This window comes from Desulfofundulus thermocisternus DSM 10259 (assembly GCF_000686645.1).
GTDB classification, from domain to species: Bacteria; Bacillota; Desulfotomaculia; order Desulfotomaculales; family Desulfovirgulaceae; genus Desulfofundulus; species Desulfofundulus australicus.
In genome coordinates this window covers 1-53,004 of record NZ_JMLG01000014.1, presented here as the reverse complement: position 1 = coordinate 53,004, position 53,004 = coordinate 1, and the positions used below count along the sequence as shown (strand labels likewise).

General features: G+C 46.6%; 56 protein-coding genes, 1 tRNA gene, 1 pseudogene and 1 riboswitch. Of the genes and pseudogenes, 55 read left to right on the top strand and 3 right to left on the bottom strand.

Translation table 11 applies throughout. From position 1 onward, the window contains the following. The 17 genes and pseudogenes from BR83_RS0110550 to BR83_RS0110475 form a co-directional block, all read left to right on the top strand. Positions 1-576: pseudogene (locus tag BR83_RS0110550) on the top strand (acetyl-CoA decarbonylase/synthase complex subunit alpha/beta); the annotation flags it as partial. A gap of 117 nt (positions 577-693) precedes the next feature. Then, positions 694-2,031: an acetyl-CoA decarbonylase/synthase complex subunit gamma gene (acsC, locus tag BR83_RS0110545; protein ID WP_027357052.1), complete on the top strand. Its 1,338-nt coding sequence runs from the start codon at positions 694-696 to the stop codon at positions 2,029-2,031. Positions 2,032-2,165: 134 nt separating this feature from the next. Continuing rightward, positions 2,166-2,924 (top strand): ATP-binding protein, encoded by a 759-nt coding sequence (locus BR83_RS0110540; RefSeq protein ID WP_027357051.1) that lies wholly within the window; start codon positions 2,166-2,168, stop codon positions 2,922-2,924. A 46-nt stretch (positions 2,925-2,970) separates the two neighbouring features. After that, a complete protein-coding gene (locus tag BR83_RS0110535) occupies positions 2,971-3,921 on the top strand; it encodes an acetyl-CoA decarbonylase/synthase complex subunit delta (RefSeq protein WP_027357050.1) in 951 nt (316 codons plus the stop codon). A gap of 41 nt (positions 3,922-3,962) precedes the next feature. Then, positions 3,963-4,757, top strand: coding sequence for a methyltetrahydrofolate cobalamin methyltransferase (locus BR83_RS0110530; RefSeq protein WP_027357049.1), 795 nt, complete (start codon positions 3,963-3,965; stop codon positions 4,755-4,757). Between the two features lie 198 nt (positions 4,758-4,955). Further along, entirely contained in the window at positions 4,956-6,965 is a 2,010-nt protein-coding gene (locus BR83_RS0110525; RefSeq protein ID WP_027357048.1) for a CoB--CoM heterodisulfide reductase iron-sulfur subunit A family protein, read from the top strand. Positions 6,966-6,982: 17 nt separating this feature from the next. After that, positions 6,983-7,537 (top strand): 4Fe-4S dicluster domain-containing protein, encoded by a 555-nt coding sequence (locus tag BR83_RS0110520; RefSeq protein WP_051618131.1) that lies wholly within the window; start codon positions 6,983-6,985, stop codon positions 7,535-7,537. A 22-nt stretch (positions 7,538-7,559) separates the two neighbouring features. Beyond that, positions 7,560-8,447, top strand: coding sequence for a CoB--CoM heterodisulfide reductase iron-sulfur subunit B family protein (locus BR83_RS0110515; protein WP_027357046.1), 888 nt, complete (start codon positions 7,560-7,562; stop codon positions 8,445-8,447). 84 nt (positions 8,448-8,531) lie between these two features. Beyond that, on the top strand, positions 8,532-8,972 hold the full coding sequence (locus tag BR83_RS16745; RefSeq protein WP_157833004.1) for a hydrogenase iron-sulfur subunit: 441 nt from the start codon (positions 8,532-8,534) through the stop codon (positions 8,970-8,972). Between the two features lie 2 nt (positions 8,973-8,974). Then, positions 8,975-9,910, top strand: coding sequence for a Coenzyme F420 hydrogenase/dehydrogenase, beta subunit C-terminal domain (locus BR83_RS0110510; protein WP_027357045.1), 936 nt, complete (start codon positions 8,975-8,977; stop codon positions 9,908-9,910). Positions 9,911-9,930: 20 nt separating this feature from the next. Then, positions 9,931-10,953: a 4Fe-4S dicluster domain-containing protein gene (locus tag BR83_RS0110505; RefSeq protein ID WP_027357044.1), complete on the top strand. Its 1,023-nt coding sequence runs from the start codon at positions 9,931-9,933 to the stop codon at positions 10,951-10,953. Next, a complete protein-coding gene (locus tag BR83_RS0110500) occupies positions 10,950-11,789 on the top strand; it encodes an FAD/NAD(P)-binding protein (protein WP_027357043.1) in 840 nt (279 codons plus the stop codon). Before BR83_RS0110505 ends, BR83_RS0110500 begins: the two co-directional genes overlap by 4 nt. Positions 11,790-11,927: 138 nt before the next feature. After that, positions 11,928-13,154, top strand: coding sequence for a (Fe-S)-binding protein (locus BR83_RS0110495; RefSeq protein ID WP_027357042.1), 1,227 nt, complete (start codon positions 11,928-11,930; stop codon positions 13,152-13,154). A gap of 132 nt (positions 13,155-13,286) precedes the next feature. Beyond that, positions 13,287-16,292 carry a CoB--CoM heterodisulfide reductase iron-sulfur subunit A family protein gene (locus BR83_RS0110490; RefSeq protein WP_034635163.1) on the top strand — a complete coding sequence of 1,002 codons (3,006 nt, stop codon included), beginning with the start codon at positions 13,287-13,289 and terminating at the stop codon, positions 16,290-16,292. Positions 16,293-16,295: 3 nt separating this feature from the next. Beyond that, a complete protein-coding gene (locus BR83_RS15690; protein ID WP_084327195.1) occupies positions 16,296-16,745 on the top strand; it encodes a hydrogenase iron-sulfur subunit in 450 nt (149 codons plus the stop codon). After that, positions 16,742-17,413, top strand: coding sequence for a methylenetetrahydrofolate reductase C-terminal domain-containing protein (locus BR83_RS0110480; protein ID WP_027357040.1), 672 nt, complete (start codon positions 16,742-16,744; stop codon positions 17,411-17,413). Before BR83_RS15690 ends, BR83_RS0110480 begins: the two co-directional genes overlap by 4 nt. Continuing rightward, on the top strand, positions 17,410-18,333 hold the full coding sequence (locus tag BR83_RS0110475; RefSeq protein WP_027357039.1) for a methylenetetrahydrofolate reductase: 924 nt from the start codon (positions 17,410-17,412) through the stop codon (positions 18,331-18,333). Before BR83_RS0110480 ends, BR83_RS0110475 begins: the two co-directional genes overlap by 4 nt. Before the next feature lie 60 nt (positions 18,334-18,393). Here BR83_RS0110475 and gap read toward each other — a convergent pair whose 3' ends face one another. Then, positions 18,394-19,401 (bottom strand): type I glyceraldehyde-3-phosphate dehydrogenase, encoded by a 1,008-nt coding sequence (gap, locus tag BR83_RS0110470; protein ID WP_027357038.1) that lies wholly within the window; start codon positions 19,399-19,401, stop codon positions 18,394-18,396. Positions 19,402-19,702: 301 nt separating this feature from the next. Between gap and BR83_RS0110465 the strand changes: the two genes are divergently transcribed. The 16 genes from BR83_RS0110465 (at position 19,703) to BR83_RS0110390 (ending at position 31,661) form a co-directional block, all read left to right on the top strand. After that, complete coding sequence (locus BR83_RS0110465) at positions 19,703-20,017, top strand: YbjQ family protein (protein WP_027357037.1); 315 nt, start codon at positions 19,703-19,705, stop codon at positions 20,015-20,017. A 179-nt stretch (positions 20,018-20,196) separates the two neighbouring features. Further along, positions 20,197-20,733 (top strand): cysteine hydrolase family protein, encoded by a 537-nt coding sequence (locus BR83_RS0110460; protein WP_027357036.1) that lies wholly within the window; start codon positions 20,197-20,199, stop codon positions 20,731-20,733. After that, complete coding sequence (locus BR83_RS0110455; RefSeq protein ID WP_207640194.1) at positions 20,730-21,581, top strand: histidinol-phosphatase; 852 nt, start codon at positions 20,730-20,732, stop codon at positions 21,579-21,581. The genes BR83_RS0110460 and BR83_RS0110455 overlap by 4 nt, the downstream gene beginning before the upstream one ends. A gap of 68 nt (positions 21,582-21,649) precedes the next feature. Continuing rightward, a complete protein-coding gene (locus BR83_RS0110450; protein ID WP_242839664.1) occupies positions 21,650-22,426 on the top strand; it encodes a DnaD domain-containing protein in 777 nt (258 codons plus the stop codon). Between the two features lie 20 nt (positions 22,427-22,446). After that, on the top strand, positions 22,447-23,190 hold the full coding sequence (locus BR83_RS0110445) for an ATP-binding protein (protein WP_027357033.1): 744 nt from the start codon (positions 22,447-22,449) through the stop codon (positions 23,188-23,190). A gap of 13 nt (positions 23,191-23,203) precedes the next feature. Then, a riboswitch (cobalamin riboswitch) is annotated at positions 23,204-23,466 on the top strand. A gap of 112 nt (positions 23,467-23,578) precedes the next feature. Next, entirely contained in the window at positions 23,579-24,682 is a 1,104-nt protein-coding gene (gene cbiD / locus BR83_RS0110440) for a cobalt-precorrin-5B (C(1))-methyltransferase CbiD (RefSeq protein WP_027357032.1), read from the top strand. Continuing rightward, positions 24,664-25,323, top strand: a complete 660-nt coding sequence (cbiE, locus tag BR83_RS15685; protein ID WP_051618129.1) for a precorrin-6y C5,15-methyltransferase (decarboxylating) subunit CbiE — start codon at positions 24,664-24,666, stop codon at positions 25,321-25,323. Before cbiD ends, cbiE begins: the two co-directional genes overlap by 19 nt. 28 nt (positions 25,324-25,351) lie before the next feature. Continuing rightward, positions 25,352-25,891 (top strand): precorrin-6Y C5,15-methyltransferase (decarboxylating) subunit CbiT, encoded by a 540-nt coding sequence (gene cbiT, locus BR83_RS0110430; RefSeq protein WP_242839663.1) that lies wholly within the window; start codon positions 25,352-25,354, stop codon positions 25,889-25,891. Next, positions 25,881-26,594, top strand: coding sequence for a precorrin-2 C(20)-methyltransferase (gene cobI, locus BR83_RS0110425; protein ID WP_027357030.1), 714 nt, complete (start codon positions 25,881-25,883; stop codon positions 26,592-26,594). The genes cbiT and cobI overlap by 11 nt, the downstream gene beginning before the upstream one ends. A gap of 17 nt (positions 26,595-26,611) precedes the next feature. Continuing rightward, entirely contained in the window at positions 26,612-27,367 is a 756-nt protein-coding gene (gene cobM, locus BR83_RS0110420) for a precorrin-4 C(11)-methyltransferase (protein WP_027357029.1), read from the top strand. Continuing rightward, positions 27,364-28,455: a cobalt-precorrin 5A hydrolase gene (locus BR83_RS0110415; RefSeq protein WP_034635162.1), complete on the top strand. Its 1,092-nt coding sequence runs from the start codon at positions 27,364-27,366 to the stop codon at positions 28,453-28,455. Before cobM ends, BR83_RS0110415 begins: the two co-directional genes overlap by 4 nt. Continuing rightward, a complete protein-coding gene (cobJ, locus tag BR83_RS0110410) occupies positions 28,419-29,141 on the top strand; it encodes a precorrin-3B C(17)-methyltransferase (RefSeq protein WP_027357027.1) in 723 nt (240 codons plus the stop codon). Before BR83_RS0110415 ends, cobJ begins: the two co-directional genes overlap by 37 nt. Beyond that, positions 29,138-29,911, top strand: coding sequence for a precorrin-6A reductase (gene cobK / locus BR83_RS0110405; RefSeq protein ID WP_027357026.1), 774 nt, complete (start codon positions 29,138-29,140; stop codon positions 29,909-29,911). The genes cobJ and cobK overlap by 4 nt, the downstream gene beginning before the upstream one ends. After that, entirely contained in the window at positions 29,908-30,291 is a 384-nt protein-coding gene (locus BR83_RS0110400; RefSeq protein ID WP_027357025.1) for a sirohydrochlorin chelatase, read from the top strand. The genes cobK and BR83_RS0110400 overlap by 4 nt, the downstream gene beginning before the upstream one ends. Continuing rightward, the gene (locus tag BR83_RS0110395) at positions 30,278-30,895 is read left to right on the top strand and encodes a precorrin-8X methylmutase (protein ID WP_027357024.1); all 618 of its coding nucleotides are present in this window, start codon (positions 30,278-30,280) and stop codon (positions 30,893-30,895) included. The genes BR83_RS0110400 and BR83_RS0110395 overlap by 14 nt, the downstream gene beginning before the upstream one ends. Positions 30,896-30,974: 79 nt before the next feature. Further along, positions 30,975-31,661, top strand: a complete 687-nt coding sequence (locus tag BR83_RS0110390; RefSeq protein ID WP_027357023.1) for a cell wall hydrolase — start codon at positions 30,975-30,977, stop codon at positions 31,659-31,661. A gap of 12 nt (positions 31,662-31,673) precedes the next feature. On the opposite strand, the gene BR83_RS0110385 is transcribed toward BR83_RS0110390, so the two are convergent. Continuing rightward, on the bottom strand, positions 31,674-32,510 hold the full coding sequence (locus BR83_RS0110385) for an Asp23/Gls24 family envelope stress response protein (protein ID WP_027357022.1): 837 nt from the start codon (positions 32,508-32,510) through the stop codon (positions 31,674-31,676). 239 nt (positions 32,511-32,749) lie between these two features. On the opposite strand from BR83_RS0110385, the gene BR83_RS0110380 reads away from it, so the two are divergent. The 15 genes from BR83_RS0110380 (at position 32,750) to BR83_RS0110310 (ending at position 44,669) form a co-directional block, all read left to right on the top strand. Next, positions 32,750-33,181, top strand: a complete 432-nt coding sequence (locus BR83_RS0110380; RefSeq protein WP_027357021.1) for a hypothetical protein — start codon at positions 32,750-32,752, stop codon at positions 33,179-33,181. A gap of 37 nt (positions 33,182-33,218) precedes the next feature. Then, positions 33,219-33,875 (top strand): DUF3786 domain-containing protein, encoded by a 657-nt coding sequence (locus BR83_RS0110375; RefSeq protein ID WP_027357020.1) that lies wholly within the window; start codon positions 33,219-33,221, stop codon positions 33,873-33,875. 27 nt (positions 33,876-33,902) lie between these two features. Further along, positions 33,903-33,980 (top strand) — tRNA-Pro (locus BR83_RS0110370). A 148-nt stretch (positions 33,981-34,128) separates the two neighbouring features. Then, positions 34,129-34,776, top strand: a complete 648-nt coding sequence (locus BR83_RS0110365; RefSeq protein WP_027357019.1) for an adenylate kinase — start codon at positions 34,129-34,131, stop codon at positions 34,774-34,776. Positions 34,777-34,862: 86 nt separating this feature from the next. Further along, entirely contained in the window at positions 34,863-35,603 is a 741-nt protein-coding gene (locus BR83_RS0110360; RefSeq protein WP_027357018.1) for a class I SAM-dependent DNA methyltransferase, read from the top strand. A gap of 4 nt (positions 35,604-35,607) precedes the next feature. Further along, positions 35,608-36,438, top strand: coding sequence for an MTAP family purine nucleoside phosphorylase (locus tag BR83_RS0110355; RefSeq protein ID WP_027357017.1), 831 nt, complete (start codon positions 35,608-35,610; stop codon positions 36,436-36,438). Positions 36,439-36,779: 341 nt separating this feature from the next. Further along, positions 36,780-37,937, top strand: a complete 1,158-nt coding sequence (locus tag BR83_RS0110350; protein WP_027357016.1) for an ABC transporter substrate-binding protein — start codon at positions 36,780-36,782, stop codon at positions 37,935-37,937. A gap of 76 nt (positions 37,938-38,013) precedes the next feature. Continuing rightward, the gene (locus BR83_RS0110345) at positions 38,014-38,898 is read left to right on the top strand and encodes a branched-chain amino acid ABC transporter permease (protein ID WP_027357015.1); all 885 of its coding nucleotides are present in this window, start codon (positions 38,014-38,016) and stop codon (positions 38,896-38,898) included. Positions 38,899-38,923: 25 nt separating this feature from the next. Then, positions 38,924-39,931 (top strand): branched-chain amino acid ABC transporter permease, encoded by a 1,008-nt coding sequence (locus tag BR83_RS0110340; protein ID WP_027357014.1) that lies wholly within the window; start codon positions 38,924-38,926, stop codon positions 39,929-39,931. Beyond that, positions 39,912-40,685 carry an ABC transporter ATP-binding protein gene (locus BR83_RS0110335; RefSeq protein ID WP_027357013.1) on the top strand — a complete coding sequence of 258 codons (774 nt, stop codon included), beginning with the start codon at positions 39,912-39,914 and terminating at the stop codon, positions 40,683-40,685. The genes BR83_RS0110340 and BR83_RS0110335 overlap by 20 nt, the downstream gene beginning before the upstream one ends. Then, positions 40,682-41,404 carry an ABC transporter ATP-binding protein gene (locus tag BR83_RS0110330; RefSeq protein WP_027357012.1) on the top strand — a complete coding sequence of 241 codons (723 nt, stop codon included), beginning with the start codon at positions 40,682-40,684 and terminating at the stop codon, positions 41,402-41,404. Before BR83_RS0110335 ends, BR83_RS0110330 begins: the two co-directional genes overlap by 4 nt. Before the next feature lies 1 nt (position 41,405). After that, positions 41,406-42,320 (top strand): thioredoxin-disulfide reductase, encoded by a 915-nt coding sequence (gene trxB / locus BR83_RS0110325; protein ID WP_407637335.1) that lies wholly within the window; start codon positions 41,406-41,408, stop codon positions 42,318-42,320. A gap of 341 nt (positions 42,321-42,661) precedes the next feature. Next, positions 42,662-43,615 (top strand): methylmalonyl Co-A mutase-associated GTPase MeaB, encoded by a 954-nt coding sequence (gene meaB / locus BR83_RS0110320; RefSeq protein WP_114679216.1) that lies wholly within the window; start codon positions 42,662-42,664, stop codon positions 43,613-43,615. Positions 43,616-43,717: 102 nt separating this feature from the next. Further along, positions 43,718-44,401: a metal-dependent hydrolase gene (locus tag BR83_RS0110315; RefSeq protein WP_027357009.1), complete on the top strand. Its 684-nt coding sequence runs from the start codon at positions 43,718-43,720 to the stop codon at positions 44,399-44,401. Next, positions 44,391-44,669 (top strand): hypothetical protein, encoded by a 279-nt coding sequence (locus BR83_RS0110310; RefSeq protein WP_027357008.1) that lies wholly within the window; start codon positions 44,391-44,393, stop codon positions 44,667-44,669. Before BR83_RS0110315 ends, BR83_RS0110310 begins: the two co-directional genes overlap by 11 nt. A 142-nt stretch (positions 44,670-44,811) precedes the next feature. Here BR83_RS0110310 and BR83_RS0110305 read toward each other — a convergent pair whose 3' ends face one another. Beyond that, entirely contained in the window at positions 44,812-45,063 is a 252-nt protein-coding gene (locus BR83_RS0110305; RefSeq protein WP_027357007.1) for a hypothetical protein, read from the bottom strand. 95 nt (positions 45,064-45,158) lie between these two features. Here BR83_RS0110305 and BR83_RS15680 point away from each other — a divergent pair, with 95 nt between their 5' ends. The 7 genes from BR83_RS15680 to tnpA form a co-directional block, all read left to right on the top strand. Beyond that, on the top strand, positions 45,159-47,972 hold the full coding sequence (locus BR83_RS15680; protein ID WP_051618127.1) for a helicase C-terminal domain-containing protein: 2,814 nt from the start codon (positions 45,159-45,161) through the stop codon (positions 47,970-47,972). Positions 47,973-48,322: 350 nt separating this feature from the next. Beyond that, on the top strand, positions 48,323-48,901 hold the full coding sequence (locus BR83_RS0110295; RefSeq protein WP_027357006.1) for a 4Fe-4S dicluster domain-containing protein: 579 nt from the start codon (positions 48,323-48,325) through the stop codon (positions 48,899-48,901). Next, entirely contained in the window at positions 48,898-49,755 is an 858-nt protein-coding gene (locus tag BR83_RS0110290; protein ID WP_027357005.1) for a CoB--CoM heterodisulfide reductase iron-sulfur subunit B family protein, read from the top strand. Before BR83_RS0110295 ends, BR83_RS0110290 begins: the two co-directional genes overlap by 4 nt. Positions 49,756-49,780: 25 nt before the next feature. Next, on the top strand, positions 49,781-51,763 hold the full coding sequence (locus BR83_RS15675) for a CoB--CoM heterodisulfide reductase iron-sulfur subunit A family protein (protein ID WP_084327189.1): 1,983 nt from the start codon (positions 49,781-49,783) through the stop codon (positions 51,761-51,763). Next, positions 51,754-52,224, top strand: a complete 471-nt coding sequence (locus BR83_RS15670; RefSeq protein WP_157833003.1) for a hydrogenase iron-sulfur subunit — start codon at positions 51,754-51,756, stop codon at positions 52,222-52,224. Before BR83_RS15675 ends, BR83_RS15670 begins: the two co-directional genes overlap by 10 nt. Continuing rightward, entirely contained in the window at positions 52,217-52,675 is a 459-nt protein-coding gene (locus BR83_RS15665) for a hypothetical protein (protein WP_207640193.1), read from the top strand. Before BR83_RS15670 ends, BR83_RS15665 begins: the two co-directional genes overlap by 8 nt. A gap of 88 nt (positions 52,676-52,763) precedes the next feature. Then, on the top strand, positions 52,764-53,004 hold a 241-nt coding region (gene tnpA / locus BR83_RS0110270; RefSeq protein WP_027357004.1), incomplete at its 3' end, for an IS66 family insertion sequence element accessory protein TnpA.

The following is a 53,004-nucleotide window of genomic DNA, read 5'->3' as shown; positions in this document are numbered from 1 at the left end:
TCCTATGAAATCAACCCCCACGGGCCGAACCAGCCCATCAAGCTGGAGGGGCTGATCGATCCGGTCAAGGGGCAGTGGAAGTCGGTCAACGAATTTGTCTTCAACAATTCCCAGCGTACCATCGAGGTAGTCAACTTCTACACCATCATGGAATATCCCATGACTTCCTGCGGCTGCTTCGAGTGCATCCTGGCCATGGTGCCGGAATGCAACGGCTTCATGGTGGTCAACCGGGAACACAGCGGTATGACTCCCTCGGGGATGACCTTCTCCACCATGGCCGGCACCATTGGCGGCGGTGCCCAGATGCCCGGCTTCATGGGTATCAGTAAATCCTACCTGGCTTCCCGCAAGTTCGTCCCGGCCGATGGCGGCCTGGCCCGGCTGGTATGGATGCCCAAGGCCCTGAAAGAGCAGCTGCGGCCGCAGCTGGAGGAAGCCGCCGAGGCAGCCGGCCTGGGCAGGGACTTCGTCGATAAGATTGCCGATGAAACCGTGGGCACCAGCGGCGAGGAGATCCTGCCCTTCCTGGAGGAAAAGGGACACCCGGCCCTGAGCATGCCTCCACTGCTGTAAAAATTGGTTTATCCGGAGCTAGAAATAAACATATCCCAGGAGGACACCTGTATAATATAGGTGTCCTCCGGGTATGTGTTATTAAATTGAAAATGAAAAAGAAAGGGGAATAGGAGAATGGGTTTAACAGGTTTGGAAATTTTTAAGCAACTACCCAAGACCAACTGCAAGGATTGTGGTCATCCGACCTGCCTGGCTTTCGCCATGGCCATGGCAGCTGGGAAAGCTGGCCTCGATCAGTGCCCCCACGTAAGCGAAGCAGCAAAGGAAGCACTGGGTGCTGCATCAGCTCCTCCCGTTGCCCTGGTAAAAATCGGAACAGGCGAGAAAGAACTCACCCTGGGTAATGAAACCGTACTTTTCCGTCACGACAAGCGATTTGAGCATCCTGCAGGAATTGCCATTACGGTAAGCGACACCGCCAGTGAAGATGAAATTACCGCCAGGGTAAGCCAGATCAATAAACTTATCTTTGATCGGGTGGGACAGCTTCATAATGTCAACCTGGTAGCTATCACCAACGATTCCGGTGATGCAGGTAAATTCGCCGCAGCAGCAAAACTAGCATCAGAAAACACTGATTATCCTCTGATTTTAATAACAGAAGATACGGCAGCCATGGAAAAGGCTCTTGAAGCCGTAGGGGGCAAAAAGCCACTGCTTTGTGGAGCTACTGCATCCAACTACGAAGGTATGACTGCACTGGCCAAAAAGTATGAAGCACCCCTGGTGGTCAAAGGTGCCGACCTCAATGAGCTGGCTGAGTTAGTAGAAAAAGTAACGGCCCTGGGTCATAAGCAATTGATTTTAGATTCAGGCGCTCGGGAAGTTCATAAAGTGCTGGCCGATCAAACCCAGATTCGCCGCCAGGCTTTAAAACGCTTCCGCCCCTTCGGTTATCCAACCATTACCTTTGTCACCAACGATGATCCGGTTCAGGCTGTTGCCGATGCCGCTGTGTACATTTGTAAATATGCGGGTATTGTGGTACTTCAAACGGCTGATCCGGCGGACATTCTGCCTTTGATCACCCTGCGGCTGAACATCTACACAGATCCACAGAAGCCAATTGCGGTAGAATCCAAGATCTACGAAATTGGCAACCCCGGACCCGATGCCCCGGTATACGTTACGACAAACTTCTCCCTCACCTATTTCTGCGTGGCCGGAGATGTGGAAGCCAGCCGGGTACCCGGTTATATTCTCGCAGTAGATACCGACGGCATCTCCGTTCTTACCGGATGGGCTGCCGGGAAATTTACCGCAGAGAAAATTGCCGAGATGCTCAAAGAATCCGGGATTGCCGAAAAGGTATCCCATCGGAAGGTGATTATCCCCGGAGGCGTTGCCGTGTTAAGCGGCAAGCTGCAAGAGCTTTCCGGTTGGGAAGTGCTGGTAGGGCCGCGTGAATCAGCAGCTATTCCTTCTTTCCTGAAACTGCGCTGGAATGTCTGATCGAGCGGCGTTCCTGTCTGATATTACAGGTCGGGCAAATTCAAACCCCATCATCACTGCCTGGCATATAACCAACATTTCCGCTACCGGAACCAAACACAACGGGACAATATTCACGAAGGGAAGTGGTACGGATGGCCTTTACCATTGCCATTGCCGGTAAAGGTAGTACGGGTAAAACCACACTAGCCGCACTCTTAATCAGGCAACTTATCCAGGCAGGAAAAGGGCCCGTCCTGGCTGTAGATGCTGATGCTAACGCCAACCTGAACGAAGCTTTAGGCATTGATGTGGAAGATACCATTGCAGATATTATGGCCCGGATTAACAATAACCTGGAACCTCTTCCAGCAGGCATGACAAAAGATCAGTATCTGGCGTTTCGTATACACCAATCTTTAGCTGAAGGAGATGATGTAGATCTCCTGGTCATGGGTGGCCCGGAGGGTCCAGGTTGTTATTGCTTCGTCAATAACCTGGTGCGGGGCTTCATGCAGGAGCTGAGCAACAATTATGCCTATGTAGTAATGGATAATGAAGCCGGGCTAGAACATTTGAGCCGCCGCACTACAGAAAATGTAGATATACTTTTTGTAACCAGCGACGCCAGCGTCCGGGGCATCCGCTCGGCTGGTCGGGTAAAGGAACTGGTCGAGAACCTGGCGCTGCAAATCAAGAAAATGTACCTGGTTGTAAGTAAAGTTAACAATGGTACAATGGAAACCCTGGAAGGCGAAATCAAGAAAACAGGTCTTGAGCTGATCGGTACTATTCCACAGGATGAACAGGTCTTTCAGTACGACCTGCAGGGGAAACCGTTGGCTGAACTACCCGATGATTCACCGGTGGTAACTGCTGTAACAAAAATTATGCAGAAAGCCGCTATCCTGTAAAAGAGTGCTCTTCTTACCCCAATTTAATGTGAAAGGAGCGTCTGCCATGGCCGTTACTATAGTTAAAGAAAGATGGACCAATAAAGTTGGAGAAGTAGTCCTAGGAACAGAGCCAAACGTTGTTAAAATAGGTGGCGAAAGTACTCTCCCTTTTCTGCATTTCGAAGGTGAAATGCCCAACCGGCCGGCTATAGCCCTGGAAGTATGGGATATGGAGCCTACCAACTGGCCGGAAATTCTGACCAGCGCCTATGCCGGTGTATTAAATGATCCCGTAGCCTGGGCAAAAAAATGCGTTGAATACGGAGCAGATCTGGTCTGCTTAAGCCTTGTCAGCGCGCATCCTGATAATAAGAACAGCACACCGGAGGAGTGCGCCCAGCTGGCCAAAGCGGTGGCCGACGCAGTTAATGTTCCGCTAATTATTCTGGGGTGTGGCGTAGAAGAAAAAGATGCCCAGGTACTGGAAAAGGTTGCCGAGGTCCTTGCCGGTCGCAATTTCCTCCTGGGCTGTGCCACCCAGGAAAATTACAAGACCATTACCGCTGCCTGTATAGTACATGGTCATAATATCATTGCATCCACCCCACTGGACATTAACCTGGAAAAGCAGCTTAACATTTTAATCACAGAAATGAACCTGCCTGCCAATCGCATTGTTATAGACCCTTCGGTAGGTGCGCTGGGTTACGGAATTGAATACGCTTATTCCATTATGGAACGGACTCGCATTGGTGCCCTTACCGGTGATAAGATGATGGCCATGCCGGTTATTTGTCTGCTAGGGCAGGAAGTTTGGAAAACTAAAGAAGCCAAGAGTACAACAGAAGAAGCACCTGAATGGGGAGAACAGGAGCGCCGGGCCATCCTGTGGGAATTAATTACTGCCGTCGCTTTCGCCCAGGCGGGTGGCTCCCTGTTTGTCATGCGTCACCCGGAATCTTTAAAGCAATTCCGGGCTCATATTGATAAGTTAATGCAATCCAATGCCTACTAAGGTGGTTTATAAATTTTTAATAAAAGGAAGGTGTAAAAGGTATGATCCTCATTGGTGAGCGGATCAACGGTATGTTCAAAGATATCCGGGAAGCCATATTAAACAAGGACCCGGAACCCATCCGCTACTGGGCCAGACGCCAGTATGAAAATTGTGCCGCTTACCTGGATATTAACACCGGCCCGACCGTAGACCCCAAGGACCAGCCGGCGGTAATGGAGTGGCTGGTTAAGATTGCTCAGGAAACCGTACCCCTGCCCTGCTGCATTGACTCTACAAATCCAGAAGCTATTGAGGCCGGGCTGGCTGTTCATAAAGGTAAGGCTATGATTAACTCCACCACTGCCGATCAGTGGAAAATGGATATATATTTCCCCATGGCCAAAAAATATAATGCTGCCATTATAGGCCTGGCCATGAATGAAAAAGGTGTACCAAAAAGCGCAGCTGACCGGGTAGCCCTGGCCATGGAAATTGTGGTTAATGCTGACGCCCACGGTATCCCCATGGAAGATCTGTATATCGATCCCCTGATGCTGCCCTGTAACGTGGCTCAAGATCATGGTCCGGAAGTACTGGAAGCCATACGTCAGGTAAAAACCCTGGCCGACCCGCCTCCCCGGACCACCCTGGGACTGAGCAATGCTTCTCAGCGTTGCACCAACCGTCACCTGATCAACAGGACATTTTTGATCATGTGCATGGCCGCGGGATTAGACTCAGCTATTGCTGACCTGGAAGATCAGGAGCTGCTGGACGCCGTGGCTGCTGCCAACATACTTTTAAACAAAGACATTTATTGCGATTCCTTCCTGAAGACCTTCAGACAAAGGTAAAAAACACAAACCTGGGAAGGGGAAAGCGGTCTTTTACGGCCGTTTTCCCCTTGGTTCATTTCGAAAAATTTTAAGGACACTTGCAGGATTTGCAAGTTATATGGACGAATTATATTACCTGATGTTCATTTAAGGTATCCTCTGCAAGGGGAGCTGGCAGGACTTCTTTTTATTTCGCTCTGTAGGGGAGGGGATATAGTGCCCAGAATTGGCGTCTACATCTGCCATTGTGGCGAGAATATCGCTGGTGCCGTAAATGTAGAAGAGGTGAGAAAATACGCCGAACAACTTCCCGGTGTTGTGCTGGCACGTAATTACCTATTTATGTGCTCAGATCCGGGCCAGGAATTGATCAAGCAGGATATTAGAAACGGACTCATTGACCGGGTAGTGGTAGCAGCCTGTACTCCCCGCACGCATGAACCGATATTCCGTAAAGCAGTGGAGGACGGCGGGCTTAATAAGTATCTACTGGAAATGGCTAATATCCGCGATCAGGACAGCTGGCCTCACTGGCAGGATAAAGAGGGAGCAACAGAAAAAGCCAAAAAACTGGTAGCCAGTGCGGTAGCAAAGGCGGCTTACCTGGAACCGCTGGAGGACAGATTCGTAGAGGTAACCCGTGCCTCGCTGGTCGTTGGCGGCGGAGTATCCGGTATGTTCGCAGCACTGGATCTGGCCAATATGGGTTATAAAGTTTATCTGGTAGAAAAGAACCCCTCCGTGGGAGGTAACATGGCTAAACTCGATAAAACTTTCCCCACCAACGACTGTTCAGCCTGTATCTTAACCCCTATTATGGTCCAGGTGGGAACCCATCCTAATATCGAATTATTAACATATTCCGAAGTTGAATCTGTAGAAGGATCTGTAGGTAATTTTAAAGTGAAGGTAAGAAAGAAACAGACTTATATTGATTGGGATAAGTGTACGGGGTGCGGTGACTGTGTAAATGCCTGCCCGGCCAAAGTTCCCAATGAATTCAATGAGGGGATGAATAACCGCAAAGCTATTTACATTGAATTCCCACAGGCTGTACCTAAACGGGCCGTTGTGGATATAGAGCACTGTTTGAACTGTGCAAAGCGGGTCATGGGTACCCAGCCAAGAATTCATTCCAAAACAGGCGAACCCATTCTTGCTCCCTGTGAAAAAGCCTGTAAAACCGGGGCGTGTGACCGTTCAAGGGCTTATAATCCTGAAGGCGAGCTCATTGAGCTTAATGTAGGCACCATTATTATAGCCACAGGCTATAAAGTAATGGACAAAGAGCCTTTTAAAGAATATTCTCCGCAATCACCCAATGTTATTACTGCTATGCAACTTGAGCGCATCCTCTCGGCAACCGGTCCAACGGATGGTCAATTGAAGCGTCCTTCGGATGGTGAAAAACCCAAAACCATTGCTTTTATCTCGTGTGTGGGAAGTCGTGATAAAAGGTTCCATACCTATTGTTCCAAGGTCTGCTGCATGTACATGTTAAAAGAAGCCAGGTTAATCAAAGAAAAATATCCTAACATAAATATTTACATCTTCTTCATCGATGTGCGAACGGGTGGTAAAGACTTCGAGGAGTATTATAACTACTGCCGCAATCTTGGTATCAGGATGCTTCGCGGTCGTGTCGGTGCTGTGGATGAACTGCCAGGTGATCGTTTGAGAGTGCGGGCCTTTGATGTCGACCTTGGTGCACCTGTGGAACTGGAGGCAGATCTGGTGGTTTTAGCCACGGCCATCGAACCTGCCCCTGCTCTGGAGGAACTGGGTCGTAAAATGGGTATCACCTGTGGCAGTGAAGGCTTCCTGAAGGAGTTGCACACCAAACTCTATCCCGTAGAAACATCAGTGAAGGGTATTTATATTGCTGGTTGTGCCCAGGGTCCCAAAGATATACCCGAATCTGTTTCCCAGGCACGCGCTGCTTCCTCAGCAGCCGCAGTACCACTCACACTGGGCAAGGTAATAGTTGAGCCGTTAATTTCAGAAGTTAACCAGCGGAAGTGCTCTGGCTGCGGAACCTGCGTACAGCTGTGTCCATACTCAGCAATTAGCCTGGTGGAAGATAAAGGTAAGTTGCACTCCAAAATTGATGAAGCTTTATGTGCCGGCTGTGGTATTTGCGCGGCAGCATGCCCATCGGGAGTTATTACACTGCACGGCTTTACCAATACCCAGATTTTTGCGCAGATTAAGGCTCTGGCCAGCTGAGTTGGGGGTGATCAGGGGTGACTAATGAGCAAGCAGTGGCCGATATAATTAATCTCTCGGAAGGCGATTCCAGTCTGGCCAATGAAATCAGGGAATTAGGCGGCGAGGAGCTACTGGAATGTATCCAGTGCGCCAAGTGTGCCGCCGCCTGTCCTCTGGCGCTGGCTGGTTTTTCCTTCTTTAACAAACGGGTTATTCAGGCAGTTCTTATGGGATTGCGGGATGCTCTGTTAGACGATTCATCCATCTGGGCTTGCCAGTCATGCAATCGCTGCACGGAAATTTGCCCGCGGGAAGTTAATCCCTTTGAAATTATTCAAGCCATGAGGCGGGTGGCAATAAGGGAGTTTGCTCTGCCAACATTATCCATCGAGGGTCTTAAATCTTTATACGATACCGGACATGCTGTTTATCTGGCAGGTGCCGGTAATACACGAAATAAAGTGGGTCTACCAGAAAAGCCCCCTTCCACAGTTGCCAACCCGGAAGCTTTAAAGGAACTGCAGGCAATTTTAAGAAAAACAGCCCTGGCCGAGCTGGGAATTATCCCCATGGAAGAGCCCGGCGTATAAGGAAACTTGCGAGGTGTAGCCAATGAAAGTAGGTTTCTTTGTCGGCTGCAACACTGCCTTCAACAGGCCGGATTTGGAACAGGCAGTTCGTTACGCGTTCCCCGCACTTGGTATAGAGCTGGACAACCTGGAAGGGCAGTCATGCTGCCCCAGCTGGGGAACGATGCCATCTGTAGATGTGGTAGGCTGGTGTGTCGTTGGAGCCAGGAACCATACCATTGCCGAAGAAAAAGGCCTGGACATAGTAACAGTTTGCGGTAGCTGTTATGGAAGCCTGGCTGAATCAAAATATAAGATGGATACACATCCAGAAATTAAGGAACAGGTCAATAATATTCTTAAGGATTTTGGCAGGGAATATAAGGGAACCAGCAATGTAAGGTTAACATTCTATTATCTTTATCATGAACTGGGCCCTGACAAAATTAAAGAAGCTATTAAATATAAGCTCGATGGCCTTAAAGTAGCTCTGCAGCCGGGATGCCATACCCTGTGGCCAAGCAAGGTCTATTATGACAAAGAAGAAGATCCCTTCCATCCCAGGGTATTGAAGGAAATGTGCGAAGCCCTGGGAGCAACAGTCGGTCATTATACCCGTCTAATCGACTGTTGCGGTATGGGTGCCATGCGGAGTACTGATATGGAAAAATCTTTAAAACTTGTTGAAAGAAAACTTCTCTCCATGAAGAGTGAAGTTAATCCAGACCTTATTGTAACTGGTTGCAGTTCCTGTTTAATCCAGCTTGATACGGCCCAGGAATTTCTACGCAACAGTAAGAAAATTAATTTTGAAATTCCTGTTCTCCATTACATGCAGGTCCTGGCATTATGTCTGGGAGCTGATCCGGAGAAGGTTACCGGCCTGGCAAAGACAAACGTTAAACCCATCATTGAAAGAATCGTGGGGTAACAAAACAGTCTATTCGCCACCAATAATTAACACCTGCAAAGAAAGGATTATTCATGCTTCGCTTTGAAAGGAGTGAAAAAGATAATGGAGAAACAATTTGCACCAAAAATCATTGCTTTTCTCTGTAACTGGTGTAGTTACGCAGGAGCGGACCTCGCCGGTTCATTGAGATTCCAGTATCCTCCCAACGTAACAATAATAAGGGTGCCCTGCTCAGGAAGGGTTTCCCCTATGTTCATACTGAAAGCCCTCTTTACCGGTGTTGATGGTGTTCTGGTGGGTGGGTGACACCCCGGAGACTGCCACTATGGTAGTGGCAATTATAACGCTGAAAGACGCGCCAAGGTTACCCAGCGACTCCTGGGTGCTCTGGGAATCGAGCAGGACAGGTTCCGGCTAGCCTGGATTTCCGCATCGGAAGGAGCGAAATTTGCAGAGACAATTAATGAATTTACTGCTCAACTGCAGGAACTGGGACCCAATCCGCTGCGTTTATCTTCGGGTAGAGAAAGCGGGGTGTTATAAGCATGGATGATATTACCAGAGCGATTCAAGAGACGGCAAAAAATCTCCTGCTAAATAAAGAAGTTGATGTGGTAGTGGGTTTTGCCAGGGGGAGCCTTCCCTTACGCAATACCCCGTGTTTTGTTCGCCAACCAGATGATGTACAAAAGCTGATATGGGGTTATGGATGTGAAAATAACCTGGCCAACTACCTCCGCAAGCGACCAGAAAAAATAGCTGTAATAGCCAAAGGATGCGATACTCGTTCCATAGTAGAACTTATTAAAGAAAATCAAATCGACCGCAATAAACTGGTAATTATTGGCGTACCATGCCAGGGTATGATTGACCGTAAAAAAATAACCCGATTGTTAGCAGGAAGAGAGCTGCTGGAGGGAGAAGTAAAAGACGGTCAAGTTATATTAAAAGGGAGAGAGTTTAGGGAAATTATTCCCCTGAATCAACTGCTTTATGATACCTGCTTGAATTGCCAGCATCCCAATCCGGTGCTGTCCGATATCCTGATAGGTGAACCGGTCCCGGTTAAAGAAAACGCATGTTTTACTGATGTGGAAGAATTTGAAGCAAAAACGCCAGCAGAAAAATGGGCTTATTTCCAAGAAGAACTATCCAGGTGTATTCGCTGCTACGCCTGCCGTCAGGCCTGTCCCATGTGCTATTGTGAAGAATGCTTTGCTGATTGCTCAATGCCCCAGTGGCTGAGCAAGTCATCTTTAAATACACAGGACAACATATTTTTCCAGGCTGTAAGGGTACTTCACCTGGCGGGGCGTTGCGTGGATTGTGGAGCATGTGATCGTGCCTGTCCCATGGGAATTAACCTGCGCACTTTAACCCGTAAAATGGTTAAAGATGTTCAAGAATTATTTGGTTATACCGCGGGGATCAGGCTGGATCAAAAACCTCCGCTGGCTGCTCCGATTAGTACCATAAATTAAGGCGGGAGGTGAGAAGAGTGTTGATTTTAAATCAAGACCAGCTCGCCAACTGGTTAAATCAGCTAATAGATACCTATAAGGTTTTTGCCCCGGTAAAAGATGGCGATCATTACACTTTCAAAGAAATTAGTTCCGGTAATCAGGTTACTTTAAATTATACCAATACCAAAGTTCCGCCTAAGGAAGTACTTTTCCCACGTTCTGAAAAACTCTTTTGCTATCGTCATGAAAATGAGGGCATCCAGCTTGAGGAGAAAATAGATGAAAGCAAGAAGGTAATATTCGGGTTAAGACCTTGTGACGCCAAAGGTTTTCTATTGCTCGATAACGTCTTCAATAATGATAAATACCAGGATCCGTATTACTTAAACAGAAGAAAAAATACCGTACTGGTGGGTCTCGGGTGTAATCAACCGGCAACCACATGCTTCTGTACATCCCTGGGGGGTGGGCCCTTCGCTTCTGAAGGGTTAGATATTTTACTTGTTGATATTGGTAACCGGTATGTGGTTGAAGTTGTCACAGAGAAAGGCCAGGAATTGCTATCCGGGCTGAATTTGCCTGCCGCCGAACCCGAGGCCCAGGAAGCCGCTCGAAGGGTGAAGGAAGGGGCAGCACTTTCAACCTGTATTAACCTGGACGGCTTAAAGGCTAAACTGGATGTTATCTTCTATGATCCCATCTGGGATCTAATTCATGAAAAATGCCTGGGTTGTGCCGCCTGTACTTATTCGTGTCCAACATGTCACTGTTTTGATATTGTCGACGAAGCTGAAGGAAAAGAAGGTTGCCGCATACGCAACTGGGATGCATGCATGTTCCCGCTGTTTACCCTCCACGGTTCCGGTCATAACCCGCGGCCGACGGGCAAAGAGCGGTTCCGTCAACGGGTAATGCATAAATTTAAATATTTTGTGGATAACTTCAATGCTGTGGCGTGTGTTGGCTGTGGCAGGTGTATTATAAATTGCCCTGTTAATCTGGATATCCGGGAAGTGCTGGCGGAGATCCAGGGATTGGAAGTGAGGTCTGATAAACAATGAAAAACCCCTATCTTCCACTTCCCATGCGGCTGGTAAAAAACTTTATTGAAACTGAGGACAATCTTATTCATACCTTTACCCTGGAATTCCTGAGAGAAGAAGATGAAAAATCGTTCCAATATCTGCCTGGCCAGTTTGCCGAGGTTTCTGTATTTGGTACAGGTGAGGCACCTTTCGGTATTGCCTCCTCGCCTACAGAACCCGGCCACCTGAAATTTTCAGTGGCTAAAGTAGGCGTGGTAACCACAACTCTGCACCAGCTTCCAGAAGGCACTATTCTGGGCGTACGGGGACCGCTGGGTAACAATTACCCTCTGGAAGAGTTTAAAGGTAAAAACCTGGTAGTAATAGGTGGTGGCTTTGCTTTCACCACATTAAGATCGCTGATAACTTACATTCTTCATCCCGAACACAGGGGGGATTACGGAGATTTAACAGTTATATATGGTGCCCGTAACCCCGGTCTACTGCTTTACAAGGAAGAGCTGGCGGAATGGGAAAAGCGTTCGGATATTAATCTTGTCTGTACCATAGACCGTCCGGTTGAAGGATGGAATGGTCGGGTAGGTTTTGTGCCGGCAGTAACTAAAGAAGTAGCTCCCAGTGCGAATAACGCTTATGCTGTTATTTGTGGTCCACCGGTGATGATCAAATTTACCATGCCAGTACTTGAAGAACTGGGCTTCCCACCGGAACGGATTATTATGTCCCTGGAAAACCGGATGAAATGTGGTATTGGCATGTGCGGTAGATGTAATGTGGGAAATAAATATGTTTGCAAAGATGGCCCGGTCTTTACACGAGCACAACTTAATCAATTGCCGAACGAATATTAAATAGAGATTAAAATTATTTGATAGATAAATATAGAGAAAAATATTAACTCCGGTCTGTGCCGGCCTGATAAGGTCCGGCGCAGAACCGGAGGGCTTATTGTGTGTGGGATGGTCAAAAAGCCTTTAGGGGAGGGTTCCATGGTGAAAGCTATTTTGGCTGCTGACTTAGATCCCGCTTTCCGGGATGAGTTAGCGGAAAAGATGAAAAGTTTGGACTTTGCCAATTGCTTAACGTGCGGTGCCTGTACAGCCGGCTGTGTTTTTTCTGACCTTCATCCCAGCAACGATCCCCGTAAAATGTTGCGCAGGGTAATCCTGGGGATGCGGGAAGAAATTTTAAAGGATCCCTTTATCTGGTATTGTACAATGTGTGAGCGGTGTACGGTAGAATGCCCCATGGGTGTAAATATCGCTGCTGTAACCAGAACCATTCGCGGTTATTTTCGTACCGATTCACCCGGTTTTCTGCAGAAAGTAGTTGACGATACTCTTAAGTCCGGAAACCAGATGGATGTACAACCCGATGAATATTTAGAAACCCTGGAATGGCTTCAGGAAGAACTGCAGGCTGAATTAAATGATCCCAATTATCGTATTCCCATCGATGTGAAAGAAGCTGATTTCCTTTTTGGTTTCAATGCCCGGGAGGTTAAATATTATCCAAACGAGTTACAAAAAATCTTAAAAATTTTCTACGCTGCCGGAGTTAATTATACCTTGAGTTCTCAAAAGTGGGATGCCACAAACCTGGCTCTTTTTAGTGGTAAGGACGAAGATTTCTGGAAAATTACCGAACCAATGCTTCAAGAAGTAGTACGGTTAAAAGCCAGGGAGCTGGTTATCACCGAATGCGGGCACGCCTTCCGTTCAGTGCGCTGGGGTTACCGTACTTTCTGGAAAGGTCCCCAATTTCCCATCCGAAGCATTCTAGAGGTACTGGATGAATGGATACAGCAGGGCCGGATTAAGCTTGACCCTTCCAGAAATCCCGAACCAGTTACCCTTCATGACCCCTGCAACCTGGTGCGCAAGGAAGGAATAATCGAACCACAACGCAGGGTATTAAAAGCAGCAGTAACGGACTTCAGAGAGATGTTTCCCAACGGTCGCTGGAATTATTGCTGCGGTGCTGGCGGCGGTGCCCTGGCTATGCCTGAATATACAGAGCAGCGTTTAATAAAAGGTAAACGTAAGGCGGACCAGCTTCGAGCCACGGGAGCTAAGGTTGTAGCCATACCCTGCCACAACTGCATGGACCAGTTCAACGATCTTAATAAGCATTACCAGCTGGGGATGAAGATGGAGCACATATGTAGCCTTGTAGAAAGGGCATTGATTATTTCCGAAGAAAAATCACAATCTTAGTTATACTTGAAAAAAATATACATGAAATTCATTTCAACCAGTGGATTGTACTTCAATGAAAACTAAAAAATAACTATTATTCAAACAATATCCAAATAATTATTATTCAGGAAAGGACGGATGTGATGTTTAATGAGCAATAGCAAAGTAGGGTCGGTACTGGTGGTGGGAGGGGGCATTGCGGGAATCCAGGCCTCTCTGGATCTTGCTGAATCAGGCTATCTTGTATACCTGGTGGAAAGCTCGCCAGCCATTGGCGGTACCATGCCTATGCTGGATAAAACCTTTCCCACTAATGACTGCTCTATGTGCATCCTTTCCCCGAAGTTGGTGGAATGTGGTCGTCATTTAAACATTAAAACGTACACCTGTGCCGATGTGGTGGATATTCAGGGAGAGGCGGGAAATTTTACAGTAACTATCCGCCAGCGCCCCCGTTATGTTCACGTGGACAAGTGTAAAGGATGTGGTGAATGCGCAGAAGCCTGCCCAATTGACGTCCCCTCGGAATTCGACCAGGGAATTGGAGAACACAAGGCAATATATAAACCTTACGCCCAGGCTTTTCCCAATGCCTACGTTATTAATAAGGAACATTGTATTGAATGCGGTGCCTGCGAGGAAGCCTGTCAGGCCGGTGCCATTGACCACTCCATGGAAGAAGAAACCATCGAACTTAACGTGGGAGCAGTCGTTCTTTGCCCGGGATTTCAAAAGTTTGACCCCAGCCAGTTAACTTACTATGGATATGGTAAATTTCCTAACGTATTAACCAGCCTTGAGTTCGAACGTATTCTCAGCGCTTCCGGCCCATTCCAGGGTCACCTGGTTAGACCTTATGATAATAAAGAACCCCGGCGAATTGCCTGGATTCAATGCGTTGGTTCCCGTAACTGCCGGATAGATCACGGTTATTGTTCTTCAGTATGCTGTATGTATGCTATAAAGGAAGCAGTTATTGCAAAGGAACACAGCAAGGAACCATTAGAAACAACCATCTTTTACATGGACATGCGTACCTATGGTAAAGGATTTGAAAAATATTATAACCGGGCAAAGGATGAGCTAGGGGTTAGATTTATTCGGTCGAGAGTTTATGATATTACAGAAGTAGGCGATGAAAGCAAAAATCTGCGTATTCGCTATGCCGAAGAAGACGGTACCATCCGGGAAGAAGAATTTGATCTGGTGGTTCTGTCCGTTGGCCTTGAACCATCTCCTGAAATAGCAGAATTATGCCAAAAAGTAGGACTCGAGGTAAACAAATACGGGTTTGCAGAACCTGCACCTCTCACTGGCGTAGGAACAAATAAGCCGGGTATTTTCATTGCCGGCGCATTCAGCGCTCCCAAAGATATTCCGGAAACAGTAATGCAAGCCAGTGCAGCAGCAGGTGCTTCAGCCAGCCTCCTGGCAGAAGCACGGAACACACTGGTAAAAGAAAAAGAATTTCCTCCAGAGAAGGACTTCAGCGGGGAGCCGCCGCGCATTGGTGTTTTTGTCTGTCACTGCGGTGTGAACATTGGCAGTGTGGTTAATGTTCCCGAAGTAGTAGAAATGGCCAGAAACTTGCCCAATGTAGTTTATGCCGGCGAGTATCTCTATGCATGCTCCCAGGACAGCCAGGCATCAATGAAGCAGATTATAGAAGAATACGGATTAAACCGGGTAGTGGTTGCCTCGTGCAGTCCGCGAACCCATAAGCCTCTTTTCCAGGAAACTGTTCGGGAAGCCGGGCTTAACCGGGCGCTTTTTGAAATGGCCAACATCCGCGACCAGTGTTCGTGGGTGCATATGCACGAGCCGGACAGGGCCACAGAAAAAGCCAAAGACCTGGTTAAAATGGTGGTAGCCAAGGCTGCCCTTCTGGAGCCAGTTTCTCAAATCGTTGCCGGCGTAACCAAAGCCGCCCTGGTCATCGGTGGCGGTGTAACGGGTATGACCAGTGCCCTCTCACTGGCCGATCTAGGCTATAGGGTGCACCTGGTAGAAAAGGAACAACAGCTTGGCGGAGTGGCCAGACGAATCAGGCAGGGGTTAAAAGGAGAAGAAGTACAGCCATTCTTAAATGATCTTGTGAATAAAGTGCTATCCCATTCCAATATTGAGGTTCACCTGGGAGCAGAAGTTCAGACAACTGCTGGTTACGTAGGCAATTTTGTCACCACCCTGACAAACGGAAAAGAATTGCAACATGGTGTAACTATAATTGCCACCGGTGGTGAAGAGTACAAACCTGCAGAATATCTTTACGGTGAAAGCGAGCGTGTATTTACCCAGCTTGAGCTGGAAGCGGCACTGGATAAAGGCGACCCGCGCATTGAAAACGGCAAAACATTTGTACTCATCCAGTGCGTTGGCTCCCGGGAACCGGAGCGACCATATTGCAGCCGGGTATGTTGTGGTAAATCCATAAAGCTGGCATTAAAACTTAAAGAAAAGAATCCATCAGCCAGCGTCTTCGTACTTTACAGGGATATCCGTACCTATGGTTTCCTGGAGGACTATTACCAGGAAGCCCGTCGTAAAGGAGTAATATTTATCCGTTACACCCCCGAAAACAAGCCGCGGGTTGAAAATGAAAACGGCGCCCTTAAAGTTACCGTAAACGACCATGTTCTTGGAGTACCGGTAGTAATTTCTGCCGATGTCATTGGCCTTGCAGCAGCTATTGTACCTTCTTCCAGCAACCGTAAGCTCAGTCAGCTCTTCAAAGTCCCCTTAAATGAAGATGGTTTCTTCCTTGAAGCTCATATGAAATTGCGGCCTGTAGATTTCACTTCAGAAGGCATTTTTATGGCCGGGCTGGCCCATGGACCGAAAAATCTGGAAGAAAACATTGCTCAGGCCAAAGCGGCAGCCGGCAGAGCATCTACTGTTCTCGGAAAAGATCATCTGGAATCCCATGGGATGGTAGCAGTAGTTCAGCAGGATAAATGTGCCGCCTGTCTCACATGTGTCAGGTTATGTCCTTACAATGCACCGAGAATTAGAAATTACGCTGCTGAAATTGAACCGCTGCTTTGCCAGGGCTGTGGCACTTGTGCCGGGGAATGTCCGAACAAGGCCATTACCCTACAGGGTTATAAAGACCATATGCAAATGTCAATGAGCAAAGCTTTATTTGAGGAGGTATAAACTGTGGCGGAATTTGAACCTAAAATCATCGCATTTTGTTGTCATTATTGAGCTTACTCCGCAGCGGACCTGGCAGGTTCGATGCGACTGCAATATTCATCCAATATCCGCATTATTGAAATGCCATGTTCGGGTACCATTGACCACAGGGTACTGCTACAAGCTTTTGAAGATGGTGCTGACGGTGTGTTTGTCGCAGGCTGCATGGAAGGTGATTGCCACTTCCAAAAAGGAAACTATCGGGCTAAAAAGCGGGTTAACGCCGTGAAAAAACTACTGGATGAAATTGGCCTTGGTGGCGATCGCCTGGAAATGTATAATCTCTCGGCGGCCATGGGCCCCCGTTTTGCAGAGATTGCCAATGAAATGACCGAGCGTATTCGCCAGCTGGGTCCAAGTCCATTAAGAAAGGATAAAGCGGGAACCTCAAGGAAAGAAGGTGATGTGGCATGATCATAGCACAACAAAAGCCAATTAAAGATATTGCCGCCATGATTGAGGACTGCAAAAAAGTTCTTCTTGTTGGTTGTGCCGGTTGCGTTACCGTTTGCCTCTCGGGAGGCGAAAAAGAAACTGAAGTTCTGGCCTCCTCGCTGCGCATCATGCGCCGTTTACAGGGTAACCCTCTAGAAACAGTGACAATAACTGCCACAAGGCAATGCGACCCGGAATATATTGAACCTCTGGAAAATCTGGTCAAGGACGTTGATGCCATAATTTCCCTTGCCTGCGGTGTAGGTGTACAGTATCTGGCGGAACGATTCCATGATAAGTGGGTGGTACCTGCCCAGAATACCATGTTTGTGGGCGGTTCCAGAACTCATGGGGTATGGGAAGAAAGGTGCGGCCTTTGCGGGGATTGCATTCTTCACCGTACCGGCGGTATATGCCCCATCATCCGCTGCTCCAAGAGCATTTTAAATGGTCCCTGTGGTGGCTCCCAGTACGGCAAGTGCGAAATCAGTAAAGATGTGGACTGTGCCTGGCAGTTGATTTACGACCGGATGAAAGCTCTGGGTAAGCTGGATAAGTTAATGGAAATCCAGCCGCCCAAAGACTGGTCCAAATCCCGCGACGGAGGACCGCGCAAAGCCATCAGGGAGGATGTGATGATCGGGTGAAAACAGAAAGCAAACTGCAAAAGCTTCTCGATAGCGGACATTTTGCGGTAACTGCAGAAATCGGACCTCCCAAGCATGCGTCCGCCCATGGTATTCGCCATCACGCCCAAATGCTAAAAGACTATGTGGATGCTACCAACATAACTGATTGCCAGACAGCCATCGTAAGGCTTTCCAGTATAGCATCCGCTGTGCACATCCTGGACTGTGGTCTGGAACCCATCGTACAGATGACCTGCCGTGACAGGAATCGTATTGCCATCCAGAGTGATCTTCTGGGTGCTTATAGCCTGGGAGTCAGGAATTTGCTCTGCCTGTCCGGCGATCATCAAAAATTTGGTAATGAGCCGTCGGCTAAAAACGTCTACGATATTGATTCCATACAATTAATTTATTTAATGCGTCGCATGCGTGATGAAAAATTATTCTTCTCCGGTGAGCCCATTAAAGAACATGAACCACGCTTCTTTATCGGGGCTGTTGCCAACCCCTTTGCGGATCCATTTGAGTTCCGTGTAGCCCGCCTGGAGAAAAAAGTAGAGGCCGGGGCAGAGTTCATACAGACGCAATGTATCTTTGACATGGAGCGTTTCGAACGCTTTATGGAAATGGTGAGGGAAAGGGGTATTCACGAGCGGGTACACATTCTGGCAGGAGTCACCCCCCTTAAGAGCTGGCGGGCAGCTAAATACCTGCAAACCAGTGTCTCAGGAATGATTGTACCCGACGATATTGTGGAAAGGCTTAAAAAAGCCGATGATCCCAAGCGGGAAGGCATTGAAATCTGTATTGAACAAATCAAGCATATCCGCACCATTCCAGGTGTACACGGTGTCCATATTATGGCTATTGCCTGGGAAGAAGTGGTACCGGAAATTGTGGAACGGTCTGGACTTTATCCGCGGCCCAAAGTGGAATAAAGCAAAAATCGAACCCCCGCGTAAAGCGGGGGTTTTACATAAAATTTTTATAAAAGATCCTTAAAGCCCTCGGCGGGATAAATACAGAGCAGTATCAACTACCCGGTTTGAGTAGCCCCACTCATTGTCATACCAGGCCACTACTTTAACCAGAATACCATCAATGACCATGGTGGAAAGAGCGTCAACAATTGAGGAATGGGGATTACCGTTAAAATCTCTGGAAACCAGGGGAACTTCACAGTAATCCATAATTCCTTTAAGTTCGCCCTGAGCCGCTTCCTTTAATGCATTATTAATTTCTTCCTTTGTCGCAGGCCGGGAAAGCTCGGCTACCAGGTCGACTACAGAAACATTGGGAGTAGGTACTCGCATGGCCATCCCATTGAGCTTGCCCTTTAATTCAGGCAAAACAAGAGCTACAGCCTTAGCGGCACCAGTGGTGGTAGGAATGATGGACAGGGCTGCTGCACGGGCACGTCTTAGATCTTTATGGGGCAGGTCTAAAATCTGCTGATCGTTAGTGTATGAATGAACGGTAGTCATTAGGCCCCGCACAATACCAAAGCGGTTATGCAACACTTTGACAACCGGTGCCAGGCAGTTCGTGGTGCAGGAAGCACAGGATATAACTTTGTGCCGGGCAGGATCGTATTTATCTTCGTTTACACCCATGACTATGGTTATATCTTCGTTTTTGGCAGGGGCGCTGATTAACACTTTTTTCGCCCCACTTTCCAGGTGTTTGGCGGCATCTTCCCGGGCGGTAAAACGACCGGTAGATTCCACCACTATTTCAACCCCCAGCTCGCCCCAGGGCAATTTACCGGGATCTTTCTCCGAGAACACCTTGACTTTTCTGCCGTTAACAATGAAACCGTCGTCAACTGCTTCCACCTCGCCACGACAGATCCCGTGAACAGAATCATACTTAAGTAAATGAGCCAGTGTAGCAGCATCAGTCAGGTCATTAACTGCCACAACTTCTATTTCCGGATGATTTAAAGCAGCTCGAAACACATTGCGGCCTATACGACCAAAGCCGTTAATTCCAAGTCTTACCGTCATACAGTTCACCCCTTTTCAGGATAGCTACACGTTCTATTTTTTCCAAATGTTAAAGTTTAATGCTTATCCGGTATATTTACCTTGTGTAAAATAAAAAATATCATAGACTATCCTTTAAATGCAATAGTTAGTTCAGAATCCAGAATTACCCGTCAATTTTTTTATAAAATAATATATAATGACACTTATGATTAATAAAATATGGATTTTACCCCGTAAATAGTGAAATTATCGTACGCAAATAACCCCTTAAAGAAACCCGGCTCCTATTAATATATCCTGTAATAAGGAGGTTTGTTATATGATTTTAACAACCACTCCCAATGTAGAGGGGAAAAAAATTTTGGCTTATTTGGGCATCGTGACCGGTGAAGCAATAATGGGTGCTAATATAGTACGGGATTTATTTGCCACCATTACCGACATTGTAGGAGGTCGATCTGGAGCTTATGAAACCAAACTATCCCAGGCCCGCCAGATTGCCCTGGAAGAAATGACCACCCAGGCCCGGCGGTTGGGAGCCAATGCGGTAATCGGTATTGATCTTGATTATGAAGTAATTCGGGAAGGTATGCTCATGGTTACAGCCAGTGGTACAGCGGTGAAGGTTGAATAAAAATATTACCAGAGTGCCAGGATTAGGTTATAAAGGATTTTAACGTGTTATATTTTGCCAGGGGCACTGGGTTTTTCTACTGTACCTACCAGTATTGAAAAAGATATGTTAAAATACTAATGGTTTTAGTATTAACAGATTTAGTAATAGCTACAAGTTTAATATAAGGAGGGATATTTATGCCTCGCCATGTTTTAATGGTAATAGATATGCTAAAGGACTTTATTGATAGCAACGGAACATTAAATTGCGGTGAAAACGGCAGAAAGATTGTCCCGTTTGTGGTGGAAAAAGTGAAAGAGTTCATGAACCAGCAGGAACCGATAATTTTTATTATGGATGCTCATTCACCAGAAGATCCGGAATTCTCCCGTTTTCCCATCCATTGCGTTTACGGTACTCCGGGAGCAAGCCTTATTGATGAACTGGCATCGCTGATTGAAGAATACCCCTTTGCCATTAAAGTTCCCAAAACACGTTATAGTGGTTTTTACCGGACCAATTTGAGTAAAATTTTGGAAGACCTTAATCCAGTCGCAGTCCACATTGTAGGCGTTTGCACCAATATCTGCGTTTTATACACTGTAGAGGAATTGCGGAATAGGGATTACCAAACCATAGTATATTCTAAAGGTGTAGCCAGTTTTGATGAAGAAGCTCATCTTTGGGCATTAAAACAAATGGAAACAGTTTTAGGAGCGGAGATTGTTGAATGATATATCTCCTGGACTACCATATACATCCGGGTTATTCCATTGATGCCGAAGACCAAAGCATTCTGGAATATTGTCAGAGGGCATTAAAACTTGAATTGAAAGAAATCTGTTTTACCCCCCATCTGGAAGTGGACCCGGTGCGCAGGCAAAAAGATTGGTTTGTGCGGGTAGAAGGAAAATTTCATCCCATGGAAGACCTGAGCTGGCTTGACAATTACTTCCTTGAAATTGAAAATGCTCGAAACCAATTACGAAGTACACATTTAAAAATTAAAGCCGGCGTGGAAATTGGGTATATACGGGGTTGTGAGGAAAGAATAGAAAAAATTATTACCAGTTATCCATTCGATTATGTACTGGGTTCAATACATTGCCTTGCTCACCAGTCCATATCTTCCTGGAAAGAAAGCCAGGAGTACTTTTCCTCTCATACTGTAGATGAGGCATTAAACGAATATTTCCAGATATTACAGGATGCGGTAAATTGTAACCTTTTTGATTGTATAGCTCACCTGGATCTTTATCGCCGTCATGGTGAACGCTTCTGGGGTAAAACTTTAATAGATGCCCATCAGGGAAAGATCGAGCCTATACTGAAGGATATGGCACGAAAAAAAATTGGCCTGGAAGTAAACACCTCCAGCATAAAACGGGGGCTAAGCGAGTTTCATCCCAGCAGGGAAATTCTTTTCCTGGCCCGTGAGTATGGTGTGAAAGTATTTACCGTTGGCTCTGACGCGCACCGGCTTTCAGAACTGGGAGCATATATAAAGCAGGCGATAATTATGCTAAAAGAAATGGGGTTAGCAGTATATACATTTACTGCTCGTCAACCCTGCCCCTTATAAGGTTTTTTTTATCTGGACAAACTTCCTCCCTTACCATAAAATATTCACTAACAGGGAGGAAGGTTATGATGAGCGGTAGAACGGTAAAAAGATACCGTGAGGGAAATATTACCGCTGCCTTTGGAACAGATCTTTTACTCCAGGGCATTACAGCTGTTCCCAACCTTTTGCTTCGCTTATATCGCCACCTTGATATAACCGATGAAGAAATGATCCTTCTCATTCAACTTTTAAGGTTACAGATAGAGGAAAAAAATTTACTTCCTTCCGCTTCTGCGCTGGCTGAGTGTACGTCCCAGGATGTAACCCAGGTACAGCAAAATCTAAACAGGTTGTTAGAAAAAGAGGTCCTGGCTGTAACTCAGTATTACGATGAAAATAAGGATCAAATCCTGAGTGGGTACGATTTTGAACCGTTGCTGGAAAAGCTTTCAGAGATCTGGGCCAGTATCAGGGTCAGGGAAATAGAGCGTACCCGCTGCTTGCTGGAAAAAAGAACCCGGCTGGAAGCCAATTCTCCGGAATTTGCATTAATTATAAAGGCATTTGAACAGGAGTTCGGGCGTCCTGTTTCTCCTATGGAGGTAGAACAAATACGGCAATGGATTGAAGAATTAAACCCTACGCTGGTTTTAGAAGCCCTGCGCCGGGCTGTCTTGATGGGAAAGCATAATTTTAAATATATTGATAGTATTATTCTGGAGTGGAAAAAGAATAATCTTCGTACTCTGGAAGAAATAAACGCCTATGATGCGCAGTTTAAGAAACGACGTTCAGTTAAAAATACCACACCAAAGGTAGACGAACGTAAAAAAGCACTTTTAAAAACCCTATATCTTAGTTAAGGGAGAAAGGATGCTGGCCAATGAAGGCCTGCCCTGTATGTAATGACCGGGGTATAGTGATAAAAAATAACGTGGCTTTTCCCTGCTCCTGTAGCAAGCAAAAGGCTATCCTCAACCGTTTTAAAGAAGCTGGATTGCCAGAAGGGTTACGTAGTCATACTTTTGATAAATTTGACTTCAAGTATTATTCCAAATTCAGAATAGATCCGGAACGAAAAATAACTTATTACGAGTTGGCCAGGCGTACCTTTCAAGCAGCACTGGACTTCGTCCAAAACTTTAAAAAAAACCGGCATATCGATGGTCTTTTAATTACAGGTCCCGTTGGAAGTGGGAAAACATACCTGGCGGCATGTATAGCAAACGCTTTACTGGAAGCAGAAACAGTATTATTGTTTGTCGTCGTACCTGATTTACTGGATCGCCTGCGCTCTACTTATGATCAAAACCGCCAGATAATAGAACATTATTCGGAAAAAGACCTGCTGGATACGGCAAGGGAAGTGCCTCTCTTATTTTTGGATGATTTGGGAGCCCATAATTATACTGAATGGGCCAAAAATAAACTTTACTCTATATTAAATTACCGCGTTAATCACCGTCTTCCCGTAATCATCACCACCAATATCAGCCTGGAAAACCTGGGTGAATATCTGGGGGAAAGAACTGCGTCCCGCATTTGCCAAATGTGCTGGCCCTGTCGATTATCGGTAGAAGATGATATTCGAATGATCAAACGCAGGGAAAAACTCCAGGACAGCTAGTCTGAAAAGGAAAAACTAAATATTAGGGGCGGGTCCCCTCGGGGGATAATAGGGAAGACCGGGGAGCAGCTAACCTGCTTGAGCCGGCGCGGTCCCGCCACTGTAACCGGGGAGGAGCCGCAAATTGCCACTGGTTATATACTCACTGGAAAGCTAAAAAGATATTTTTCAACAATTTGTTGTGATTTTACAATATTTATTGTGAGTATTGACCGGGAAGGCGCGGTTATCTGATGATCCGCGAGCCAGGAGACCTGCCTGCCCCTTAAAACTGAACTTTTCAAGTTCAGTAAAGGCCTATCTATCTTCGCGCGAAAGATAGCAGGCGTAATGAAACCTGACACGCCCTTCTTTTGCCGGGCGTGTTTTTTTCAGGAGGAAAAATGAAGTGACTAAATCTTTACGTAACGGAATTACCACCGGAGCATGTGCTGCTGCAGCAGCCCGTGCGGCTACAGAATTACTTTATCATGATACCAAGCCCGGTGAAGTTACCCTGGTAAATCCAACTGGCCAGTTAATCAGGGTACCAATCCATAAGCTGGTAAATATACCCGGTGGCACAAGGGCAGTGGTAATTAAAGACGGGGGGGATGATCCCGACGTTACCCACGGCCTCCCAGTTGTAGTAGAAGCTCGCCCCACTAAAAAAGGGATCCAGCTCCGCGGGGGACCCGGTGTAGGACGGGTTACCAAACGGGGTCTGGCAGTGGCAGTAGGAGAGCCAGCCATTAACCCTGTTCCAAGGCAAATGATCAGGGAAGCGGTAAACAGCATCCTTCCTCCCAATCGGGGAGTGGAACTTACGGTCAGCGTACCCGGAGGAGAGCTGGTGGCCAGGCGCACCCTGAACCCCCGCCTGGGGATTGTAGGAGGTATATCCATATTGGGTACAACGGGGATAGTTCGGCCCATGTCCGAAGAAGCTTTTAAAGATTCTCTATTACCACTGCTGGACGTAGCCAGGGCAGCGGGTTTTAACCAGGTTGTTCTTACTCCCGGACAAATGGGGGTTCGGACGGCAGTTGATAAATACGGATTTCCGGCCGATGCCGTGGTAGAAATGAGTAATTTCGTGGGGTTCATGCTGGAAAACTGTGTAGAAAAAGGCTTTTCCGGCGTTCTCCTCTGGGGACATCATGGCAAACTGTTAAAAGTTGCAGCTGGAATATTTCACACTCACAGCCGCATAGCGGATGCCCGGCGAGAAACGCTGGCCAGTTATGCTGCCCTGATGGGAGCAGACAGAACCCTGATTGCTCATATTATGGAAGCCGGCACTATTGAAAGTGTAGTAGATCTTCTGGCTGAACATAATTTATTGGGCATATACCATCAGCTGGCTAGCCGGGCCAGCCAGCGAGCCATGGAGTACGTCCACCACCGCTTGCTGGTGGGAACGGTATTCTTGACCTTAGATGGCAAAATCCTGGGATGGGACCATCATGCCCGGGAAATAGGGAGGGCACTGGGATGCCGCGAATTAAAATAATTGGGGTGGGCCCGGGCCACCAGGATTACCTTACTCCCGCAGCCCAAAAGGCTCTGGCCGAAGCCGGGGTGCTGGTAGGCGGCATTCGCCATCTTTCTCTTTTAGCCAATGGTAGACAAAAAACGTTTATCATTAAAAATAACCTTAAGGCCATGGTTGATTTTATCAATCGACACCGGGAAGAAGGAGTAGCCGTTATAGCCTCCGGCGACCCCGGTTTATATGGTATTCTGCAGTACCTGCTTCAATACTTTTCTGTAGAGGAACTGGAAGTAATTCCTGGTGTCAGTTCTGTGCAACTGGCCTTCGCCCGCCTGGCCCTGCCCTGGCACGATGCCCTGATTACAAGTGCTCACGGAAGACCAGTTGAAGACTTGATTCAGCTGGTGCGCGACCATAAAAAAGTAGCCCTTTTTACCGACCCGAGAAGTTCACCCAGCCGCATAGCCAGCATGCTCTTAGAAGCAGGTATAATCAACCGAAAAATTTTTGTTTGTTGTAATTTGAGTTATCCGGAAGAAAAAATCCTGGAAACCACAGCCGGTGAACTAGCCTGTATGGATCTATCCGGGCAAAAAAATTGTGTTATGGTGATTATAGATGAGAAAGTCCTGGCCTTACACGACTCCGGGAATTCCTGATGAATTTTTTATTCGCGGCGATATTCCCATGACCAAGGAAGAAGTTCGTACCGTCACCCTGGCCAAAGCACGATTAGGGCCAGGCCAGGTTGTGTGGGATATTGGCAGCGGTACCGGCTCCCTTGCCATAGAAGCGGCAAGGCTAATAGGCAACGGCACTGTTTATGCCATCGAGCAGAACCCTGTTGCAAGAGAGCTAATCCGTAAAAACATATACCAGTTCGACCTGAAAAATATAGAGGTAATTGAAGGTCGCGCTCCAGAAGCGTTGCTCCCCCTTCCCGTTCCCCAAAGGGTCTTCATCGGTGGCTCGGGCGGAAAGCTGGAAGAGATAATAAACCTGCTGCAAATAAGACTTAATCCTGGAGCAAGAGTGGTCATTAACGCCTTAACCCTGGAAACACTCACCCGCATCCTGGTTTTACTCGACCAACTGCCATGGAAAAAGGAAGTGGTACAGGTATCTGTTACCCGTGCGGTTTCCCGCGGCAATTATCATCTGCTGCATGCTTTAAACCCGGTGTGGATCATTGCTGTCCAAAAGGAGGGAGATGAGGGTGGGGGGTAAGTTTTATGGTATCGGAGTTGGCCCCGGGGATCCAGAGCTACTTACCCTAAAAGCTTATCGCATATTACAAAATGTAGATGTAGTATGTGTTCCTAAATCATCAGCTGACCGGGAAAGCCTGGCTTTGTCAGTGGTCAATAAGATAATCAAGCATCAAATCCTAACTATCGAATTAACTTTTCCCATGTCCAGAAACAAGCAAATATTAGAAGAACATTGGGCCATAGCCGGGGAAAAAGTAGCACAACTGGTACAACAGGGAAACAAGGTAGCCTTTATTACCATTGGTGACCCCATGTTTTATAGCACTTATGGCTATATACAGGCTTACCTGCAAAAAAATTATCCCTGGCTACCGGTAGAAACCATTCCGGGGGTCACTGCCATGAGCGCATGTGCAGCCGCACTGGGAGAACCACTGGCTACAGGAGATGAAGACCTGGCAGTGATACCGGCAGTTAATAATCTTAAGCGACTGGAAGAGACCCTGGATAACTTTGATAACGTGGTACTGATGAAAATAAACCGCCATTTCGATAAGATTTTGGAAATTTTACACAAAAAAAATTTAATTAATCGTGCCGTCCTGGTAAGTCGTTGTGGCTACCCGGATCAAATAATAAGCCGGGAAATAACCGAATTTGCTGGAAAAAATCTTGATTATATGTCAATACTCATCCTCCGGAACTTAAAAGGTCGTTAATTTAAGGGGGGCAATAAATGATTTATTTTGTTGGTGCCGGACCGGGAGATCCTGAACTGATAACTATTAAGGGAGCAAAGTTACTGCAGGAAGCTGATGTAGTTATTTACACCGGCTCGCTGGTTAATCCCAAAATATTAAATTACTGCAAACCAGGTGCAGAGATTTATAATAGTGCCACCATGACCCGAGAGGAAATACTGGCTGTAATGCGCAGGGCACACCTGAAACAATTAACCGTGGTTCGACTGCATACCGGTGACCCTGCTCTATATGGAGCCATACAGGAACAGATGGATGCTCTGATGTCCCAGGACATACCTTTTAAGGTTGTACCAGGGGTAAGCTCCTTTCTGGCTGCTGCAGCCGCCATTCCCCATGAGCTGACTTTACCAGGCGTAACCCAAACAGTAATCCTTACCCGGCTGGAAGGACGTACCCCGGTTCCAGAACAAGAAAAGCTTAGGGAACTGGCCCGTCATCAGTGCACCATGTGTATCTTTCTTTCCGTTCACCAGATAGAACAGGTGGTGGAAGAATTACTTGCTGGAGGTTATTCTCCCCAAACCCCGGTACTGGTAATAGAAAAGGTCTCGTGGCCTGAAGAACGCTTGTTGCGGGGAACGCTGGCAGATATTGCTGAACAGGTTAAGAATGCAGGTATTACCCGCACCGCCCTGGTTCTGGTAGGAGATGTTTTTAATTCTTCCTACCAGTTGTCGCGGCTCTATGACCCTCATTTTGACCACAGCTACCGGAACAGCAGGAAATGAACATTGCTATATTTGCCATTACTAAAAACGGTACAGAGCTGGCGGCAAAGGTATCCCGGCATTTGTTAAATGAGGGACACCAGGTGCGCATGTTCAGGCCCGGCCGTTTTCCGGGAGAAGGGGAACCCTTCTACGGTCCTGTATCCCGGATAGTGGCAGGAGAATTTTACCGGTGCCAGGGTTTGATCTTTATCATGGCCCTGGGTATTGTGGTCAGGTTACTTGCTCCTTTAATTAAAGACAAGCGTTCTGATCCTGCAGTGGTGGTTATGGATGAAAAAGGCCAGTTCGTGATCAGCACTTTAAGCGGCCACCTGGGGGGAGCCAATGAGCTGGCCCAGAATCTGGCTGGAGCTTTCCAGGCCATACCGGTAATTACCACTGCTACGGACGTACACGGCCTGCCTTCAGTAGATGTCTTGGCCCGTAAATATGCCCTGATTATGGAACCATTTAACGCTGTAAAACAGGTAAATGCGGCATTGGTAAATGGTGAGATGGTTGCGTTTTGCAGTGAATTTCCACTGCCCTTTACCCCAATGCAGGGCTTAAAGCTAATCCCATGGGACAAATTGCCCATTACCAGGCCGCCAGGTTGGCTGGTAGTAATAACTAACCGCGAGATTTCGTTGCCCCATGAAAAAACCCTTTTTCTAAGACCACGAAACCTTATAGCCGGTATTGGTTGCCGGAAGGAAATTGATCCGGAAAAGATTAAAGAAGCCCTATTACATGCCCTGAAACTCGCCCGGCGCAGCCCTACCAGCCTGCGTCTACTGGCAACAATAGACCTGCGGGTACAGGAACGTGGTTTGCAGCAGGTTGCCCGGGAAATGGGAATCCCCCTGGTGAGTTTTTCAAGGGAACAAATCCAATCCATATTTTCCCGTGTAAAAAATCTTCAACATTCTTCTTTTGTTCAGAAAAGGATAGGAGTTGGTGGTGTATGCGAACCGGTTGCTCTGCTGGCTGCTGCTCACCACGCCAGACTGATTCTCCCCAAAACAAGCCGGGAGGGCGTGACGGTAGCGTTAGCCGAGGAAAGTTATGGGTGGTGGGAACAGGACCGGGAAGTACCGATTATTTAAGTCCCAAAGCACTAAGAGTTCTGCAGGAAGCAGATATTATCGTTGGATACAAAACCTACGTTCAACTCATTGCTCCCCTGGTGGAAGGAAAAGAAATTATCAGTACGGGTATGACCCGTGAAGTTGAGCGTTGCCGCGCAGCCATTGCACAGGCTCAAAAGGGACGAAAAGTTGCCCTGGTTTCAAGTGGAGATCCCGGGGTTTATGGCATGGCCGGGCTGGCCCTGGAAATTCTATATCAGGATAAATTGCATGACCTGGTTGAAGTAGAGATCATCCCCGGCATTACCGCTGCTACCGCAGCAGCAGCATTACTGGGTGCACCTTTAATGCATGATTTCGTGGTAATTAGCTTAAGTGATCTTTTAACCCCATGGGAAATTATAGAAAAGAGGCTGGCCCTGGCTGCTCAGGGAGATTTCGTAATAGTACTGTATAACCCGGCCAGTCATAAGAGAAAATTTCAAATTCAGAGGGCCAGGGAAATCTTGCTTCAATATAAAAATGCGAGCACGCCGGTAGGGATAGTTCGCCAGGCTTATCGCGACGGGGAAGAAGTAGTAATAACAGATCTGGAAAATCTACTTTCTTACTCTCTGGATATGTTCAGTATTTTAATCATTGGTAACAATCAAACTAAAAAACTGGATAACTACCTGGTTACACCCAGGGGATATGTGCTATGATTCTGGTTTTGAGCGGAACTGCCGACGGGCGCTTGATTGTTCAGGACCTTATAAATCATGGCTACAATGTTCTGGCTTCAGCAACCACGCCTTATGGTGGAGAACTATTGGCCCGGCACGGTGCCGAAGTCATTACCGGCAAACTGTCCATAAATGATATGGTAGCCCTGATTAAGAATCGCCATATTAAGCTTCTGATTGATGCCACCCATCCCTACGCCCAGCAGGTATCAGAAAATGCCCGTCAGGCCTGCGCCAGGACGCAAATTCCCTATTTACGTTACCAGCGTGAGGAAAGCAGCCTGCCCCAGCACCCGCTAATTCATTGCAGCAACAGCTACGAGGAAGCAGCCCAACAGGCCGTAAGACATGGTAAAGTAATTTTCCTGACCACGGGTAGCAAAACTCTAAACATCTTTTTAAACACCGCCCGCCAGCATGGAGCACGACTGGTAGTACGGGTGCTCCCTGAACCAGAAGTGATCCAGCACTGCCGGCAGCTGGGGCTGAGCCCTGCCGATATTGTAGCCATGCAGGGTCCCTTTAGCCTGGAATTGAATCGTGCCCTGTTTAAACAATATGAGGCAGAGGTAGTGGTTACCAAGAACAGTGGTACCATAGGGGGAACGGATACCAAGGTTGCCGCAGCATTGGAACTTGGTTTGCCGGTAGTGATAATCAGCAGACCCCGGGTACCGGATAATTCTGTAACCAGCCGACAGGAATTGTTGAAAAGAATTAATAACGAAAGGATGTTGCATAGGCTATGAAGACAGGAATCATTCTTCTGGCCCATGGTAGCCGCCTTCCAGAGGCCCAGGCCACCCTGCAGGATTTAAAGGAACTGGTAGCCAGGGATGGTTCTTACGATCTGGTGGAGGGAGCATCTTTACAATTTAACCAGCCGGATTTACCGGCAGCCCTGGCTACGATGTCAGCCATGGGAATGAAAAAAGTTGTGGTAGTCCCCCTTTTTCTCTCCCAGGGGATACATATGAAAAAAGACATACCCGAAATTTTAGCCAGGGAAAGAACTCGCTATCCCCATATGGATATTGTCATGACCGGTCATATCGGTGCCCACCAAAAATTGGCCGAAATAATAATAGAACGAATCCAGGAGGTTAACGAAGGGCATGGAATTATTTAATCCTGCAGCCATTGAAAGGGAGAGCATGCGCATAATTGAAGAAAACCTGCCCGACCTGGCTACGCTACCAGCAGGGGAAAGATCTATCATCAAGCGTGTTGTGCATACCACCGGTGATCTGTCCTGTGCCCGGTTAATACGCATTCACCCCCGGGCCGTGGAAAGTGGTTTGCGTGCTCTTAAAGCAGGAAAACCCATTCTCACCGACGTAAACATGGTCCGCAGTGGCCTTATCAAAAACCGCCTGGCATCTCTGGGAGTGGAAGTAATCTGCCTGATCAACCACCCCGAAGTAATTAAATATGCCCAAATGAGGGGAACCACCCGGGCCATGGTAGCCATGGAACTGGGAGTTCCCAAAATAGAAGGGGGTATTATAGCTATAGGCAATGCCCCTACGGCTCTTTTTACCTTGTGCCGCCTAGTATCTGCAGGACAGGTCAGGCCTGCTCTGGTAGTCGGAACACCTGTAGGTTTTGTTGGTGCAGCTGAATCCAAAGAAGAATTAATATCCCTTGGGATACCATATATTACCATGGTCGGTACCCGGGGTGGCAGCACTATAGCCGCAGCAATAATTAATGCTCTCCTGCTAATGGCTTAAGTCTCACTTTACCTGAATATCTGTGTATAATTCCTCCCCGGCTTGTCCAAAATAGTTAATAGCCGGAAAGGAGGACACAATGGGCAGTAGACTAACCAGATATGCTGGCGCGGTAACTATAATTGTTGCACTGACCTGGCTTTTAGCAGCAAAACAGGTGGAAGCCAGCACATCATGGGGAAATGAAAATAACCTGACCAGCTACAAGTGTATGCTTTGCTACACCGTCAGGCCAGGAGATACGCTGTACAAAATTGCCAGGGTTCATAATGTTTCCCTGGCCAAATTAATGGAAACTAACAAACTCAGGGATTCTTTAATTAGACCTGGTGATGTGCTTTTGGTACCGGATCGGTTTAGCGAGCTTCCAGCGGTAATTTCCCGCGGAGGTATATCCAGGGAGGATTTACTGCTCCTGGCCAGGTTGATTCATGCCGAAGCCAGGGGAGAAAGTTTTACCGGTCAGGTAGCCGTGGGGGCTGTAATCCTTAACCGGCTGGCCAGCCCGGGTTTTCCCAAAACCATCCGGGAAGTAATTTTTCAGAAAGACAACAATGTCTTTCAGTTTTCACCGGTTCAGGACGGCTCCATATATCTGGAACCTGACGAAACGGCCATTAATGCTGCTCTAGAAGCCCTGGCTGGAAGAGATCCCACCAACGGCGCCTTATTTTTCTACAACCCGCATACAGCCACAGACCGCTGGATTCGTACCCTGCCTGTGGTGACCCGTATAGGCAACCATGTATTTGCCACAAAGATTTAGAAGAGCCGGTAACTAAGCCGGCTCTTTCCCTTTTGGAAAATACAACTCCCTCACCAGAATGTTTACCGATTTAACAACCAGGCCAGTCATTTCTTCCACCCGCTCTTTTACAGCCAGCTGGATTTCCCTGCCTACTTTGTTCAACACATAGCCATAGTATAAAACAGGATGCAATTCAATAAATACCCCATCTGTCTCCCTTTTAATATACACTCGACCAGAACTTTTAACTCCCGGAACTTCTTCAGCCACCCTGGATATAATAGCCACCAGAGCTCCGGTGGTAATTGTTAATTTGCCGTAACAGGTAAAGGCAGGGCGTACCACTGATTGTTCCAGCCAGCTCCGCTTAACCTGCGGGCTCTGGCGCCCTAAAAAGATCTTTATAGAATCAGCAAATATTTCAGGAAACCTCTTTTTAACCTCCACCGTAGGAGCTGGAATGACATGTTTACTGTAACGGGCGCGCATGTTGAGGGCTTGACGAATTTCCCGAGGAGAAGCTATCTCTTCAATGTTAATGACCCTGGAAACTGATGGCAAACCCAACCTGAAAGCAATTTTTTCCACCATCTCCAATGAAGTACCAAGTATTAGAACCCGAGAAGGTTTTGCTTCTTCCAGCACTGCTCTGGCCTGCCGGGCATGCTCTTCATCCATGAAAAGAGCAGTTTTTATAGCACCAATACGGGTAGGCTGTCGCTTTGCCGATATCCCCCCTAAAATGCGGTTGCCTTTAATTAAAAGTCCGTCGTCAATGATTAATTCCGCACCACATTCGTGAGCAGTTGTAATAGCCCGGTGACTTTTTCCGGTACCGCTTGGACCGACAAGGGCATAAACTTCCACGTTATTCCCTCCAGTTTAATTTCATAAAAATTCTTCTACATAAATAACCCTCTTTCCTTTTCTCTGATATGTTAGCAGGGCCGCCGCTCCCTTCCTATGCGCAAAATTGATGCGAAGAGGGACTGGTTAATGAAATAAACATGCGGAAAGAATTTTTGTAATAATTTACATCATTAAAGGATCTTCCCGGGGAGATGGAGAAAAAAGAATTTATGGAAAACCAGAAGGGTGGGACATCCTTGTCATATAAATTTGCTTTACTCCTGGGTCAACAGTTTAACCTTCAAGAACAAGAAATTTCCCTCTTAGGTAAAAATATCCGGCAATTTTCCCGCCTGGAAAGGCGTATTTATTTTAAACAATTAAAACCAAGGGAAAAAGAGTTTAAACTTTTCTTAAAAGAAAAATTTGCTCTCCTGGATAAAGAAGAACGACAAACGTGGTTGGATACTACGGTACAAAGCCTCCTGGAAAAAGGAGGGGATCCCGACCTGGCTGATAGCCTGGTCATGGATGTAATCGGCCGGCTAGAAGTTTACAAGAATCTGCGCGAAAAGGCAGAGAATGAAGGTATTCGTTTAAAAGCACTGACTAATTTTGGCGGGCTATCCATGGTTCTTTTCCTGGTAGTAATCATTACAGCCATTATTCTGTATTTAAAAGGACACTAGGGTGCTGATAAAATTAAGGGACGGGGTAGAGGGAGAAATGATCAAACAGCTTAATGCTTTAAACGAAGCAAGACTTAAGTTTAAATCACTAATCGCTGAACCTGAACTAATTACCTTACGTACCGGAGCCACCTTTGATAACAACAAAAAAATATTTTCGTTGACTTACTTCGGGCAGGATTATTTAATCGATTTTGCCGGTAATGTTTACAAACAAGGAAACTGTAAAGAGGTATCTTATAATGATCACACCTTGATTCTCCAGTATCTCTGTTCGGCTAGCGGTTTGCCACCCCGCGGTAAGTGGTTATCCTTTTTGGAATTACCGTATGGAGCCCTCCATAATGCCCCCTTTTATACCGACGCTCTAAAACCCCTGGCAGAAGCTTTTGGCACCAGAATGGATGATTTTTATCGCGCCACAAAACACCTGGGGGGGACACCTGTTAATATGGGAGATGCTGGTGCCATAATCCCGGCTTTACCCAAGCTTCCTTTAGCCGTGACCATCTGGTCCGGTGACGATGAATTTCCACCCCGGGCAAATATCCTTTTTGACTCCGTCGCGCCAACTCATCTAACCACTGCTGCCCTCTGGGTACTGGGTGTAGAACTGGCCCATAAACTTATAACGTATATCAAACCGGAAAGGCAAGGCTTAAACTGGCTAGGAAAAACCCTTGACTTTTCTTAAACCATATAGGATAATATACTTTGCGAACGGGATGTAGCTCAGTTTGGCTAGAGCGCACGGTTCGGGACCGTGAGGTCGCAGGTTCAAATCCTGTCATCCCGACCAGAAAAACCCGTAAACCCTGTAAAATCAAGGGTTTGCGGGTTTTAACTTTGCCCCAAAATTTAACGATATCAAATGTTTTCCCGGTAGTTAATCCATGATATAATTTTCTTGGTTAAATTCCGGTTATTTTTAGAAGGAGGGGATGGTTTTGAAGCTGCTGATCATGGGGCCTCCAGGAGCCGGCAAGGGTACCCAGGCCGAAATGCTTGTAAAGGAACTGAATATTACCCACATTTCTACAGGAGACATGTTCAGAGCAGCAATTAAAGAAGGCACAGTAATGGGGAAAAGAGCTAAAGAATATATGGACAAGGGTGAGCTGGTGCCTGACGAAGTTGTTGTAGGAATGGTAAAGGATCGCCTCCAAAAACCCGATTGTGAAAAGGGCTTTCTCCTGGATGGATTTCCCAGAACCCTGGCCCAGGCCCAGGCACTTGATGAAACTCTCCAGGATATGAATATACAGCTTGACGCAGTAATTAACATCGCTGTACCCAGGGACAAGCTTATGGCTCGCCTCACCGGGCGCCGTGTATGCCGCAGCTGTGGAGCCAGCTATCATATTTTATTCAACCCGCCCAAAGTGGAGGGAAAATGTAATAATTGCGGCGGAGAGCTTTACCAGCGTAGCGACGACAATGAAGAGGCTGTGGCCAACCGCCTGGACGTCTACGAAGCCCAGACACAACCATTGATTGATTACTATGCCGGCAAAGGGCTGCTTAAAAATATTAATGGCGATCAAGAAATAAAGAAAGTACTGGAGGATATCCTGGCTTGCCTTAAAGCAAAATAAAGTTTAAATAAACTAGATAATTTCGCTTTCCAGCCCCCGAATTAACGGGGGCACATTTTACTTCAAACTACGAAAGGAAGTAGCAGATGCCCTGTTATGCTAATCTGGCCTTGATTTACGATCTATTAGTATCCGGGGTAGACTATGAAGGATGGATAGATTACCTGGAAGAAATTCTAAGACGATTTAATTATCGCCCCTGTACCGTACTCGATCTGGCCTGCGGTACGGGAAATACTACTTTACCCCTCGCCCGGAGAGGCTACCATGTTACGGGACTGGATCTATCCCCATCCATGATAACTGTTGCCAGCAAAAAAGCTATAGAGCAAAAACTGAAAGTAAATTTCATAACCGCCGACATGCGTTCTTTTGAACTTAAAAAACCGGTAGACCTGGTCATTTGTTTCCACGACGGTTTAAATTACCTGGCAGATTATAAAGATATGGAAAAAACTTTTCGGCAGGTTAGAAAAAACCTCGTCGACGGTGGCATGTTCGTTTTTGACCTGAATACCATTCAGTGGCTGGCCGGTAGCACTCCAGATGTAACCGTAATAGACGAACCGGAATATACCCTAATCTGGCGCAGCCGCTATTATCCTGCAAATATTAGTTGGGAAATTGAACTCACAGCTTTTATTAGAAAAGGAGAATACTATCATAAATTCACCGAACAGCACCGGGAATATGGCTATACGGCGGATCAGGTTCGGCAGGCTTTAAAAACGGCAGAACTGAAATACCTAGCATCATACGATGCCTTTTCTTTTAACCCGGTTCAGCCACATAGCAGGCGACACTTTTATGTTGCTCAAAGGAGTTGATTGCGTGACTTATTCAGAAATTCCCCGGGTTGATTATGCAATTATAGGCGGCTCCAGCACATTTAGTCTAAATTTCCCCCAAGATCTTGATTTCCCCGATGTCATGGTTATTGCCGAAAAACTCGTGTTCCCCACACCCTATGGGGAAAGCCCCCCTTTAAAGCTGTTTATTGTTGGAGGAAAAAAAGTTTTAACCGTAAAAATGCATGGCTGGCGCCAAGGGGTAAGCCGGGGCAGGGCTTCTCAACAATTGTTCTGGGTATTACAGAAAGCAGGCGTAAAAAAAATTCTGGCTGAAGGGGGAGTGGGAGCCATCAACCACTTGCTCAAGCCGCGGGATATACTTATCCCTTCAGACTACCTGGATTTTTCCATGCGCAAGGACGTGAGCCTCGGGGGAGAATTCCTGCTCTCTATGCGCCAGCCCGTATGCCCCATCCTTTGTAATGCCCTGTTTCAGGCAGCAGAAAAAAACGCTCCGGAAGGAGGACGTGTTTTTGACCGGGGAATTTATGCCGTTACCGATGGACGTCATTTTGAAAGCCCGGCCGAAGTTGCCATGCTGGGCCGCCTGGGAGCAGATATAGTGGGGCAGAGCATGTGCCCCGAAGTTTACCTGGCCAGAGAGATTGGCGCCTGTTACGGACGGGTAGATATTGTAACCAACTACGCCGAAGGAGTAAACAGGGATTGGGAACATAGCGAATTGGCCGATATTTTCTATCAGGAGGCACATCGAATGGGAAGTATTCTTCTGGAAGCTATGCGTCATATCAATACTGAGGAAGAATGTGGTTGCGCAAAATTACGTTACCCCACCCTTCTCAAGGAATAAATTACCAGGAAAATCATTGCAGTAAATTTAATATAAGTTTAATATAACAGGGGACCAGGGGGGTGAGAAATAAAAACAAACCACATGGTTATTAGGTAACAAATGTGCATAATTATTAAATCATTGAGAACCATTTGGAGCGCCTGTTTTGGCGCTCCAAATTTTGTTTTCCACAATTAAAATGAATGGAGGAATTTTAAAGATTTTGTGGAATTAAGGTACTGTTTAAATTAATTTAATGCTTCCTAGCTCATCCTTAAAAAAAGGAGGTGTGTTCGATCAAAGGAAAAAAGAAAATTTTCTTTCAACATGTCAAGTTAATAAAAAGGAGGTATCACATTTTGCCCAGGAAAGTATGGACCGCTCTTATAGTTGCCCTGCTCAGTATGACCCTGATAATTACGGGTTGTGGTAATCAGGGTAATACTTCATCGGGGGAAAAAGTTATTAAAGTAGGATTTATCGCTCCTCTGACCGGTGATGTGAAAACTTTTGGAGAATCAGCTCAAAAGGGGTTCGACCTGGCCCTGGAACAGGCGGGTTATAAGGCAGGAGATTTCAAAATCGAACCCGTAAAAGCGGACGATCGTAACGATGCCACAGAAGCTGTTAATGTAGCTACTAAATTAATTACCCAGGATGGCGTCAAAGCCATAGTTGGTTCCCTCACTTCCTTAACCACCATCCCTATTTCCAAATTTGCCAACGATAATAAAGTAGTTTTGATTACCGGTACCGCTACCAGTCCCAAGGTTACTGTTGACGATGGTAAACGGAAAGAATATGTCTTCCGGGCCTGTTTCATCGACCCTACTCAGGGTACTGTTGCAGCCAAGTTTGCCCTGGAAGAACTCAAGCTTAAAACAGCGGCCATCCTTTATGACCAGGGCAACGACTATACCATTGGACTGGCCAATAACTTTAAAGAAGCCTTCACTGCCGGTGGGGGCAAAATACTGGCCATGGAAGCCTATGCCAAAAATGATACTGATTTTTCTGCCGTGTTGACCAACATTGCCGAGAAAAATCCAGATATTCTTTATCTGCCGGATTATTACCAGAAAGTCAGCTTAATAGGCAAGCAGGCCAGGGGTAAAGGTATTAAGGCTGTTTTCATCGGCGGAGACGGTTGGGACTCCACCGATCTGGATTACAAAACAATGGAGGGCGGCTATTTTACCAATCACTATTCTGCACAGGATCCCAGGCCTGAAGTGCAAAACTGGGTCAAACAATATAAAGAAAAATACGGTCAGGAACCGGATGCTTTTGCCACTCTAACCTACGACGCTACCAGGCTGCTGCTGAATGCAATTGAAACTGCAAATAGCGACGACCCGGCCAAGATTAAAGAAGCTTTGCAGAAAACCAAGGATTTTTCCATTGTAAGCGGTGAGAAAGTTTCCTTTGACGAAAACGGTAACCCCATCAAGCCGGTAACCATTCTCAAAATTGAAGGCGGCAAGCAGAAATACGTAACAGCTATTAAACCCAATTAAATAAATTAAAAGAGCGGGGAGGGCGGGAAACCCCTCCCCGCATTCAGATTGGATAACTGCAGGAGGGTTTTAAGGAGTGGAACATTTCCTGGAGCAGGTCTTAAACGGCTTTCAATTGGGTCTGATGTACGCTCTAATTGCCCTTGGTTACACCATGGTTTACGGCGTAGTACAGCTAATTAACTTTGCCCACGGGGATGTATTCATGGTGGGAGCTTTTCTCGGTTATTTTGGCTTTGCTGTCTGGGGACTACCTTTGCCCCTGGCCATACTTTTAGCCATGGCATCCTGTGCTTTGCTCGGAGTAGTTATCGAACGTATAGCTTATCGTCCCTTGCGCTACGCACCGAAAATTGCAGCTTTAATCAGCGCCATCGGTGTATCCCTTTTTTTAGAATACTTCAGCAGCCTCAAATTCGTTTTTGGACCCAACTACCGGGTAGTACCGCGGCCATTCCCTGAAATACAATGGAAAATTGCTGGCCTTACTGTAACCAATATTCAAGTTATTGTTTTTGTAGTTGTGCTGATAATGCTTATTCTTCTCCAAATCCTGATATACCGTACAAAAACCGGTATGGCCATGCGTACAGTGGCTGTGGATCATAACGCTGCCCGGTTAATGGGAGTAAACGTTGATACCACCATTTCTATCACTTTTGCCATCGGGTCAGCCTTTGCCGCCCTGGGAGGTGTTCTGTACGCCATCGCTTATCCTCAAATCCACCCCTTCATGGGCATCATGCCCGGGCTGAAAGCCTTCACTGCTGCTGTACTGGGTGGAATAGGAATCATTCCGGGGGCGGTACTGGGAGCGCTCATTATGGGACAGGTAGAAACTTTAACTTCCGCCTATATATCCTCACAAATGCGTGATGCTATCGCCTTTGCTATCTTGATCCTGGTTCTTTTGTTCCGGCCTACAGGACTGCTGGGCCGCACAGAAACAGAAAAAGTATAACATAGTATGCAGGTGGAGGAATACTATGAAGTTATCACGCAATACTCTTTTCTTCTTCATAGGGTCGGCGATTTTCTATGCCCTGGTTAAGATAATGCAGTTTAACGGAATTTTAACCCCCTACTGGCAGCTGGTACTGGACCAGGCACTGATTATTGTTATTGGTGCTTTAGGCCTTTCCATTATCTATGGGTTTACCGGGCAATTTTCACTGGGACATGCTGCTTTTTATGGTATAGGTGCCTATACGGCCGGAGCACTGGATAAGGTTTATGGAAATGGTAACATGTTATTTTTCTTCCTTTCCCTACTGATTGGAGCCCTGGTAGCAGGTCTGGTAGCATTTCTCATAGGCCTGCCTATTCTAAGATTGCGTTCCGACTATTTGGGCATTGCTACCCTGGGATTTGGTATAATTGTCAGGGTGGGCATGGAAAACGGTAACAAGTTGTTTCCTGTTCTTGGCGGAGCAACAGGTATGAGCGGAACACCCCAGCTAGCACAATTTGATTTGATCTTTATCCTGGCATTGATTATAATTCTGCTAGTACGCAATTTTATTTTCTCTACCTATGGCCGTGCATGTATCTCCATTAGGGAAGATGAAATTGCCGCCGATGTAATGGGCATTGATACCACCCGATACAAGATTTTGGCCTTTGTCCTGGGCTGTGCTTTAGCAGGCCTGGCTGGAGGTATTTATGCCCACCGTTATCCTTTCCTGCATCCGGCCTCTTTTGACTTCCTGAAATCCTTTGACTTCCTCTTGATTGTAGTGCTGGGTGGCCTGGGGAGTATGACGGGTACCATTATAACAGCAATAGGCTGGGTCTTTTTGCTGGAAGTTTTACGTGTAGTCCTGGGACAGGATTTTATCGACTGGCGGGGAGTTATTTATGCCCTGATTTTAGTCGTCTCGATTATTGTAAGACCACAGGGGCTTTTCAGTGGTAAAGAATTTCGGCTACTGGTACCCGAGCAATTAAAAATGGCAACCGGAAAGGAGCGCACCTATGCCGGTTTTGGAAATTGAAAATTTATCTAAAGCCTTTGGTGGCCTTAAAGCAGTAAACAATTTTTCCCTGGCCCTGGAAGAAGGGGAAATTGTTGGACTTATTGGTCCCAATGGCGCAGGCAAAACGACAGTTTTCAATCTGATTACAGGTCTTTACAAACCTACTTCCGGTACTATACGCTTTCTGGGGGAAGAAATTAGTGGCTTACCTCCTTTCAAAATTTCCCAGCGAGGCATAGCCAGGACTTTCCAGAATATCCGTCTCTTCAAAGGTAATACGGTTCTGGACAATGTACGGGCCGTATTTCATCCCCGTATAAAATATAACTTCTTTGATGCTCTTTTGAGAACGCCGCGGTTTACTGCTGAAGAATTAAGGGTTACCCAAAAAGCAATGGAACTGCTTGAGGCTTTAAACCTGGATAAACGGGCAAACGAAAAAGCAGCCAACCTGGCCTACGGTGATCAGCGGCGTTTGGAAATTGCCCGCGCACTGGCCACACAGCCCAGGCTGTTACTACTGGACGAACCAGCAGCGGGAATGAACCCGGCAGAAGTGAGACATATGGTTCAACTGATCCGTTTTATTAAAGAAAAATATAAACTGACTATATTACTAATTGAACATCAAATGGGTATGGTTATGAACCTATGTGAAAGGCTTGTAGTTATGGATTTTGGACAGATTATTGCTAAAGGTACCCCTCTTGAAATTCGAAATAACCCTGTTGTACTGGAAGCCTACCTGGGTAAGGGGGCGACTGTAGCTTGATCCTGCAGGTGAAAGATCTGGAAGTTTATTACGGTTCCATCCGGGCATTGCAGGGAATCTCCTTTCATGTATCCAAAGGAGAAATAGTTACTCTTATAGGAGCCAATGGAGCTGGAAAATCCACCACCCTGCGGACTATTTCTGGACTTCTAACTCCCAGGCAGGGAGAAATATACTTCCAGGGTCAAAAAATTAATCGCATTCCAGCACACCAAATAGTAAAAATGGGTATCTCCCACGTACCTGAAGGTCGGCAAATTTTCCCCAATCTCACCGTTATGGAAAACCTGCTTATGGGAGCATATACCCGCCGGAACCGGTCCGAGATCCAGGAAACCCTGGAAGAAGTTTTTACCCGTTTTCCCCGTTTGAAAGAACGAGCCAGGCAGCTTGCTGGTACCCTTTCTGGTGGGGAACAACAAATGCTTGCCATGGGCCGGGGATTAATGAGCAAACCTACATTATTAATTCTCGACGAGCCATCCATGGGGTTGTCTCCTCTGCTGGTCGAAGAGATATTTGAAATTATAAAGAATATCAACCAGCAAGGAACCACAATACTGCTGGTGGAACAAAATGCATATATGGCCCTGCAGATAGCTCACCGGGCATATGTACTGGAAACTGGTCGTATAGTTTTAAGTGGTACTTCTAAAGAGGTGCAATCCAACCCGCAAATTCGCAGCGCATATTTAGGTGAAATAGAAAAGGGGGATTAAAATGTACGACGTAGTTATAATCGGGGGGGGACCTGCAGGCCTGACAGCTGGAATCTATGCTGCACGAGCCAAACTTAAAACCCTGTTAATAGAACGGGGAATGACAGGCGGACTGGCAGCTACAACAGAATTAATTGAAAATTATCCGGGTTTTAGCGATGGAATCGGAGGCCCGGAATTAATGAGTCGCATGGAAGCTCAAGCAAGGCGTTTTGGTCTGGAAATTTTAAATTCCAATGTTGAGACCCTGCAAAAAGAAAATCTATCTTTTATAATTAAAACTGAAGATACAGAACTGTTAACCCGTACAGTGATTATAGCCACCGGAGCCCAACCCCAAAGGTTAAACGTAAAAGGTGAAGAAACATTTCATGGCCGGGGCGTCTCATATTGTGCCACCTGTGACGGAGCTTTCTTTAAAGATAAACATGTAGCAGTAGTAGGCGGTGGAGATGCCGCGGTAGAGGAGGCCATGTTCTTAACCAGGTTCGCCCAAAAGGTATTTATTATCCACCGACGTGGGGAATTAAGGGCCACCAAAATTGTACAGGAACGGGCGCGGCAAAACCCGCGGCTGGAATTTATATGGCACAGTATTGTGGAAGAGATTACAGGCAATGAAACCGTAAACGGTGTACGGATTAAAGACGTGCGCACAGGTCAAGCGAGGGAGCTGGCTGTTGATGGAGTATTTATTTATATTGGTTATATCCCCAATTCCTCCCTTGTAAAAGAGCTTGTTAAACTTGATGAGCAGGGTTATATCATTACTGATACAAATATGCAAACCAGCTGTCCAGGGATTTTTGCCGCAGGTGATGTCCGGCAAAAATCCCTGCGCCAGGTAGTTACCGCCGTAGCCGACGGTGCCATAGCGGCAGTCAGTGCAGAAAAATATCTTGAACGAAACCGGTAATATAAAAAAAAGCTGTATCGGACTGATACAGCGGAGAAAGGGAGAGGAGATTAGGTTGTTGTCAGCCTTTGCTCTTATTTTAATCTCTTCTCCGGATGGAGAAAAGTATTCCCTGCCTAATGGTTAGATTTGATTCCCAAGCGGAAAATAATAGCTCCTATAATCAGGCGACCCCCTTAATCTGTGGTGGGCCCAATTTTTTTCTTTTAGCAATAACCGTTCGGCAGTTTTAAAAAACCATCTGGTCAACAGCTTTGTCATTTAGCCGTTGAAGTTGCAATAATTTTATATTTAATTGTAATTTTGCGGGGATTATTTGAGATAATAAGGAGGGGTATGAATTGAAGGATCTGGAATCCCTTATGGAAAGGTTCCGTGGCGGTGACCCCAGGGCACTGGCACGTGTAATCAGTTACCTGGAAAATGAAGAATCAGTGGTTGAACAGATTATGGAGCAGATTTATCCTTTTACGGGGAAAGCATATATTATTGGCATAACCGGTTCCCCCGGTGCAGGAAAAAGTTCCCTGGTAGATTGTCTTACCTCTTTATTACGCCAGAAAGGAGAAACTGTAGGTATTGTGGCTGTAGATCCTACCAGTCCCTTCACTGGAGGAGCATTGCTGGGTGATCGCATAAGAATGCAAAATCATGCCACCGACCGGGGGGTATTCATACGAAGTATGGGTACACGGGGAAGCCTGGGCGGACTGGCTCATACCACTGCAGATGTTGTTAAGGCCATGGATGCTTTTGGTTTTTCCCGGGTTATTGTGGAAACGGTAGGCGTTGGGCAGGCCGAACTGGACATTATGCATTTGGCAGACACTGTTGTGGTGGTACTAACTCCGGGTGCAGGAGATGCAATTCAAACCATTAAAGCCGGTATAATGGAAATAGCTGATGTCTTTGTCATTAATAAATCAGATCTGCCGGGGGCAGATAAAATCACCGCCGAAGTGGAAATGATGCTGGATATGCAGGGATACCAGCAGAAATGGCGCCCTCCGGTGATAAAGACTTCAACCCTGAGCGGACAGGGAATAGCAGAACTCCTTGAAGCTATTGAAAATCACCGGAATCATCTGCTTCAGGAAAAAGCGCTGGGAGAAAAGCGTTGGAGCCGGGCACGCAATGAAACTCTAGAACTGGCACAACATATCTGGCAACGCATTATTTCCAGGGAACTTGAACATATTCGGCCCATTCTGGATGCTGTTGCCCGGCGAGAAAAAGATCCTTATCAGGGTGCACGCGAAATTACCAGCTATCTATTGAAAAAATATAATAAATAACGATATTTTTTAAAACAAATGTTGGTAAAGGAAAATAAGATGCGCTAAAATAACTACCAAACAATAAAAAGTTTGAAAAAGAAAGGAGCGGGTATTTAAAAGATGAAGGTTACCTTTATAGGTCATGCAGCCTTTTTTCTTGAAGGAGAGGCCAGGATATTAATTGATCCCTTTATTACTGGTAACCCTGTAGCTAATGTTAGAGCTGAAGACCTGCATCCGGACATGATCCTGGTCACCCACGGCCATGATGATCACCTTGGAGATGCGATTGAAATCGCAAAGAGATCGGGAGCAACTATAGTTTCAGTTTTTGAACTGGCCAGTTACTGCAGTCGCCAGGGTGCAAAGGTCCATGGCATGCATATTGGCGGAAGCCATCAATTTGGGCCGGTAAAAGTTAAACTGACACCTGCCTGGCACGGCAGCGGACTGGTTAAAAACGAAACTACTGAATATCTGGGCACTCCCTGCGGTTTTGTTTTTACACTGGATGGGAAAACCATTTACCACGCCGGAGATACTGGATTGTTCGGAGACATGGCCATGGTGGGGCGCCTCCATCCCATTGACCTGGCCCTGCTGCCCATCGGTGATAATTTTACCATGGGCCCCGAAGATGCCCTGGAAGCAGTACGCTTGATTAAACCCAATCTTGTTATTCCAATGCACTACAATACCTGGCCACTGGTGGAACAGGATCCTCAGGAATTTAAGCGGGCAGTAGAAGCACAAACTCCGGCACAGGTAATTATTCTTGCCCCGGGAGAAACCTATGAATTTTAATCCCAACCCCGACCCAACCCGGATGCGCAAACAAGGAGAAAAGCTATTAACAATATTTAGCCAGACCCTCAACCAGTTGCAATCTCTTCCAAACGACCCGCAACTGGCCAATTATGCCGCTTTCCTGCACGGACAAATTTATGGTCTGGCTATTGCTTTACACTTTCTTTTTCCCGGACCTGGTAATCTGGGTGAAAAGGCCGCTTTAATGCTCAGACCCGTTCTTACTGAGCACAGGTGTGAATGCAAAGATCAAAAAGGTATTTGAACAGAAAGGTTACCACATGGAGAGAGTTTGTTAAAACTCTGGGTTACCTCATGGGGGTAGCCTTTCTGTTTATACTTTACTTTAGCCAATTTGATCAAGAAGACTAATTATTTTACCGAAACAAGCAGGGACAATTGGGTGGTTAGCCATCCCCCAAATTTTTGTTATACTGGTTCATCACCTGCATTATATTCGCTAGTAATTGACCCAGGTCCTGATTACCCTGCTTACCAATGGTTTGATGCATTAAATCCATGGCACCAACCAATAAATTCACTAATGTTTCCGGGTTAAGGCTAGCCTTTAATTGTTCCAGCATAGCTGGATCAATATTTTTAATTAATTCACGTATGGATTCCGGCAACATATCCATTTCCATAGGCATTTTTTCCATTTGCTCCACCCTCCTTGATGACTGGTATTATAATATGTATATGTATATGTATTTCTTTTTGCCCCACATATAATGTGGAAAAGGATGATGTACCTGTGCCGCATCTGGCAATAGTCTGCGATTTAGAAACCACTGGTTTAAACCCTCTGCAAGACGAAATCATTGAAATAGCCCTCCTCAGGCTGGAAGAAGGAGAAATTACTGATCAATTCCACACCCTTATTCGTCCGAAACAAAAAGTACCGGAAGCTATTCTTCGTTTAACCGGTCTAAGCGAAAAACTCCTGGCCGCATCCCCATCACTGGACGAAGTTTTGCCTCTGATAACAAATTTTCTGGGCAAAAACCCATTGATGGGCCATAATGTTTCCTTTGACCGGAATTTCCTGCAAACAGTAACTGGAATTCCGGTTGTTACCCGGGCTTACGATACCCGCGAACTGGCCCGTATCCTTCTACCCGACGCCCCCAGTTATCAACTGGCTGAACTGTGCCGGTTTTTGGGAATAGAAGTCAAACGTGTTCACCGGGCAATGGATGATGCACTTGCCGCTGTTCAACTTTATCGCCGGTTGCTCGACAAGACCAGAAAAATGGATGGGCAAGTTTTACTATACCTAACCGCATTCTTGCAACAAGCCGGCTCACCCTGGGCAGATGAAATAAGCAGTGTAGCCTTCGAGTCCTGTTCTCAAAAAATAAAGCGTACCCTCTTATTTAAACCCCCTATAGAAGAAATTGAGCAGGATCTGACCTGCCCGCCAGATTTTCCCCAGTCACCACAAGAACTTTTTGATTTACTTAAACCGGGAGGCTCCCTGGCTGTTCACATGGTTAATTACGAGTACCGCCCGCAGCAGTTGCATATGGTAGAGGCTGTAACCCGTGCCCTGGAAGAAGAAAAAATTTTACTCATGGAAGCAGGCACAGGAACGGGAAAATCTATGGCCTATCTTCTGCCGGCACTATACTGGTCTATTTCGCACAAGCAACGTGTTCTCATAGCTACAAGAACTATAAACCTGCAGGAACAGTTATGGCAAAGAGACATTCCCTTAATAAAAACAGCTCTCGGATGGCCTTGCCGCGTGGCACTGGTTAAAGGCAGGCAAAATTATCTTTGTTTACAACGATGGTTAACCATCCTGCAGGCCGGCAACTGGACAGCGGGAGAAGCGGCATTTTATGCTCGCATACTGGTCTGGACACAGCAAACCGTTACCGGAGACAAAAGCGAAATTAACCTCACTGGTTTTGAACAGGAACTCTGGCAGGAACTCTGTTCTGACAGTGAAACCTGTCAGGGCTCCCGTTGCCGCTGGTTTGCCCGGTCATGCTATGTTTCCCGGATTCGTTTTAAGGCTGAAAAGGCTAATCTGATTATAGTCAACCATTCGCTCCTCCTTTCGGACGTCCGGGCTGAAAACCGCTTACTTCCAGAACATGCTGTTCTGATTGTGGACGAGGCACATCATCTTGAGGACGCGGCTACTGAACAACTGGGGGAAACAATTTCACGCTCTGCACTTTTCAGATGGTTAAATAAAGTCAACCGGATACTGGTAAGTATAAAAGAGCTGTCACTACGAGAGAATACCAGCCTGAATTCTTATCATCAAAAATGCCTGGGTGCATACTCCAGGGCTAGACAGGCTGTAGATTTGTTTTTTAATCTTTTGCAAATGATGGTAATCCAAAAATCTCTCGCGGGAGACCAGGATATAGGGAATAAATACGTTGTCCGCCTGCAGCCTGGCTCGGAGGGCGACATTACTAGCATATTGCAGCCCGAACGAGAAAATCTTCTTTTTGCCCTTAAAGACTTGCTTACTGGCCTAAAAAAAATCTCGGAACACATAGAATCTTTCGTGGTAGAGGATGAAGAAAATAATAACCTTACCTGGGAATTTACATGCTTAATTGCAGAGGGTACCAGAATATTAGCAGTTCTGGAATCCATCCTTAAGGGTACTATGGCAAATAGCGTCTTCTGGGTCGAAATAGATAAAGAAGAAAACAACCACTGTTTTCTGCGCGCCGCGCCGATACAGGTAAATAAGATACTTTATGATTATCTATACCAAACTAAAAAGTCAATAGTCTTAACCTCTGCAACCTTAACGGTAGAAAATTCGTTTACTCATTACATAGAGCGCACAGGGCTGGACCTGATTCCCCCTGAACGTATATTAGCCTTGCGGGTGGATTCACCTTTCCAGTATGATTCCCAGGCCCTTTTATGTATTGTAAAAGGGCTCCCCACCCCCGGAAAAGGGAAGGGGGATATCTATTTTTCCACTCTGGCCAGTACCCTTTTAAACCTTGCTGATACTACGGGAGGCCGGATGCTGGTCCTTTTTACTTCCCACCAGGCACTCCGGGAAACTTACCGCCGCTTAAAGCCCGAATGCCTGGAAAGGAGTATCCGTTTACTGGGTCATAACCTTGACGGGAATCAATGGCATATTTTAAAGGAATTTCATAATACAGAAAAAGCCATCTTAATGGGGGCATTCAGTTTCTGGGAAGGGGTAGATCTTCCCGGACCAGCCTTAAACTGCGTGGTTATGGTTAAACTCCCTTTTTGGGCTCCCAGGGTACCGGTAGTAGAAGCACGGCTTGAAGATCTGGCTTCCCAGGGTAAAGACGGCTTTCTCCATTTCAGCCTCCCCCAGGCCATTATTCGTTTTAAACAAGGCTTTGGCCGGCTGATCCGGACAACCAGCGATCGGGGTGTGGTGATAATACTGGATGAACGACTGCTTAACAAAAAATACGGACGCCATTTCCTGAATTCGCTCCCGGTAAAAAATTATATAGAGGGGGACCTTTCCTTGCTTACGAAACAGATTGCACGCTGGCTTAACCCTGATGCGGCATGCCATATTAAGTCAAATAAAGAAATTTAGTTACCAAAACTGTCACATTTCAGCTGTAAGCTCATACTATATTAAGGACGAAAATAGTAAAAGGGGTGAGTTGACTTGCGCGTATATTTCGTGCGGCTGCCATCCTTCATTAGAGCCCTGTTGATGAGGGTCTGGAAATAAGATTAGGGACAGGCCAAGCCTGTCCTTTGTGCTTTTTAGGTGAATGTCTGTGATCTCCGTCATTTCTCCAGCGGGGATTTTTTTTACTCTAAAAGAGGATTTATCTTCGAAACGTCGAAAGTATGCCTTAATAGAGAAATAGCATATATTGTTTTAGCGAAATTGCCCCCCATCATATTCGAAGTTATTTTAAAAAAGAGGGATAAAGGATGAAAGCTATTAGACTAAATCAATGGGAAGACAGGAATTTTATTGAACTTGTAACCCGTGAAAGCGGGCAAGCAGTAGAGAATTGTTATCAGTGCGGAAAATGCACGGCTGGCTGCCCCATCGCCTTTGCCTGTGATTTAATGCCTAATCAGGTAATACGCATGGTGCAAATGGGTCTAAAGGAAGAGGTGCTTCATTGCCAGAGTATCTGGCTCTGCGCATCCTGCGTTACCTGTACGGTTCGTTGCCCGAGAAATATTGACGTGGCCAGGGTGATGGATACCTTAAGAATTATGGCTCGCCATCAGGGTATATCACCCCCGGGCAAAGGCCGTTATGTTGCTTTATTTAATGAAAATTTTCTGGGCTATATACAGAAAAACGGTCGATTATTTGAACTTGCCACGATGGCCATGTTCAATCTAAAAACCGGCCAACCCTTCCGGGAAGCCAGCACGGGGCTGGCCATGCTAAAACGCGGCAAATTAAAGCTTACAGTAACAAAGCCGCGGGGCCTGGATGAAATAAACCGTATTTTTGAGAAAGTACGCCAGGCAGAAAAGGGGGGTAAAAAGTGAAACTTGCTTATTATCCCGGCTGCAGTTTAGAAGCCAGCGGGAAGGAATACGATCTGTCAACCCGGGCAGTGTGTAAACATCTGGGTATAGAATTAATAGAAATTCCTGACTGGAGCTGTTGTGGGGCAACAGCAGGGCATAGCACAAGCCATCTTTTATCCCTGGCCCTGCCTGCTCGCAATTTAGCCCTGGCCGAAGAAATGGGCCTCGATGTCACCGCACCTTGCGCTTCCTGTTACCAGCGACTGGCTTTAACATGTTATGAATTAAAACAAAACCCCCGGCTGCAGAAAGAAATTAATGAAATTACAGGGCGCTCTTTTCAGGGAAAGATCAAAGTAGTTTCCATCCTGGAAGCAATAAATTATATCGGCTTAGAGGGAATCCAAAATCAGGTAGTCAAACCTTTAAAAGGGTTAAAAATTGCCGCCTATTATGGTTGTCTGCTGGTACGGCCACGGAATATCCAAATAGACGATCCTGAAAACCCCCAAATTATAGAAAAAATTATGCAAGCTAGCGGAGCTGAACCGGTGGAATGGCCTCATAAAACAGAGTGCTGCGGAGCTTCCCTGGCCATAAGCAATGAAGATATAGCCACCACCATGGTTTCCCGTATTCTTAAAGCAGCATCCCTATCCGGTGCCCATTGCCTGGTATGTGCCTGTCCCCTGTGTCATTTCAACCTCGATATGCGCCAGTTAAAAGTCAACCGGTTGCAGGGTACCAATTACCAGTTGCCAGTATTTTACTTTACCCAGCTTTTAGGTATAGCCCTGGGTTTAAATCCAAACGACCTGAGCCTGCATACTCACTTTGTAGATACCACTCATGTTTTAAAAATGGTTGGATAGATTATTGAATAAGGAGCGATAGGACATGCAACGCACAGGTGTTTTCGTATGCTGGTGTGGTACAAATATTGGTGCAGTAGTCGATATATCCCGGGTGGTAGAAGCTGTCTCTAAATTCCCCGGGGTGGTATTTGCCACCGATTACAAGTATATGTGTTCTGAACCAGGCCAGGAAACTATTATTCAGGCGGTACGCGAGCATCGCCTTAACCGGGTGGTAGTGGCCTCCTGTTCTCCCCGTCTTCATGAAGCTACTTTTCGCAAGACCCTGAGTCGGGCGGGGTTGAATCCTTATCTACTGGAAATGGCCAACATCAGAGAACAATGTGCGTGGGTACATCAAAAGGAACCGGAAAAAGCTACCCAAAAAGCAATTGAATTAATCCGCAGGGCGGTTTCCAAGGTCAACAAGCTGGAACCTCTATATGAATCCACCATACCCATAACCAAAAGAGCACTGGTCATTGGAGGCGGCATTGCCGGTTTGCAAGCTGCCCTGGACATCGCCGATGCCGGTTACCAGGTCGTCCTGGTGGAAAGGGAACCGACTATCGGCGGGAAAATGGCCATGCTGGACAAAACCTTTCCCACCCTGGATTGTTCAGCGTGAATTAGTACACCCAAGATGGTTGCTGCGGCGCAGCACCCTAATATAACTTTATTTACCTACGCTGAGGTCGAAAAGGTAGAAGGCTACATCGGCAATTTCCAGGTTACTATCAGACAAAAGGCTCGCTCTGTAGACCACAGTAAATGTACAGGTTGCGGTACTTGCTGGGAAAAATGTCCAACCAAAGTGGTAAGTGAATATAACCTGGGATTGGGCATGAGAAAAGCCATTTATATTAGTTTCCCGCAGGCCGTGCCAAACAAGCCGGTAATCGACCGCCAGCATTGCAGGCAGTTTACCAAAGGAAAATGCGGTGTTTGTCAGAAAGTTTGCCCGGCACAAGCAATCGATTACCAGCAGGAAGATCAGCTAATTAAAGAACAGGTCGGCGCTATTGTCGTAGCTACCGGTTACGATTTATTTGAATGGGAACGTGCATACGGTGAATATGGCTATGGACGTTATCCCGACGTAATCAGCGGGTTACAATTTGAAAGGCTGAACAATGCTTCCGGGCCAACAGGTGGAAAAATCTTAAGACCTTCCGATGGGAAAGAACCCAAAACCGTAGTTTTTATCAAGTGTGTGGGTTCCCGGGATGCGGTTAAAGGTAAAGAATATTGTTCCCGAACCTGTTGCATGTATACAGCCAAGCACGCCCATCAAGTACTGGAAAAGATCCCTGATTCCAGGGTCTACGTCTTTTACATGGACATTCGGACCCCCGGTAAAGCTTATGAAGAATTTTACTTGCGTACAGTTCATGAGGGTGCCCGCTATATCCGCGGCCGCGTGTCAAAAATTTATCCTGAAGGTGACCAGCTGGTGGTTATGGGTGTAGATACACTCCTGGGAAGACAAGTTGAAATAGCTGCGGACCTGGTCGTACTGGCTACAGCCATGGTGCCCAGCAGAGAAGCAAATAAACTGGCACGAATTGTGGGTATTTCAACTGATCAAAATGGATTTTTCATGGAAAGCCATCCCAAGTTACGACCGGTGGAAACAAATACTGCAGGAGTTTTCCTGGCCGGCGCCTGTCAGGGGCCCAAAGATATTCCTGATACTGTTGCCCAGGCCAGTGCTGCTGCAGCGAAAGTATGTGCCTTATTCTCCCGCAACGAAATGGCTGTAGACCCCATGATTGCCCAGGTTAATTCAGCCCTTTGTTCCGGTTGCCTGGAATGCAAAAACGTATGTCCTTACCGGGCCATCGAGAAGGCAACGGTTAGTGAACGGGTGGGCAGTAAAGTGATCGAACGAACAGTTGCCAGTGTTAATACCGGGCTCTGCCAGGGATGCGGAGCCTGTACCGTAGCCTGCCGGGCCGGTGCTATTAACCTCAAAGGTTTCACCAACGAGCAACTACTGGCGGAGGTGGATGCGTTGTGTCTGTAAAGCAAGAATGGGAACCTAAAATAATTGGCTTTTGTTGTAACTGGTGTAGTTATGCTGGTGCCGACCTGGCAGGGGTTAGCCGGCTAAGTTATCCACCCTCCATTCGTGTAATCCGTGTGCCCTGCTCAGGAAGAGTCAATCCGGTTTTTATTTTACGTGCCTTCCAGAGAGGTGCCGACGGCGTGCTCGTAAGTGGGTGACACCCGGGGGACTGCCACTATGTTAGTGGCAATTACCATACACGACGACGCTATCTCATTTTTAAACGCTTGCTGGAATATGTGGGCTTCGAACCCGGGCGTTTCCGTGCCCGTTGGATTAGTGGTTCCGAAGGAGCTAAATTTGCCCAGACGGTAGAAGAAATTACGGCTGAAATTAAAGCTCTGGGTCCAAATACCAAGATGAGACAGAAATTGGAGATTCCAAATAAAATTCCCACCGGGGTGAAAGATAATGAGTGATCTAATGAAAGTCCAGGAAAATCTAAGGGACATAGCTCGAAAGTTACTGGTTAATAAAGAAGCCACCCTGGTGATTGGTTATGCTCCGGGCAGTGAAGTGAGCAGGGTAATTCCTGCTTTCATCAGGAAGGAAGAGGAAGTGGACCATTTAATATGGAATCCCCTTTGCGTTAATAATCTAGCTAAATATCTGCTGGATTATAATCAAGAACCGGGTAAAGTGGCGGTGGTTGTAAAAGGGTGTGATTCAAGGGCTATTGTTCGCCTGATCCAGGACAACCAGATTCCCCGGGAAAAAATTATCATCCTGGGCATTCCCTGCCCGGGCTTACTAGATCCGGAAACGGTAGCATCCCGCCTTAACCCCAACACGCAAATTTTATCTGCAAGCTTAAATGAGCAGGCTTTTTCCATACAAACGGAGGAGGGGATTTTTACTTTTTCCCGGTAAGCGTCAAATACAACCCACCTTGGCATAATACCCAAGTTTAAGGGATAATCTTCCTCAGATAAAAGCTCGATGAGGAGGATTTTTTCTTATGACCAAAGCCGAACGGGAAGCGCTATGGGAAACCCGAATAGCCGAATACAAGATGAGTGGGCAAAGCGTCAGAGAATGGTGCGCCGCCCATGAAGGCATCAGCCCCAGGCAGTTATGGTACTGGCTGCGAAAGTTTAAAGACCGGAACGGAGTTACCCCAGGAAAATCAAATCGGTGGCTGCCGGTGGAAATAAGCAACCAGTCATTTATAGAAGAGGACCATACTTTACTGGTCAAAA

Excerpts from the sequence above, each read along its gene's own strand:
- acsC (WP_027357052.1), top strand. The coding sequence starts at position 694 with ATGGGTTTAACAGGTTTGGAAATTTTTAAGCAACTACCCAAGACCAAC.
- BR83_RS0110515 (WP_027357046.1), top strand. The coding sequence starts at position 7,560 with ATGAAAGTAGGTTTCTTTGTCGGCTGCAACACTGCCTTCAACAGGCCG.
- BR83_RS0110465 (WP_027357037.1), top strand. The coding sequence starts at position 19,703 with ATGATTTTAACAACCACTCCCAATGTAGAGGGGAAAAAAATTTTGGCT.
- BR83_RS0110400 (WP_027357025.1), top strand. The coding sequence starts at position 29,908 with ATGAAGACAGGAATCATTCTTCTGGCCCATGGTAGCCGCCTTCCAGAG.
- cbiE (WP_051618129.1), top strand. The coding sequence starts at position 24,664 with ATGCCGCGAATTAAAATAATTGGGGTGGGCCCGGGCCACCAGGATTAC.
- BR83_RS0110340 (WP_027357014.1), top strand. The coding sequence starts at position 38,924 with ATGAAGTTATCACGCAATACTCTTTTCTTCTTCATAGGGTCGGCGATT.
- BR83_RS0110390 (WP_027357023.1), top strand. The coding sequence starts at position 30,975 with ATGGGCAGTAGACTAACCAGATATGCTGGCGCGGTAACTATAATTGTT.
- BR83_RS0110415 (WP_034635162.1), top strand. The coding sequence starts at position 27,364 with ATGAACATTGCTATATTTGCCATTACTAAAAACGGTACAGAGCTGGCG.
- BR83_RS0110305 (WP_027357007.1), bottom strand. The coding sequence starts at position 45,063 with ATGGAAAAAATGCCTATGGAAATGGATATGTTGCCGGAATCCATACGT.
- BR83_RS0110540 (WP_027357051.1), top strand. The coding sequence starts at position 2,166 with ATGGCCTTTACCATTGCCATTGCCGGTAAAGGTAGTACGGGTAAAACC.
- BR83_RS0110535 (WP_027357050.1), top strand. The coding sequence starts at position 2,971 with ATGGCCGTTACTATAGTTAAAGAAAGATGGACCAATAAAGTTGGAGAA.
- BR83_RS0110375 (WP_027357020.1), top strand. The coding sequence starts at position 33,219 with ATGATCAAACAGCTTAATGCTTTAAACGAAGCAAGACTTAAGTTTAAA.
- BR83_RS0110295 (WP_027357006.1), top strand. The coding sequence starts at position 48,323 with ATGAAAGCTATTAGACTAAATCAATGGGAAGACAGGAATTTTATTGAA.
- BR83_RS0110445 (WP_027357033.1), top strand. The coding sequence starts at position 22,447 with ATGAAGGCCTGCCCTGTATGTAATGACCGGGGTATAGTGATAAAAAAT.
- trxB (WP_407637335.1), top strand. The coding sequence starts at position 41,406 with ATGTACGACGTAGTTATAATCGGGGGGGGACCTGCAGGCCTGACAGCT.
- BR83_RS15665 (WP_207640193.1), top strand. The coding sequence starts at position 52,217 with ATGAGTGATCTAATGAAAGTCCAGGAAAATCTAAGGGACATAGCTCGA.
- BR83_RS0110315 (WP_027357009.1), top strand. The coding sequence starts at position 43,718 with ATGAAGGTTACCTTTATAGGTCATGCAGCCTTTTTTCTTGAAGGAGAG.
- BR83_RS0110455 (WP_207640194.1), top strand. The coding sequence starts at position 20,730 with ATGATATATCTCCTGGACTACCATATACATCCGGGTTATTCCATTGAT.
- BR83_RS0110450 (WP_242839664.1), top strand. The coding sequence starts at position 21,650 with ATGAGCGGTAGAACGGTAAAAAGATACCGTGAGGGAAATATTACCGCT.
- BR83_RS0110500 (WP_027357043.1), top strand. The coding sequence starts at position 10,950 with ATGAAAAACCCCTATCTTCCACTTCCCATGCGGCTGGTAAAAAACTTT.
- BR83_RS0110310 (WP_027357008.1), top strand. The coding sequence starts at position 44,391 with ATGAATTTTAATCCCAACCCCGACCCAACCCGGATGCGCAAACAAGGA.
- cobM (WP_027357029.1), top strand. The coding sequence starts at position 26,612 with ATGATTTATTTTGTTGGTGCCGGACCGGGAGATCCTGAACTGATAACT.
- cbiT (WP_242839663.1), top strand. The coding sequence starts at position 25,352 with ATGACCAAGGAAGAAGTTCGTACCGTCACCCTGGCCAAAGCACGATTA.
- BR83_RS0110480 (WP_027357040.1), top strand. The coding sequence starts at position 16,742 with ATGATCATAGCACAACAAAAGCCAATTAAAGATATTGCCGCCATGATT.
- BR83_RS0110490 (WP_034635163.1), top strand. The coding sequence starts at position 13,287 with ATGAGCAATAGCAAAGTAGGGTCGGTACTGGTGGTGGGAGGGGGCATT.
- BR83_RS0110395 (WP_027357024.1), top strand. The coding sequence starts at position 30,278 with ATGGAATTATTTAATCCTGCAGCCATTGAAAGGGAGAGCATGCGCATA.
- BR83_RS0110530 (WP_027357049.1), top strand. The coding sequence starts at position 3,963 with ATGATCCTCATTGGTGAGCGGATCAACGGTATGTTCAAAGATATCCGG.
- BR83_RS0110510 (WP_027357045.1), top strand. The coding sequence starts at position 8,975 with ATGGATGATATTACCAGAGCGATTCAAGAGACGGCAAAAAATCTCCTG.
- BR83_RS0110335 (WP_027357013.1), top strand. The coding sequence starts at position 39,912 with ATGCCGGTTTTGGAAATTGAAAATTTATCTAAAGCCTTTGGTGGCCTT.
- gap (WP_027357038.1), bottom strand. The coding sequence starts at position 19,401 with ATGACGGTAAGACTTGGAATTAACGGCTTTGGTCGTATAGGCCGCAAT.
- BR83_RS0110495 (WP_027357042.1), top strand. The coding sequence starts at position 11,928 with ATGGTGAAAGCTATTTTGGCTGCTGACTTAGATCCCGCTTTCCGGGAT.
- BR83_RS0110460 (WP_027357036.1), top strand. The coding sequence starts at position 20,197 with ATGCCTCGCCATGTTTTAATGGTAATAGATATGCTAAAGGACTTTATT.
- BR83_RS0110360 (WP_027357018.1), top strand. The coding sequence starts at position 34,863 with ATGCCCTGTTATGCTAATCTGGCCTTGATTTACGATCTATTAGTATCC.
- cobK (WP_027357026.1), top strand. The coding sequence starts at position 29,138 with ATGATTCTGGTTTTGAGCGGAACTGCCGACGGGCGCTTGATTGTTCAG.